Source organism: Stenotrophomonas sp. GQ19, from assembly GCF_059758695.1.
In genome coordinates this window covers 112862-170532 of sequence record NZ_JCAXES010000011.1, presented here as the reverse complement: position 1 = coordinate 170532, position 57671 = coordinate 112862, and the positions used below count along the sequence as shown (strand labels likewise).

Here is a 57671-nt window from a genome sequence, read left to right as displayed (position 1 = left end):
TGTTGCCGGTCGCCGCGCCATTGGCACCGCGGGTGCCGGTGCCCATGAAGGCGGTCAGCATGTAGTCCTGGTCGGTGCGGCCCCAGCGTGCGGTGTTGGTCAGGCGCACGTTGTCGTTGACGTCGTGCTCGATGCGGAACGTGGCCATCTTCGCGGTGACGTCGTCGTGGTCGGCGCGGGTACCGTAGAAGTTCTCCGGGTCCACCGGGTGGCCGGCCAGCTGCTCCAGCGTGGGCTGCGGCGTCCAGCCCGGCAGGCCCAGGGTGGGCACGCCGCCGTCGGGCACGTTGTCCTGTTCCACGTAAAGCAGGTTCAGGTAGTAGCGCGTGGCGGTGCCCAGGCCGAACGCGAGCGACGGGGCGATGCCCCAGCGGCTGTTGTTGACGTGGTCGCGGCCGGGCTGGTCGTTGTCCTGCCACATGGCATTGAGCCGCAGCGCGCTGGTAGCGCCCAGGGTCTGGTTCCAGTCGGCGGTGGTGCGCGCCTGGCTGTCGGTACCGGCCGAGACGGTGCCGGACACCGTGTCATGCAGGGTGGCCTGCTTGCTCACCATATTGATCGCGCCGGTGGGGGCGGAACGGCCGTTGTCGGTACCGGCCGGTCCCTTGGCCACTTCCACCTGTTCGGTATTGAACACATCGCGCGAGATCGAGCCGATGTCGCGCACGCCATCCACGAAGATGCTGCTGGAGGTGTCGAAGCCGCGCATGAAAATGCTGTCGCCGGTATTGGTGTTGCCGTTCTCGCCCACGTAGAACGTCCCCACACCTGGACTGTTGCGCAGTGCATCGGTCAGCGTGGTGGCACCCTGCTGATTGAACAGGTCGGCGGTGATCACCTGGATGGTCTGCGGCGTGTCCTGCAGCGACTGGGTGAACTTGGGCGAGGCGACCTTGTCGGCCTTGTAGCCGCGCACCCCGAGCACGTGCACCTGGTCCAGGGTCTGCGGCGTGGCGGTGCTGGACTGGGCAAGGGCTGTGACGGGCAGCGCGGCCAGGCCCAGGCCGGTGACCAGGCCGGCGGTGGCCAGGCAGGCGGCGCTGCGCGAAGAGGGAGAGTGCTTGCGGCTCTTGATCATGGAGGACGGTCCAGAAGGGCGAAGGTAGGCAGCAGGGGCATGCAGCGATCTGGCGGGCCGATCGGCGGTGCAGGCGGGGCAGGGCAGGGCGAACAGGCGCGGCCGCTGGCTGCGCGACGCGCAGGCAGGGCAGGGCCACCACGCGGTGCGTGGCAGCGGGATCAGGCGTGGGGAGGGGCGTGGCCGGGGTTGAGCCGCAGCGACGGTTCCATCCGCTGCCAGCGCAGCGCATCGGCCGGCCACAGCGGCACCACCGCCACCCAGGCGGTGCGGCGCAGGCGCAGGGTCACCCCCGCGGCGCTGGTGTCAGGATCGGCGCCGCCTTCGGTGGTGGCGGCCTGTTCACTGGCCGGGGGTTCGGGGCAGGGGACCGGTGTCTGCGGCAGCGTGGCGGTGGCATCGACCGGCGACAGGGACAGCGCGGACAGCGCCACGGTCGGCGGTGCCAGCGGGATGCTGGCGCGTGCGCCGCTCAGCCAGCCGGCGGCCAGCAGCACCACGCAGAGCGTGGCCCACAGGGCAGCAACACCGAGGGCGGAACGGGTGGCGGACACGGTTTACCAGGCAGGCGCGGCCGGGCGGCCGCGGCGCACATGGTAATGGTAGTAATTCCCATTTTCAAAACGCCGCTGTTCAGTCGCGGTCGTCGCGGGCCCAGACCCCGTCGTGTTCGCGCTTGACCGGGAACCTGGCCACCGGCGAATAGGCCGGGGCGCACAGGGCGCGGCCATCGCGGATGTCGAAACGGGCGCCATGCAGCACGCATTCGATGCTGGCCTCGGCGGTGTCAAAGGTGCCCGAGGACAGCTCGAACTCGTCGTGGGTGCACTGGTCTTCCAGGGCGTACAGCTCGCCGTCCAGGTTGAACACCACGATCGGGGTACCGGTGACCTCGTCGAAGGTGCTTTTCATCTCGCCCGGCAGCAGGTCGGCGCTGGCGCAGACGAAGGTCCAGGTGTCGCTCACGCCGGGACCACCAGCGGCTTTTCCAGGATCTCAAAGCGCAGGTCGTCGCGCTTGGGGATGCCGAAGCGCTCATCGCCATACGGGAACGGCTTCTTGATGCCGGTGCGCGCGTAGCCACGGCGCTCGTAGAAGGCGATCAGCTCCTCGCGCACGTCGATCACGGTCATCTGCATCACCGACACGCCCCATTCGCGGGCGGCGTGGGCCTCGGCAGCGTCCATCATCTGCTTGCCGATGCCGCCACCCTGCTGGGCGGGGTCGACCGAGAACATGCCGAAATAGCCCTTGCCGTTGTCGTCGGCCACGTGCGCGCAGGCCAGCAGGTGGCCATCGCGCTCAGCCAGCAGGATGGTCGAACGCGGCTTGGCCAGGTCGGCCTGCAGGCCCTGCGCGTCGATACGGGCGCCGTCCAGCAGGTCGGCTTCGGTGGTCCAGCCGGCGCGGCTGGCGTCGCCGCGGTAGGCCGAGGTGACCAGGGTGATCAGGGCGGGGATGTCGGCGGCAGTGGCCGCGCGGAAGGTCAGGGTGCTCATGCGCCCATTCTAGGCGGGGAGCGCGGCGCCGGGTAGGTACCGGCCGTTGGCCGGTACGCGCTTCAGCGCATGAAAAACTCCACCGGGAACGACAGCTCCACCGGTGCCGGGCGCTCTTCCGGCACCTTGGGCAACGGCGCGGCGCGGCGGAAGGTTTCCAGCGCGGCTTGGTCCAGCAGCGGGAAGCCGGAGGTGGCTTCCAGCGAGAGCGCCAGCAGGCTGCCGTCGCGGGCCACGCTGACCCGCAGCTGGGTGATGCCTTCCTGGCGACGCGCGCGGGCGGCGTTGGGGTAACGCCGGAAGCGCTCCAGGCGCGCCATTACCCGGCCCTCCCAGCTGTCGCGGCCGGGCGTGGCTTCGCTGGGGCCGGCCGGCAGCGGCGGGCTGGGCGGTGCGGCGGCAACCGAGGCCTCCTGCTGCTGGGGCGCGGGTGAATCGGGGGTGGGCTGCGGTGGCGTGGGCGGCGGAATGACCCAGTTGGCGGTGGCGCGTGGCGGTGTCTGCGGCAGCGGGCGTGGCGGTTCGGGCTTCTGTTTGGCCACCGATGCGGCGGTGCTGGGCGTGGGCGCGACGATCTCTTCCAACGGCACTTCGGGCGCACGCGGCGGCAGCAGGATCAGCTGGGTGCGCTCGGCCAGCGGTGGGGGCAGGTTGGCGGGCGAATAGGTCTGTGTCCAGAGCAGGGCAACGAAGACGCCCACATGGGCCAACGCTGTGATGCCGGCCGCCAGGGCACGCGCATGGCGTTCGCCGAACGCCGGCAGGCGGGGCGACCACGGCGGACCGAGGTGCGGCTGGCCCGTGCGAAGGAGGGGAGACGACATCGCCAAGTGCGGAAATGAGAAGTGTTCGCATTATCGCATTGTTGGGCTGCCGGTGGGCGCGCGTTGGGCTACGCTGCCCGGAGCGAACGTGGGGCCACCGGGAGCGCCTGAACGCAGAACGCCGCGATCTCTCGCGGCGTTCCGGGATCGCCAAGCGTCGGTTGCTGTCAGCCCAGCAGCTTCCGCACCTTGTTCAACGCCACGATGAAGCGCTCGATCTCGTCATGCGTGTTGTAGAACGCCAGCGACGCACGGCAGGTCGCCGCCACCCCGTAGTACTGCAGCAGCGGGTGCGCGCAATGCTGGCCCGACCGCACGGCCACGCCCTCCAGGTCCAGCAGGGTGGCCAGGTCGTGCGAGTGGGCACCCTCGATCAGGAACGACACCACCGCCGCTTTGTCCGGCGTGGTGCCGAAGATGCGCAGGCCGTCGATCTTGCCCAGTTCTTCGTTGAAGTGCGCCAGCAGCTCGGTTTCGCGGGTTTCCACGTGGTCCAGGCCGAGCGATTCAAGGTAGTCCACCGCCACGCCCAGGCCGATGAAACCGGCGATGTTCGGGGTGCCGGCTTCGAACTTGTGCGGGGCATCGTTGAACACGGTGCCCTCGAAGCTCACTTCCTTGATCATCTCGCCGCCACCGATGAACGGCGGCATCGCGTCGAGGTGCTCGCGGCGTGCCCACAGTGCGCCGGTGCCGGTGGGGCCGCACATCTTGTGGCCGGTGATGGCATAGAAGTCGCAACCGATCGCGGCCACGTCCACCTTGCGGTGCGGTACGGCCTGCGAGCCGTCGACCACGGTGATGATGCCGCGCTTGCGCGCTTCCCGGCAGATCTCGCGGACCGGGTTCACCGTGCCCAGCACGTTGGACACGTGCGCCACGGCAAGCAGCTTGACCTCGGCGGTCATCGCACGCCGCAGCGCGTCCAGGTCGAGCGCGCCGTCGGGGGTGATTTCGGCCACGCGGATCGTGGCGCCGGTGCGCTCGGCCACCAGCTGCCACGGCACGATGTTGGCATGGTGCTCCATGCGCGACACCAGGATCACATCGCCGGCCTTCAACCGCGGCAGGGCCCACGAATAGGCCACCAGGTTGAGCGCGAAGGTGGTGCCGCTGCACAGCACCAGTTCGCTGGCGCGCACGTTGAGGAAGCGCGCCAGCTTGGTGCGCGCGCCTTCGTAGGCATCGGTGGCCTCGGTGCCCAGCGCGTGCACCGCGCGGCTCACGTTGGCGTTGTAGCGGCGGTAGAACTCATCCACCGCGCCAATGACCTGCACCGGCTTCTGGCCGGTGTTGGCATTGTCGAAGTACACCAGCGGCTTGCCGTGCACTTCGCGCATCAACAGCGGGAAGTCCAGGCGGACGCGGTCCCAGTCCGGGGCCACCGCGGTATCGGGGGCCGGGCGCGCGGTGGAGAGGTTCATGCCACGCCTGCCTGGGCCAGGGCGATGTCGAGCTGGCGGCGCAGCTGTTCGGTCAGGCGGGCGTCCAGCGCGTTCAGCGGTTCATGGCAGAACGCCGCACTGAGCAGCTGCTGGGCCTGGTCGGCGGCCAACCCGCGCGAGCGCAGGTAGAACAGGGCGTTGGCATCGAGCTGGCCGACGGTGGCACCGTGGGCGGCCTTCACTTCGTCGGCGTCGATCACCAGCGTGGGCTGGGTATCGATCTCGGCGTCGGCCGACAGCAGCAGGTTCTTGTTGGACAGGTTGGCATCGGTGCCATCGGCGCCGGCGCGGATGTGGATGCCACCATGGAACACCACGCGGCTGCGGTTGGCCGCCACGCCACGCCACAGCATCTGCGAGCTGGTGTCGCGCGCGATGTGCTCGATGCCCAGGCGGGTATCGATATGGCGGCGGCCATTGCCCAGCAACACGCCGTTGGCGGTGAGCTGGGCGTTGTCGCCTTCCAGGCGCACGTTGAGCTCGTGGCGGCTCAATGCGGCGCCCAGTTCCAGGTCGATGCGGCGGTACTGCGCGTTACGTGCGAGCACGGCGTCGGTGCGCAGCAGGGTAGTGGCGCGACCGCTGTCGGCCTGCACGCGGGCGTGCGAGAGCACGGCGTCCTGGGCTAGGTGCACGTGCACCAGGGTGTTGCCCAGGTGCGCGGCATCGCCCACATGCAGGTGGTGTTCGACCACGCCGAGCGCGGCACCGGCGCGCAGTTCGATCAGGTGGCGATGGTGCCAGGCCAGGTCGGTCTCGCCGGCCACGCTGATGAAGACCAGCTGCAGCGGCAGTTCGACCTGTGCGCCGTCTTCCACGCGCACCACCACGCCTTCATCGGCGAGGGCGGCGTTGAGGCGGGCGAACACTTCGTCGCTGCGCTCGAAACGGCGGCCGAGAAAGCGCAGGGCTTCGTCGCCGGCGGCCAGCGCCGAGGACAGGGTCTGCAGCTGGATGCCGGCCGGCAGCGCGGCCACATCGCTCAGTGCCTGCGACGGACGGCCGTTGACGAACACCAGGCGCGGCGACGGAATGTCGGCCAGCAGCGCGGCATCGACGTCGGTGGCGGCCAGGGGCGCCGGGCTGAAGCTGCGGCGTTCCAGCTGGCGCAGCGAGGTGTACTTCCAGGCTTCGGTACGCGGGCCGGGCAGGCCGGCCTGCAGGGCGGCGTCCAGTTCGGCGCGGCGCGCGTCGCTGCCGCAGAAGCCGCTGGCAAGGGAATCGAGCAGGGCGCTCATCAGACCGCTGCCTCCGGCACCACGCGGTCCTTCAGGAAGTGGTAGCCGTGGGCTTCCAGTTCCAGGGCCAGTTCCGGGCCGCCGCTCTGCACGATCTTGCCGTCGGCCAGCACGTGCACCACGTCCGGCTTGATGTAGTCGAGCAAGCGCTGGTAGTGGGTGATGACGATGAACGAACGGTCCGGCGAGCGCAGCGCGTTGACGCCGTCGGCCACGCTCTTGAGCGCGTCGATGTCCAGGCCCGAATCGGTTTCATCCAGGATCGCCAGCTTGGGTTCAAGCACGGCCAGCTGGAAGATCTCGTTGCGCTTCTTCTCGCCACCGGAGAAGCCTTCGTTGACGCCCCGGTGCAGCAGTTCGTCCTTCAGGTGCAGCACGGCCAGCTTCTGGCGCACCAGCTTGAGGAACTGCATCGAATCCAGTTCCTCTTCGCCGCGCGCCTTGCGCTGGGCGTTGAGCGCGGCGCGCAGGAAGTAGGTGTTGTTGACGCCGGGGATTTCCACCGGGTACTGGAAGGCCAGGAACAGACCGGCGGCGGCGCGTTCTTCCGGCGCCAGCTCGAGCAGATCGCGGCCTTCGAACTGCACGCTGCCCTCGCTCACGTCATAGCCGTCGCGGCCAGCCAGCACGTTGCCCAGGGTGGACTTGCCGGCGCCGTTGGGGCCCATGATGGCGTGCACCTGGCCGGGCTTCACGTCCAGCGACAGGCCCTTGAGGATTTCTTTCTCGCCGATGCGGGCGTGGAGGTTGTCGATCTTCAGCATGATACGAATCCGGGGTAGCGCCACGCCATGCGTGGCTGAAAAATTCAAACGAAGGCGGCGGTGGGGTTAACCCACAGACCCTTCCAGCGACACTTCCAGCAGCTTCTTGGCTTCCACCGCGAACTCCATCGGCAGCTCGCGGAAGACCTGCTTGCAGAAGCCATCGACGATCATCGACACCGCGTTTTCCTGGTCGATGCCGCGCGCGCGGCAATAGAACAGCTGGTCGTCGGAGATCTTGGAGGTGGTTGCCTCGTGCTCCACCGTCGCGCTCGGGTTCTTGACCTCGATGTACGGGAAGGTGTGCGCGCCGGAGGTCTTGCCGATCAGCAGCGAGTCGCACTGGGTGTAGTTGCGCGCGCCGTCGGCGTTGCGGTCCACCTTGACCAGGCCACGGTAGGTGTTCTGGCCACGCCCGGCACTGATGCCCTTGCTGACGATCTTGCTCTTGGTGCGCTTGCCGATGTGGATCATCTTGGTGCCGGTATCGGCCTGCTGACGGTGATGGGTCAGCGCGACCGAGTGGAACTCGCCCACCGAGTCATCGCCCAGCAGCACGCAGGACGGGTACTTCCAGGTGATCGCCGAACCGGTTTCCACCTGGGTCCAGGTGACCTTGCTGCGCGCGCCACGGCATTCGGCACGCTTGGTGACGAAGTTGTAGATGCCGCCGACGCCGTTCTCGTCGCCCGGGTACCAGTTCTGCACCGTGGAATACTTGATCTCCGCATCTTCCAGCGCCACCAGCTCGACCACCGCGGCGTGCAGCTGGTTTTCATCGCGCATCGGCGCGGTGCAGCCTTCCAGGTAGGACACGTACGCCTTGTCCTCGCAGATGATCAGGGTGCGCTCGAACTGGCCGGTGTGGCCGGCGTTGATGCGGAAGTAGGTGCTCAGTTCCATCGGGCACCGCACGCCCTTGGGAATGAACACGAAGCTGCCGTCGGAGAACACCGCCGAATTCAACGCGGCGAAGTAGTTGTCGCCAACCGGCACCACGGTGCCCAGGTACTGTTTGACCAGTTCCGGGTGCTCCTTGATGGCTTCGGACATCGAGCAGAAGATCACGCCCTTCTCGGCCAGTTCCTTGCGGAAGGTGGTGCCCACCGAGACCGAATCGAACACCGCATCCACGGCCACGCCGGCCAGCTTGGCGCGCTCGTGCAGCGGCACGCCCAGCTTGTCGTAGGTGTCCAGCAGTTCCTTGGGCACGTCGTCCAGCGAGGCATACTTCGGGCCCTTCGGCGCCGAGTAGTAGCTGAGCGACTGCAGGTCGATCGGGGCGATCTGCAGCTTGGCCCAGTTCGGCATCGGCATGGTCAGGAAGTGGCGGTAGGCGTCCAGGCGCCACTGCGTCATCCATTCCGGCTCTTCCTTCTTGGCCGACAGGGCACGGATGGTGTCCTCGTCCAGGCCAGGCGGCAGCGAGTCCGATTCGATATCGGTGATGAAGCCGGCCGAATACTTGCGGCCAAGCTGCTCGTGGATCTCGCGGTTGGGGGTATCGCCGGTGGCGACGGTGTCGAGGATATCGGTGGCCATGGGGGCTGCCTGTGGATCAGGAGACGACATCGGCCGCGATCACGCGGCGCGAAGCATCAACAAGGGGAAGAGGGGGCAGGATCTGCGCCAGGCTGACCGCGCGCAGTGCTTCGGACACCACGTCGTTGATCAGCCGCCAGCTGCTGCGCGCGCCGCATTGCATCTCGCGCCCGCACTGGCTGTGCTCGTGGGCGCACTCGGTCAGCCCCAGCGGGCCCTCCATGGCTTCCACGATCTCGAACAGGGTGATCTGCTCGGCCGGGCGGGTCAGGCGGTAACCGCCGCGCACGCCGCGCAGGCCTTCGACCAGCCCGGCCTGGGCCAGCGGCTTGAGCAGCTTGCTGACGGTGGGCGGTTCAAGGCTGGCGAACTCGGCCAGTTCGGTCGCACTGAGCACTTCGCCCGGGCGGGCGGCGAGCACGGTCAGCACGACGGTGGCGTAATCGGTGAGTTTGGTGACGCGGAGCATGGGGAGGGTGGAATCGTAAAGCGGACTGAAATTGTACGCTTTTCTCCGCGGGCATCCAACCCACCCCGTTCAGGGGCGATCCGGCGAGGCGTTGCAGGGGCTGGGTGTCGCGTGGCTTTGGCAATCACAAAGATTAAGCGAGAATCGGGACTTACCTTCCGCAACGGCCAGCCACATGCCCAAGAAGATCCAAGCCCGCAAGTCCTCCATCCACGGCAATGGCGTGTTCGCGCTGGCGCCGATCAAGCAGGGCGAGCGGGTCATCCAGTACAAGGGGTTGCTGCGCAGCCACGCCGATGTGGATGCCGATGATACCGGGGATGTCGAGAGCGGGCACACGTTCCTGTTCACCCTGAACGACGATTACGTCATCGATGCCAACTACAAAGGCAACGACGCGCGCTGGTTGAACCACAGCTGCGACCCGAACTGCGAAGCGGTGATCGAGGAAGCCGAGGGCGACAACCGCCGCGAGGACAAGGTGTTCATCGAGGCGATCAAGGACATCAAGCCGGGCGACGAGCTGACCTACAACTACGGCATCACCCTGGCCGAGCGCCACACCGCGCGCCTGAAGAAGATCTGGGAATGCCGCTGCGGGTCGAAGAAGTGCACCGGGACGATGCTGCAGCCCAAGCGCTGATCCGGCGGCGTGCGCGGGGTGCCGGTGGCTGCCGGCACTGCCCACGCGGCCTGCACATGCTGGTCACCGTTGCCCAATGCGCGGCGCGGCAGACTGAAGGCTCCTTTCTACCGGAGCCTTTCCATGGCACACGCACTCAACGGCAAGCAGGTGGCGATCCTGGCCACCGACGGTTTTGAACAGTCCGAGTTGCAGGAGCCCAAGCGCCTGCTGGAAGGCTGGGGCGCCACGGTGACGGTGATCGCACCGGGCGATGCCAGCCAGATCCGCGGCTGGAAGGGCAAGGACTGGGGCGAATCGGTGGCGGTGGATCAGGCGCTGACGGCGGCGAAACCGGATGCGTACCACGCGCTGGTGCTGCCGGGCGGGGTGATCAACCCCGACACGCTGCGCATCGACACGCAGGCCGTGGACTTCATCAAGGCATTTGGCGCAGCGGGCAAGCCGGTCGCGGCGATCTGCCATGGCCCCTGGCTGCTGGTGGAATCGGGGTTGGCCAAGGGCCGCGCGGTCACCTCGTGGCCGTCGCTGAAAACCGACCTGACCAACGCGGGCGCGCAGTGGCGCGATGCCGAGGTGGTGGTGGACGGCAACCTGATCACCAGCCGCAAGCCCGATGACATTCCCGCGTTTGCCGACGCGGTGGCCAAGGCATTGGCCGGTTGATCGCGGCGGGGACCGACGGGGTGCGTACCGACGTGGTGCGTACCGACCTGATGCGTACCGACCAACGGTCGGTACCTACCGGATCACTTGCCCAACATACCCGCCGGGACCAGCTTGCCCAGGTCCTGGTTGAAGGTCACCACCAGCTTGCCGTTCTCCACCTGCGCCGATTGCACCTGCAGCGCGCCGAGCACGCTGGCCACGGTGGGGTCGATCTTGTAGATCGGCTCGCGGCGCGCGTAGTCGGTCAGCCAGGCATTGAGCAGGCTGCGTGTGCGCGAATCCAGGCGCCCGCCGTTGTTGGCCGGGGTGAAGTCATCCACGGTCGGCTGATCCAGGTGGAAGCCCTGGGTCTGGGCGTCGTAGCGCAGGCCACTGCTCAGTTTCACCTTGCCCAGCGCGGCCGGCGCACTGCCGGCCGTGGCCATGGCCACATCAAACCCCAGGTCCAGGCGGTTGCCCTGCGGCAGCGCCAGCTGCGGGTGGCTCATGGTCATGGCGATCAGGCCGCCGAGCGCATCCTGGGTGCGCGGGAAGCTGCCGTCCAGGTACTGCTGCACGTCGCTGGCGCCTACCGACAACTGGCGACCGGACACACTCGGCGCCGCCTGCGCACCAACCGCGGCGGCGATCAGCACGGTGCATGCGGCGAGGCGGGACAACAACGGGCGTGCGTTCATGGGGGCGGGCCGTGGCGAAGGAGGAGACGCCAACGATAGCGCTTCCGGCTGAATCCAGCTTGGACGCCGCCTCGACGTGGCGCTGTCGTTGCCGGGCGGTCAGTCCAGTACCGGTTGCAGCGACGCGCCGTGGATTTCCCAGCCGCTGCCGTCGGCCCGCGGCTGCAGGCGGTACCAGCCCTGGAACCGCAACGTGCGCTCGCCGGTGACCACGCGGATCCGCACCGGTACTTCGCGCAGGCGCGAGGGCTGTGCGTCGTCGCGGGCGATGGGCAGGTCGCTGTCCATGCGCAGGGAGCGCACGTCGGCTTGTTCGGGGTGATCGGCTAGGCGGCGCAGCGCCGCGTCATCGGCGTGCGAGGCCGGCTGCCCGCCGCTCCAGAACGCGTCGGCGGTGGCACGGTCGCCCCGCATCAACGCGTTGAAGTAGTCGCGCACCACGGTGCTCTCATCATCGGCGCCCGCGGCGACGGCACTCAGCGCCGCCAGCGGAGCCGCCGCCAGCGCGGTGGCGGCGGCCGGGGCGTGATCGGGGGCGGCGGTAGGTGCATCGGCGGCCGGTGGCGCCGGGGGGGGAGTGCTGTCATCCCCGTGGCGCTGGCAGGAACACCCACCCAGCAGGAGCAGCGGCAACAGGATCACGGCACGACGCATTGGACTCTCCCCGGGCAAGGGCAGAGTGTAGCGGCCTGTTGCGGTGATCAGGGTGCCTGCTGGATCGCCTCGAGCGCCTGCAGCACGTCGCCCAGCTGCGGCTGCAGCGCCGTCAGCGGGTGGCTCGGGTCCTGTGCGTGGCGGCGCGCCAGGTCGTGCAGCAGCTGGGTGGCGACGATGGCGGCGGCACGCTCGTCACCGCTCAGGCCGGTCTGGCGCCGCGCGATTTCCAGCAGGCGCATCCAGTCCTGCTGCGCGCGGTGTTCCAGTTCGATCGTGCAGCGTCCGCTGCACTGCAACCCGTCCTTCTCGATCGGGGTGACGGTAATGCGGTAGCGCTGGGAGGGGCTGGTCATGGCGGCAGGTGTTGGGGGGACGAACCCACCATAGGCGTGCCCGTGGCCGGGGGCGACGGGCGCCGCCGCACGCAGTGTTCCACCGTGTGCGTTCCACGCCGGCGCACGCGGCCGGAGATGGCCGTGGGCGCAGCGTTTGCGCGGCATGCGGGACGGTGTGCCCCAATTGGCAACGCTGTGTTTCGCTGCGTGCGAGGGGGGGGCAAAGACCGCTTGTTTGTCTCCTCGCCGGGGAAGACAGACGGTTGGCGCTGTTGCCTGCATCGGGACAGAGCCGGGATAGGTGAGCCCCAAAGAGATTTGTTTGCGAATGCAGTGAACGCTCTGCGTTTCCGTGTCCCGCCCATCCCTCCGCATCTGCCCACACACGGTACCGTCCGCACTAGCCGCGCTGGTTCTGGCGCCATTCCAGCTGAGTGTTCCCAAACGAAAGACGCCAAAAAAGAACGGGACGGCCAAGGCCGTCCCGTTCGGGTGCTGCAGGAAACGCGCTGGTTAGAGCGCAGCGTCCTTGAGCTTCTTGAGCGGACGCACCTTCAGCTTGGTGGAAGCCGGCTTGGCGGCAAACCACTGCTCTTCCTTGGTGAACGGATTGATCCCCTTGCGCTTCGGCTTGGCCGCAACGCTGACGGTGGTGATCTTCAGCAGGCCCGGCAGGGTGAAGCTGCCCGCGCCCTTCTTGTGCACCGAAGCGGCGACGGCGCCTTCCAGCGAGGCGAGCACGGCGCGCACGTCCTTGGCGACAACGCCGGACGTTTCAACGATGTGTGCAACCAGACCAGACTTGCTCAGTACGTCCTTGATCGGCTTGGGAGCGGCCGGCTTGGCGGCTGCCTTGGTAGCGACTTTCTTTACTGCCTTCTTCGGGGCAGCCTTCTTAGCGGTCTTTGCCATGGTTTCCTGTTCCGTGAACGGTTGGTTGTTTGGTCGCGCCGAACCCGGTCGGCAAGCGAAATGTAGGCCAACCAGGCGGCGCCGCCAATAGGCAATCGCATAAAAGTTCGCGATTTCCTGCCTGCCGGTTACTGCAGTGCATCAGCACATGCCCGAAAAACAGGGCCGACGGTCGGTCCTGTGGCGTCGGTCAGGATCGCCTGGCGGCCTGCCGCTACCGCCAAAACCCCTTGAAAACAGCGGTTTTCCTGTTGCCGTGTGGTGCGGCGGCGGGGCCTGGGTCAGCGCCCGGCGTGGGCGCGGCCGCCGGACCGACGCCGTGCTAACGCCGCCTCGTCCATGCTGGACCTGCCATTCATCCGCAGGAGACACACCGATGGGTATTTCGCGTCATGCCACCGCGCACTGGGAAGGTGACCTCAAGACAGGCAAGGGACAATTGAGCACGCCGCAGAGCGGCCTGCTGGACAAGACCCGGTATGCCTTCAGCAGCCGCTTTGGCGATGAGAAGGGCACCAACCCCGAAGAACTGATCGCCGCCGCGCACGCCGGCTGCTTCACCATGGCGCTGTCGGCCAAGCTCACCGAGGCCGGGTTCGTGCCGACCTCGCTGGATACCGAAGCCAAGGTGGATCTTTCCATGGAAGGCGGCCCGCAGCTGTCGCAGATCACCTTGAAGGTGAAGGCCGTGGTGCCCAACATCGACGCCACCCAGTTCCGGGCGATCGCCGATGACGCCAAGCAGAACTGCCCGGTGTCCAAGGCGCTGAGCGCAGTGCCGATCAGCATGGAAGCCGAGCTGGCGTAAACGCCCAACGGCTGCTTCAGGGGTGCCGGCCAATGGCCGGCACCCGCAGGGCGGCGGTACCCGTAGGGCAGGCCGCGGCCGGTTCTACCAGTCCAGTGTGCCGCGGATCACGGTCTGCACCTGGCCGCCCGACCACACATCCCCGTCGGCATCGATATACAGGCTGAGCCGCGCGTCGTGGCCCACTTCGCGACCCTGGCTCACCACGTAGCGGCGCCCTTCGCCGGGCAGCGCATTGCGGGTGTCCAGCCACGCGGCGAGCACCGCGTTGGCGGCCCCGGAGGCGGCGTCCTCGAAGCGGCGACCATTGCCGACGAACGCCCGCACCGCCAGGTCCCACGACTCGCCGGTGCTGCGCGCATAGGCGAACACACCCATGCTGTCGGTGCTTTCGGCCAGTGCGGCAATTGCGTCCCAGTCGGGCCGCAGCGCACGCAGGGTGGCCTCATCGCGCAGTTCCACCACCCACCAGCTGCGTCCACCGGCCATGCGCGCCGGCGGCAACGCGCCCAGCGCCCAGCCGGCCAGTGCGGCCTGCAGGCGCGGGTCGCCCGGCTGTGCCACCTCGGCCACGCTGGCGCGCGGGGTGCGGATGGCGATGGTGCGGGCCGCGCCCGTGCCGTCCACCTGCAAGGGCAGCGTGCCGGCAATGCCGTCCTGGACCAGCACGCCGTCCACCGGCGCGGCCACCGCTTCCTCCAGCACCGCGTGCGCGGTGCCCACGCTGGGGTGGCCGGCGAAGGGGACTTCCTTCTGCGGGCTGAACATGCGCAGGCGGTAGCTGCTGCCGGGCGCCTCTGCTGCGAACACGAAGGTGGTCTCCGGCAGCCGGGTCCAGCGCGCGATGGCCTGCATCGCCGCCTCGTCCAGGCCTTCGGCGTCCAGCACCACCGCCAGGGGGTTGCCGGCGCCGGGGTAAGGGGAAAACACGTCCAACTGCAGGAAACGGCGGGAAGTCATGGCGTCAGGGTCTGCGAAACGGTCGGGCAGCTTACCAATCCGGGACGGCCCCGGGCCCGGTTTCGGGGCACCCAAGGTGCCCGCGCAGGCCCTGCCGGGGCCGGGCTTGGCATAGAATCGGGAGTTCGGCCGGTGTGCCGGGCGAATCCCCCCTCACTACGAAACCCTCTTTACTTCCATGTCAGCTTCCCCCCTTGTCGATCGTTGGATCGTACTGAAGTTCGGCGGCACCTCCGTGTCGCGTCGTCACCGCTGGGACACGATCGGGAAGCTGGCGAAAAAACGTGCGGAGGAGACCGGCGCGCGCGTGCTGGTGGTGGTGTCGGCGCTGTCCGGGGTCACCAACGAACTGACCGCCATTGCCGACGGCGCCGCCGACAGCCGTGCCCGCGTGGACGCGCTGGTGGCCCGCCACCGCGAGTTCCTGGGCGAGCTGGGGCTGGACGCCACCGCGCTGGATGAACGCCTGGCCGGGTTGTCCGGACTGCTCGATGACCCGCGCGCGGCCAGCCGCCCGCTGGACTGGCAGGCCGATGTGCTGGGCCAGGGCGAGCTGCTGTCCTCCACCGTGGGCGCGGCGTACCTGCATGCCAGCGGCCTGGACTTCGGCTGGATGGACGCGCGGCAGTGGCTGGATGCGCTGCCGCCGCAGCCCAACCAGAGCGACTGGTCGCAGCGGTTGTCGGTGAACTGCCAGTGGCGTGCCGATGCCGACTGGGCCGCGCGTTTCCGCGCCCAGCCCACGCGCATGCTGATCACCCAGGGCTTCATCTCGCGCCACGCCGATGGCGGTACCGCCATCCTCGGCCGCGGCGGCTCGGACACCTCGGCGGCGTACTTCGGTGCGCTGCTGGGTGCCAGCCGCGTGGAAATCTGGACCGACGTGCCGGGCATGTTCAGCGCCAATCCGCGCGACGTGCCCGATGCGCGCCTGCTGACCCGGCTGGACTATTACGAAGCACAGGAAATCGCCACCACCGGCGCCAAAGTGCTGCACCCGCGCTCGATCAAGCCGTGCCGCGACGCCGGCGTGCCGATGGCCATCCTGGACACCGAGCGCCCGGAACTGCCGGGCACCAGCATCGACGGCAATGCCGCGCTGGTGCCGGGGGTGAAGGCGATCAGCCGCCGCAACGGCATCGTGCTGGTGTCCATGGAAGGCATCGGCATGTGGCAGCAGGTGGGCTTCCTCGCCGACGTGTTCGGGCTGTTCAAGAAGCACGGGCTGTCGGTGGACCTGATCGGTTCGGCCGAAACAAACGTCACCGTGTCGCTTGACCCGTCCGAGAACCTGGTCAACACCGACGTGCTGGCCGCGCTGTCGGCCGATCTGTCGCAGATCTGCAAGGTGAAGATCATCGTGCCGTGCGCGGCGATCACCCTGGTCGGGCGCGGCATGCGGTCGCTACTGCACAAGCTGTCGGACGTGTGGGCCACGTTCGGGCGCGAGCGCGTGCACATGATTTCGCAGTCGTCCAACGACCTCAACCTGACCTTCGTCATCGATGAAGCCGACGCCGACGGCCTGCTGCCGATCCTGCACGCCGAGCTGATCGACAGCGGCGCGATGCCGGTGGAAGAAGGCGAAGTGTTCGGCCCGCGCTGGCGCGAGATCGCCGGTACCGTGCGCCCGCGCGAAACCGCCTGGTGGCGGGGCCAGCGCGCGCACCTGCTGACACTTGCCCAGGCCGGTACGCCGCGCTACGTGTACAACCTGCCCACGGTGCGCGCCCGTGCGCGCGCGCTGACCGCGATCAAGGCCATCGACCAGCGTTACTACGCGATCAAGGCCAACTCGCATCCGGCCATCCTGGAAGTTCTGGAGCAGGAAGGCTTCGGCCTGGAGTGCGTGTCGCACGGCGAGCTCAAGCACGTGTTCAACACGCTGCCCACGCTGTCGCCCAAGCGCGTGCTGTTCACCCCCAGCTTCGCCCCGCGCAGCGAGTACGACGCGGCGTTCGCGCTGGGCGTCACCGTCACCGTGGACAACGTGGAGGCGCTGCAGCGTTGGCCGGACCTGTTCCGCAACCGCGAACTGTGGCTGCGCGTGGACCTGGGCCGTGGCGAAGGCCACCACGCCAAGGTCCGCACCGGCGGCAAGGACTCCAAGTTCGGCCTGCCGATCGCCCGCGTGGACGAGTTCGTGCGCCTGGCCACCGAGCTGGGCACCCGCGTGGTGGGCCTGCATGCGCACCTGGGCAGTGGCGTGGAAACCGCGCAGCACTGGCGCCTGATGTGCGATGAGCTGGCCGGTTTCGCGCGGCGCATCGGCAGCGTGGAAACCATCGACATTGGCGGTGGCCTGCCCATTCCCTACAGCGCCGACGACGAACCGTTCGACCTGGACGCCTGGGCCGTCGGCCTGGCCGAGGTCAAGGCGGTGCACCCGGCGTTCCGGCTGGCGATCGAACCGGGCCGCTACCTGGTGGCCGAATCGGGCGTGCTGCTGGCCACGGCCACCCAGGTGATCGAAAAGGACGGCGTGCGCCGCGTGGGCCTGGATGCGGGCATGAACACGCTGATGCGCCCGGCCCTGTATGACGCCTGGCACGACATCGAGAACCTGAGCCGGCTCGGCGGCTATGCCGAAGCTGCGTTCGACGTGGTCGGCCCGATCTGCGAGTCCAGCGATGTGTTCGGCAAGCGCCGCAAGCTGCCGGTCTCGACCGCGCCGGACGATGTGATGCTGATCGCCGATGCCGGTGCCTACGGTTACGTCATGGCCAACACCTACAACCAGCGCGAGCTGCCGCGCGAGGACGTCATCGATGACGGTCCTTGACCGCCGCCTGCCGCCCACCCTTGAAGACGCGCCGTGCACACGCACGGCCGCCCTCTGAACCGGATACACCATGACTGCTTTCGATAAACACCAGGTTGCCGTTTTCCGCTTCGTCCGCTGCGAATTCGCCGCGGATACCGGCGTGGCGCAGCTGGTCTATGCCTTCGACGACGGCCCCGAGCTGACCGAGACGGTCACCATCCCCGGCGCACCGTTCGCGCTGGACGGCGCGCGTGCCGAGGCGGTGCAGCGCGCCCTGCGCCTGCTGCACCTGATTGCCGGCGTGAGCTACTACAAGGCCGGCGTGCCCGAACAGGTCCGCATCGACAGCTACAGCATCGACGCGGCCACCGCGGCGCTGGTGGAGGAGATCTACCTCAACGGCCTGGGCGAGTTCGCCTACCGCAACGGCCTGAACCTGCGCGGTCGCTTCCGCCTGCCGGTGGACGGCGAAGCGTTCAGCGCCCCGGCGGTGGGCCTGCGCGAACACGCGCTGGTGGCCATTGGCGGCGGCAAGGATTCGCTGGTCAGCATCGAGGCCCTGCGCGGGCTGGGCATTGCCGAAACGGTCACCTGGATCGGCGGTTCGCAGCTGATCCGCGCCTGCGCCGAGCGTACCGGCCTGCCCACCTTGAACATCGGTCGCGCGCTGGCCCCGGAACTGTTCGACCTGAACCGCCAGGGCGCGTGGAACGGGCACATCCCGGTGACCGCGGTGAACTCGGCGATCATGGTGCTGGCGGCGCTGCTGCAGGGCGTGGACCAGGTGGTGTTCTCCAACGAGCGCTCGGCCAGCTATGGCAGCCAGATTCCCGGCACCGGCGAGGTGAACCACCAGTGGTCCAAGGGCTGGGCGTTCGAGCAGGCGTTCGGGGAATACCTTGAGCAGCACGTGGCCGCCGACCTGCACTACTACTCGCTGCTGCGCCCGCTGTCGGAGCTGGCGGTGGCGCGGCAGTTCGCCAAGAGCGACTTCTACGACGCGCACTTCTCCAGCTGCAACCGCAACTTCCACATTCTGGGCGAGCGCCCGGTGAACCGCTGGTGCGGGGTCTGCCCGAAGTGCCACTTCGTGTTCCTGGCGCTGGCCCCGTTCATGCCCAAGACCCGCCTGGTGGCGATCTTCGGCCGCAACCTGCTGGACGATGCGGAACAGGCCGGCGGCTTCGATGCGCTGCTGGAATTCCAGGACCACAAACCGTTCGAATGCGTGGGCGAAGGCCGCGAATCGCGCGCGGCCATGGCCACCCTGGCGGCACGCCCGGAGTGGGCCGAAGATGCGCTGGTGAAGCGCTTCGTCAGTGAGATCCAGCCGCAGCTGGACAGTGCCGAGCTCGGCATCGCGCCGTTGCTGGTGCTGGAAGGCGAGCACCGCATTCCGGCGCGGATCTGGGAGCGCCTGCGTGCGAATTTCGCAGCTTGAGGGCAAGCGCGTTGCGTTGTGGGGCTGGGGACGGGAAGGGCGCGCTGCCTTCGGCGTGCTGCGTCAGCGGCTGCCATCGCTGCCGCTGACCCTGTTCTGCCCCGACGCCGAGGCCGCTGCCGCACGCGCGGAAACCGCCGGTGCGTTGACCGTGCGTTCGGACGTGACCGGCGAGGCCTTGGCCGCGTTCGAGGTGGTGATCAAATCGCCGGGCATCAGCCCGTATGGCGAGGCGGCACTGCACGCGACGGCGGCGGGCACACAGTTCATCGGCGGCACCTCGCTGTGGTTTGCCGAACACGCCGCGGCTGATGGCACCGTGCATGACACTGTGTGCGTGACCGGCACCAAGGGCAAAAGCACCACCACCTCGCTGCTGGCGCACCTGCTGCGCGCGTCCGGCGCACGCACCGCGCTGGTGGGCAACATCGGCCTGCCGCTGCTGGAAGTGCTGGACCCGCAGCCGGCGCCGCAGTACTGGGCGGTGGAGCTCTCCAGCTACCAGACCGGCGAGGTCGCGCGCAGTGGCGCGCATCCGCAGGTGGCGATCGTGCTGAACCTGTTCCCCGAACACCTGGACTGGCACGGCAGCGAAGCGCGCTACATCGCCGACAAGCTGCGCCTGGTCACCGAGGCGCAGCCGCGCATCGCCGTGCTCAATGCCGCCGACCCGCACCTGGCCGCGTTGTCGCTGCCGCACAGCCAGGTGGTGTGGTTCAACCAGCCGCAGGGCTGGCACATGCGGGGCGAGGTGGTATATCGCGGCGAACACGCGGTATTCGATACCGCCAACACGCCACTGCCCGGACGGCACAACCGCGGCAACCTGTGCGCGGTGCTGGCCGCGCTGGAGGCCCTGGGGCTGGATGCCGCGGCGTTGGCACCGGCCGTGCAGGACTTCCGCCCGCTGCCCAACCGCCTGCAGACCCTGGGCACGCGCGATGGCCTGACCTTCGTCAACGATTCGATCAGCACCACCCCGCACGCCAGCCTGGCGGCGCTGGACTGCTTCGCCGGGCAGCGCATCGCGCTGCTGGTGGGCGGCCATGACCGCGGGCTGGACTGGCACGACTTCGTGCAGCACATGGCCCACGACGTGCCGCCGGTGGAGATCATCACCCTGGGCGCCAACGGCCCGCGCATCCATGCGCTGCTGCAACCGCTGGCCGACGCCGGCCGCTTCGGGCTGCATGCCGCCGCCGACCTGCCTGAAGCACTGCAGTTGGCCCGCACCGCACTGGGCGAGCAGGGCGGGGTGGTCCTGATGTCGCCGGGCGCGCCCAGCTACGGCGTCTACCGCGACTACGTCGCCCGCGGCCGCCATTTCGCCGAACTGGCCGGGTTCGACCCGGACGCCATCACCGCCATCGCCGGCATCGGCATCGCGTAGCGCCGACCGTTGGTCGGCTGCGTCCCCCAAGGCAAACGACCCCGCGCCCACGCGTGCACCCGATCCCACCGGGCCTCAACGCATTACCCGTCCTGATCAGCCATGAACAGGTACTCGCCCTCGATCAACTGCTCCAGGTACGCATCAAAACCCGGCGCGATCACGGCATAGCTGTCCGGGTCATGCAGGTAGCGCACCACCTGGCCCACGGTGCCGCCGGGCGCGGGATCGAAATCCAGGTACAGCACCGAGGTGCCCCCGTTGTTGCAGCAGTGCGAGAAGCACAGGCGCTGGCCCATCGGCAGGTCGGCATCGATGCCGGCGCCGAGGATGTCGGGGTCTTCCTCCAGCCATTCCTCGTAGATCGAGCGGATGCTCTCGCCCCAGCTGTCCCACTGGGCGGTGTCTTCGAAGACCTGTTCGACCGACCGCAGGTAGTACGGATAGTGGCCGACGTCCGAGCCGAGCATCAGCACGCAGACTTCGCCGGCGGGGTAGGCACGGTAATGCGTGCCATCGATCCGGCCCAGCAGTTCCACCAGGCTGTCGGGCACCTGCGGCCAACGGGCACGCAGGCGCTGCAGGTCGTCGGCGCTGGCACCTTCGGCCCAGGCCCACATGGCGACGTCGTCGTCGGGCAGGCGGGGCACCAGGCCGGTGAGGAAGCGGTCGACAAGCGTCATGGAACAGCGTCCGTGCAGAAGCGGCCGACAAGGGTGACAGATTTTCGTAGAGCGGGGCTCTGCCCCGCTGCTTTGGATTCCGCGTGGTACGGAAGGGCAGCGGGGCAGAGCCCCGCTCTACGGGATGTGCACAGCGGGGCAGAGCCCCGCTCTACACGGGGTGTTCGCCTGGCCGTCCTACACTCGGGGTTCTTATCCGGAGGAGCAGGCGCATGGTCAGGCAATGGCGGTGGGGGGCGGCGGTGCTGTTGGGGATGGTGGCGCTGCCGGCGATGGCGGCAATGAAGACCCAGCCGGTGGAGTGGCAGCTGGACGGCACCACCTTCAGTGGCGTGCTGGTCTACGACGACGGTGACAGCGACAAGCGCCCCGGGCTGGTGATGGTGCCGAACTGGAAGGGGGTCAACGACTCGGCGATCGCCAAGGCCAAGCAGCTGGCCGGCGACGACTACGTGGTGCTGGTGGCCGATGTGTACGGCAAGGGCGTGCGCCCGAAGACCGACGCCGAGGCGGGGCCGGTGGCGACCAAGCTGCGCAACGAGCGCCCCGTGCTGCGGGCGCGCGCGCTGAAGGCCATCGACGTGCTCAAGGCCCAGGCCGGCAAGGCGCCGCTGGATGCATCGCGGATCGGCGCGGTCGGCTTCTGCTTCGGCGGCACCACCGTGCTGGAAATGGCCCGGGCCGGCGCACCGCTGGCCGGCGTGGTCAGCCTGCACGGCGGGCTGGGCTCACCGTTGCCGGCCAAGGCCGGTGGGCCCCATCCCTCGGTGCTGGTGCTCAATGGCGCCGACGACAAGGGCGTGAGCAAGGACGACATCGCCAGCTTCGAGCAGGAAATGAACGCGGCCAAGGTCGACTGGGAGTTCACCAACTACAGCGGCGCGGTGCATTGCTTCGCCGAAGCCGACGCCAACAGCCCGCCGGGCTGCCTGTACAACGAACGCGCCGCCAAACGCGCCTGGAAGGCGCTCGACGAATTCTTCGACGAGCGTTTCGAGACGCGCCGCCGGTAAAGCCGACCGTTGGTCGGCAAAGGCAAGCGGTAGAGCCGACCGTTGGTCGGCTGCACCGCGCAGGGCGTGGTGCATGTATCGGGTATCGCGGCGTTGGGAGGGAGGGCAGCCGACCAACGGTCGGCTCTACCTGGGAGGGACCACATTGCTCCGGGTGCCGATACGAACAATCCGGTAGAGCCGACCGTTGGTCGGCTGCACCGCGCAGGGCGCGGTGCATGTATCGGGTATCGCGGCGCTGGGAGGGAAGGCAGCCGACCAACGGTCGGCTCTACCTGGGAGGGACCACATTGCCTCGGGTGCCGATACGAACAATCCGGTAGAGCCGACCGTTGGTCGGCTGCACCGCGCAGGGCGCGGTGCATGTATCGGGTATCGCGGCGCTGGGAGGGAAGGCAGCCGACCAACGGTCGGCTCTACCTGGGTGGGCCCAGATTGCCTCGGGTGCCGATGCGAACAATCCGGTAGAGCCGACCGTTGGTCGGCTGCACCGCGCATGGCGCGGTGCATGTATCGGGTATCGCTGCGTTGGGAGGAAAGGCAGCCGACCAACGGTCGGCTCTACCTGGGAGGGACCACATTGCCTCGGGTGCCGATACGAACAATCCGGTAGAGCCGACCGTTGGTCGGCTGCACCGCGCAGGGCGTGGTGCCCGTATCGGGTATCGCGGCGTTGGGAGGAAAGGCAGCCGACCAACGGTCGGCTCTACCGGTGAGGGCCGGTGCCGGCGGTCAGCCAGCACACCCCGTCAATGCGAACGCTGCACCGCGTAACGGGCCAGCCCGCGCAGGGCGGCAACGGCGTCGTTGTCGGCCAGGCCGTCAAGCGCGCGTTCGGCGGCATCGGCGTATTCCACGGCGCGGGCGCGGCTGTATTCCAGGCCGCCGGTGGCGTGGATGGCGGCCAGCACTTCCGGCATGGCGTCGGCGTCGCCGTTCTGCACGATCGCTCGCAGGCGCTCGCGGGTGGTCGCATCGGTATGCGCCATGGCGTGGATCAGCGGCAGCGTCGCCTTGCCCTCGGCCAGGTCGTCGCCCAGGTTCTTGCCCAGCTCGTCGGCGTTGGCCGAGTAGTCCAGCACGTCATCGGCAATCTGGAAGGCATACCCCAGCGCCATGCCGTAGTCGTACAGCGCCTGCTGGGTGGCCTCATCGACCCCGCTGGCCAGCGCGCCCAGGCGGGTGCCGGCCGCGAACAGCACGGCGGTCTTGCGCTCGATCACCCGCAGGTAGGCCGCTTCGTCGGTATCGGGGTTATGCACGTGCAGCAGCTGCAGCACCTCGCCTTCGGCGATGCGGTTGGTGGTGTCGGCCAGGATCCGCATGACCGGCATGCGGTCCAGTTCCACCATCAGCTGGAAGCTGCGCGAGTACAGGAAGTCGCCCACCAGCACGCTCGGCGCGTTGCCCCACAGGGCATTGGCGGTACTGCGGCCGCGGCGCAGGTTGGATTCGTCCACCACGTCGTCGTGCAGCAGGGTCGAGGTGTGGATGAACTCGATGATCGCCGCCAGCTGGTGGTGTTCCGGGCCGGCCTGGCCCACCGCGTGGCCGGCCAGCATGACCAGCATCGGCCGCAGGCGCTTGCCGCCGGCGGAGATGATGTGGTCGGCGATCTGGTTGATCAGCACGACATCCGAGGACAGTCGGCGGCGAATCAGCGCATCGACGGCGGCCATGTCGGTCGCGGCGAGCGTCTGGATCTGGGGCAGGCCCAGCGCGGGGCGGGTGTCTTCGGTGATGGTCATGCGGTCTGACTTTCAGGCTTGACCTTAATTATAGGCGGTGCCGTCGTGTTTCGCCCGCGAAGGCCGGCCGCGGCCCGCTGCCCGGCGCGCGGGTGGTCATCCGGCCCGCCGGAGGGGTGGGCGGCGCCCGACCATCACCCTGGCGCCCGGTGGTCCCACAGGCCGGCCCGGAGGGCGCCATCGGCGCATATGACGTGAATACGTATGCATGCAGCGCCATCGCTGAAGGTGCAGGGCTAAGCTTGTCGGGTTCGTTTTGGCACCCCGTTCGGCGGGTGCATGGAAGCCCGGAGGGGGGCCCTCGATGTCGCAGACTCCATGGTGGCGCGGTGCCGTCATCTACCAGATCTACCCGCGCAGTTTCCTCGACGCCAACGGCGACGGGGTCGGTGACCTGCCCGGCATCATCGACCGGCTGGAGTACGTGGCCGCGCTGGGCGTGGACGCCATCTGGGTGTCGCCGTTCTTCACCTCGCCGATGGCCGATTTCGGCTACGACATCGCCGACCATCGCGACGTGGACCCGCTGTTTGGCACGCTGGCCGATTTCGACCGGCTGCTGGCCAAGGCGCATGCGCTGGGCCTGAAGGTGATGATCGACCAGGTGTTCAGCCACACCTCGATCGACCACGCCTGGTTCCGCGAGAGCCGCCAGGACCGCACCAATCCGAAGGCGGACTGGTATGTGTGGGCCGACCCGCGCGAGGACGGCACGCCGCCCAACAACTGGATGTCAATCTTCGGCGGGGTGGCCTGGCAATGGGAACCGCGCCGGGAACAGTACTTCCTGCACAACTTCCTGGCCGACCAGCCGGACCTGGATTTCCATAACCCGGCGGTGCAGCAGGCCACGCTGGACTACGTGCGCTTCTGGCTGGACCGGGGCGTGGACGGGTTCCGCCTGGACTCGATCAACTTCTGCTTCCACGACGCGCAGCTGCGTGACAACCCGGCCAAGCCGCTGGAAAAGCGCGTGGGCCGTGGCTTCAGCGCGGACAATCCGTACGCCTACCAGTACCACTACTACAACAACACCCAGCCGGAGAACATCGGCTTCATCGAGCGCCTGCGCGGGCTGCTGGACGAGTACCCGGGCACCGTGAGCCTGGGCGAGATCTCCGCCGAGGACTCGCTGGCCACCACCGCCGAGTACACCGCGCCGGGCCGCCTGCACATGGGCTACAGCTTCGAGCTGCTGGTGAAGGATTTCAGCGCCGGCTACATCCGCGACACCGTGTCGCGGCTGGAAGCGACGATGACCGAAGGCTGGCCGTGCTGGGCGATCTCCAACCACGACGTGGAGCGTGCGGTGACCCGCTGGGGCGGCCATCCGGCCCAGCCGCGGCTGGCGCGGATGCTGGTGGCGCTGCTGTGTTCGCTGCGTGGCTCGATCTGCCTGTACCAGGGCGAGGAGCTGGGCCTGGGCGAGGCGGACGTGCCGTTCGAGGCGCTGCAGGATCCCTACGGCATCACCTTCTGGCCGAACTTCAAGGGCCGCGACGGCTGCCGCACGCCGATGCCGTGGATCGATGCGCCGTTGGCAGGGTTCACCAGCGGTGAGCCGTGGCTGCCGATTCCGGCCGAGCACCGCGCCGCAGCGGTGGCGGTGCAGGAACACGACCCGCACTCGGTGTTGAACGCGTTCCGCCAGTTCCTGGCATGGCGCAGGACGATGCCGACGCTGCTGGTGGGCGACATCGTCTTCCTGCAGACGGCCGAGCCGGTGCTGATGTTCGAGCGCCGCCATGCGGGGGAGACGCTGCTGCTGGCCTTCAATCTGGCGGCCGACACCGCGCACGTGGCGCTGCCCGCCGGCAGCTGGCAGCCGATGCACGTACCGGGCCCGGACGTGGGCCAGGCCGACAACGGCACGCTGGTACTGCCGGCGCAGTCGATGTATTGCGCGCGCCTGGGCTGATTCGATTTCCGGTGGTATTGAGAGGGCGGGGCTTGATGGCCTCGCCCTTTTTTTTGTCTTCTCCCCGGTCCAGGGGCAATGTGGATCTGGTGGTGTCTTCGCTCGGGCGTGCCGCGATCCGAAGGGCTCCGTAGCCGCCGGCAGGCCCCTGGCGCAAATGTCCCCCGGCCGCGTGGCGGCCTCCTCCTTTATTTTGCCCAGGGGCCTACCGGCGGCCACGGAGCTCGGCGTGCGGTGCGCAGCAGGAAGCGCGGCTTTTCTGGCGCTGGTCGGTGGGTCGGGCGTTGGGTCCCGATGCCCTTGGAGGCGAAATAAAGGGGGAGGGGGCGGCCGCAGGCCGACGCCGGAGGACATTCGCCGGAAAGGGTATCGGGGCCCAGCGCCCGACCCGCCGACCGCCGCCGCCGTTCATGGCACAACAAAAAACCCCGCTGCCGAAGCAGCGGGGTTTCTGTTGGTGCAGCTACCGCTGGATCAGAACTTGTAGTTCACGCCCAGCATGTAGGTGCGGCCCCACTCGATGTATTCCAGCGGGCGGTCCTTGGTGCCGGCATAGGTGCGGTACGGCTCGTTGGTCAGGTTGCTTCCCTGCAGCAGCAACGTCAGCCCGTGCAGGCTGCTGTCGTCGGCGAAGGTGTAGCTGATCTGCGCGTCGGTCACGTTCTCGCCCACCACGTAGCGCAGCGTGCGGTTGCCGTTGAAGTTGCCGATCTCGCCAATGAAGTCCGACCGACGACGCTGGCTCACGCGGGCCTCGAACCCACTCCGCTCGTAGTACGCAGTGAAGTTGTACACGCGCTTGGACAGCCCCGGCAGACTGATCGGATCGCTGCCCACGCTGGACGCGCTTTCCGGGTCCAGGATCTCGATGTTGCTGTCATTGAACGTCGCACTGGCCTGCACGCCGAACCCGCGCAGGCTGTCGGTGAACATGTCCAGCGGGAACGACGCCGTCAGCTCCAGGCCCTTCAGCTTGCCACCCTTGCCGTTCTCCGGCGAGGAGAAGGTGCCCGTGGTCAGCAGCGGGGCGGTCATGCCCGGCGGAATCACGTAGCTGGCCAGCAGGTCGCTGAAATCGTAGTCGTCGCGCGACTGCGTGTAGACGTACGACTTCAGATCCTTGTAGAAGATCGCCGCCGCGACATAGGCCTTCTCGCCGAAGTACTTTTCATACGACAGATCCAACGCATTGGCGCGCCACGGATCCAGCAGCGGATTGCCGCCGCTGCCGCCCGGCTTGCCGGTGGCCGTATCCACGCCGAACTCCAGGCCGGCGCGCATCTGGTCCACGCGCGGACGTGCCACCTGCTTGGCCGCGGCGAAGCGCAGCGTCTGCTGGTGCGGGAACATGAACACCAGGTTCAAGCTTGGCAGCCAGTCGGTGTAGGTCTTGCCCGCATCGATCGGCAGCACTTCCTGGCCCGCGGGGCGCGACCGGTCGAAATAGTTGGACTGCGAACTCTGGTCCGTGCGCACCATCTGCACGCCGATGTTGCCGCGCACGCCCACCGCGCCGATGTCGGTATTGATGTTGGCGCGCACCCAGGCCGTGCTGGTCTTCTCCTGCACCGTCCACGCCTTGGGAATCAGGTAGTCCAGGTTGGTGACCGGGTTGAACACCATGTAGCGGTCCACCGCGCCCGGCACGTTCCAGGCCGGAATGCTGCCCAGCCCGGCAAAGCCCAGGTTGACCGGACGGTACTGCAGGTCGCCGGCGATGTTGGCATCGCCCTGGTCGCCAAGCAGGATGTTGCCCTCGGCCTGGGTCTTGTCCTTGCGGCGGTCGGCGTAGTTGACGCCCACGTCCACGTCGGCAAACCACTTCATCGCCTCGGGCAGCGCGAAGGTAGCCTGCAGGCGCGCGGCCTTCAGGCGGTCTTCCACCTGCGGCACCTTGCCGTAGCCGGAGCCGTAGATGGTGTTGGTCAGGAACAGCGCATCGGGGTTGGAATAGTCCAGGCCCGGGCGGATCTGCGAGAACCCGTTCGGGTTCACCACCACGCCCACCGTATCCAGCTGCGGCATCGGCGTGAGCTGCAGGTTGTTTTCCAGATTCAGTTCGTCGCGGGTGGCCTTGGAGTAGTTGACGTCCGCCACCACCTTGACCGATTCGAAGTTGAACTCGTTGTTCCAGCCAAACGCATCGATCTTGTCCTTGCGCTTGTTGTACATGCCGCGCACCAGCGGATACACGCCGCTGGCCACGCCACCGGTGAAGGTGCCATCGGCGTTGACCTGCGGGTTGCTGATCAGCAGGCCCGGGGTGTAGTTGCCGTTGTAGTTGCTGAGATTGAGCTCGAACTGGTTGGCGGTGTCGATCTGCTCGGCTTCGGTGTGGAACGCATCCAGGGTGCTGGTCCACACGTTGGACGGGCGGAACTGCACGGTGGCCATCACGCCGTCGCGCTTGGTGTTGCCGGTGCGGCGCAGGGCCTTGATGCCGTCGGAGAACACCGTGCCCGGGGCCAGTCCAGGGCGGTTGCCGTTGTCGGTATTTTCAGTGGTCCACGGCTCGTACAGGCCCACCTGGTTTTCCTGGATCGGCATGTCGCTGTGCGCGTAGCCGATCGCAACACCCCAGGTGTTGTCCATGAACTGGTCGATGTAGCTGGCGCTGAAGCGGTTGCCGTAGGGGTCCACGTTGGCCGCCTTGCCCAGCGAACTCTTCTGGTAGCGGCCGCTGACGGCGATGACGCGCTCGGCGAAGCTGAGCGGGCGCGCGGTCTGCATGTCGATGGTGCCCGACAGGCCCTGGCCGACCAGCGCCGCATCTGGCGTCTTGTAGACCACCACGCCGTTGACCAGTTCCGAGGGGTACTGGTCGAATTCGACGCTGCGGTTGTCGCCGGTGCTGACCACTTCACGCCCGTTGAGCAGGGTGGTGGCGAAGTCCGGCGACAGGCCGCGCACGCTGATCACCTGGGCACGGCCGGCCACGCGCTGGGCAGCCAGGCCGGGCAGGCGCGAGATGGATTCGCCGATGCTCACATCGGGCAGCTTGCCGATGTCTTCGGCCGAAATCGCCTCGACCACCGAGGTGGCGTCCTGCTTGATCGCAATGGCGTTCTCGATGCCGCGGCGGATGCCGGTGACCTGCACGGTGTCCAGGTTGGTGGCCGCGGTCCCGGTCGGCGGGGTGGCGGTAGTGGGTTCGGCGGTCTGCGCCGACGCCATCAACGGCGTCAGGGCGACGGCCAGCGCGATACTCAGCGCGCTGCGCTTGCGGTTCAACATTTTCCCCTCCCAGGCAATGTTGCCAATCGATTTTTTGGTTGCCCGGAGAACCGGGAGCGTCACGGCACGGTGGCCGTTGACTGCGTGGCTATGGTAGGCAGCGGGTCGGCTGCGGGAACCACCCTGCATACGTATTCAATGGCATTTGCAGCGTTGGAATCGGTTACAGGTGCGTCATCACAGCCGCACCGACACACACGCGCCCGGTAGGTGCCGACCGTTGGTCGGCACGCCGTATCCACGCACGGATGGGCCGGCGCCGCGTGCGTCGCCCGACCAACGGTCGGGCGCTACCCGGGGCTGGCGTAGCCACCTACAACGGGGTGAAACGGATCGCCTGGCCGCCGCCGGGGGCCAGCGTCAGCACCAGTGCGTCGGCGCTGGTGACCTCGCGGGTTTCGCGCACGAACGCGAACGGATTGCTGCGGAAGTCCGCGCCGTCGCCGTCCCGGTAGATCTCGGCGCGGTAGCGCACGCCCGGTTCCAGGAAGCCCAGCGCTACCGGCAGCACGCGGCCGTGTTCGTCGGTGATGCTGCCCAGGAACCAGTCGCGGCTGTTGCGGTCCTTGCGCACGAGGGTCACGTAGTCGCCCACCTCGCCATTGAGCACGCGGCTGTCCTCCCAATCCACCGCCACGTCCTCGATGAAGCGGAACGCCTGCCGGTGCTGCAGGTAGTGTTCGGGCAGGTCGGCGGCCATCTGGATCGGGCTGTAGATCGCCACGTACAGCGCCAGCTGCCGCGCCAGCGTGCTGGGAATGGCCTGCCCGCCGCGGCCCTTCAGGCTCAGGATGCCGGGCGTGTAATCCATCGGCCCGGACAGCATGCGCGTGAACACCAGGTTGACCTCGTGCTCGGGCGGGTTCGGGGGCTGGCCCCAGGCGTTGTATTCCATGCCGCGCGCGCCTTCGCGCGAGATCCAGTTGGGGTAGGTGCGGCGCAGCCCGGTGTCCTTGATCGGCTCGTGCGGGTTTACCGCGATGTGGCGTTTGGCCGCTTCCTGCACCACCTTCAGGTGGTGGCGGGCCATGAACTGGCCGTCGTGCCACTCGCGCCACAGCGGGCCGCCGGCCGGGTTGCGCCGGTCCACCTGGCCGTCGTCGCAGACATAGCCGCTCTTGAACGCATCCACGCCCAGCCGCGCATACAGGTCCAGCGCGGCGCCCAGCTGGTCTTCGTAGTGCTCGATGGCGCAGCCGGTTTCATGGTGGCCGATCAGATGCACGCCCTTCTTCGCGCCGTAGGCCGACAGCGCTTCGATATCGAAGTCGGCGGTGGGCCGGGTGAAATCGAAGTCGTAGCCATTGCCCACCCAGTTGCCGTCCCAGCCCGGGTTCCAGCCTTCCACCAGCACACCGCGGAAGCCATGTGCGGCGGCGAAGTCGATCACCTTCTTGGTCTTGGCAGTGGTGGCCGCATGCCTGGGCCCGGTGGCCCAGCTTTCGTGGTCCAGGTGCATCGACCACCACACGCCCAGGTACTTGGACGGCTTCACCCAGCTCACATCGCCCAGCGCGTTGGGTTCATTGAGGTTGAGGATCAGGTCCGATTCCACCAGTCCACCGGCGCGGTCGCTGATCTGCAGGGTGCGCCACGGGGTATCGAAGGGCACGCTGCGGCGTACCTTCCAGCCTTCGGCCGACGGCGACAGCTGCGCGCGCAGGCGCTGGCCGTCGGTGCGGCGCAGCCACATGCCTGCGTAGTCGACCAGGGCGGCTTCATGGATGGCGATGTGCAGGCCGTCTTTGCTGCGCAGGGTGATCGGGGTATGCACCAACGGCACCTGGTCCAGCGGCGTGCGCTGGTACAGGTATTCGTAGTGGATCGGCTCGCCGGCCGGGATCCACCAGGCGGTGGCGGCCGGAGCGATCGCAAATTCGGTCAGTTCGTCGTCGATGATCGCCTCGCGCAGGCCCGGCTGCGCGGGGAAGCGGTAGCGGAAGCCCACGCCGTCATCGAAGGCGCGGAACACCACTTCAAAGCGGCGCTTTGCCCCACTGCGCTCGCCCAGCTGCACCACCACTTCGTTGTAGTGGTTGCGCACCCGGCGGCGCTCGCCCCAGGGCTGTTCCCAGGTCTCGTCGAACGCACGCGTGTGCTGGCCGAGCACCTCCAGGTCGCGGTCGAGCCGGCCGTCGCGCAGCTGGAAGCCCAGCCGCGACGGCGCCACCACCGTGTCGCCGAAGCGTTCCACCTGGTAGCTGGGCGTGCCGCCATCCAGCTGCACCGACACCCGCAGCACCTTGCCCGGCGACGCCACGCTGGCCACCGTGACCGGTTCGGCGGCAGCGCCGAAGGCCAGCAGGAGCGCGGCGGCAGCCAGCCAGGGCAGGCCGGTGGTAGTGCGTGATCCACGCGGTGAATGCGGCTGTTTCGTCGGCATTTTCCCCTCCCAAGGCGGCCGTTGTCTGGCTCGGACTATAGCCACGCCGTCCCGGTCGTCCCGCCGCTGCGCCATGAATACGTATGCAAGGCGGCGCGCACCGGAGCCTGCCGTCTACCATGGGGCCAGGCACCCTGGGAGGGGGCCGCGAGCGCAACGCCACACCGGTGCACAGACCGGGAGGTACCGACCTTGGCCGGCACCGTGCGTTGCGTAACCACAACGCGTGCAAAGAGGGAGGGAGGCGCCGGGCGCAAGCCGGGTAGCCGCTTCGATGCTGAAGATGATCTGCCTGACCGCTGCCCTTGGGCTGGCGCTGGGTTCGACCGCAACCGCGGCGGACCTGACCTTCGACGGCCGCACCGCGCGCGCCGACACGGCCGCCGATGGCGGCTTCCGCCTGCAGGCTGCCGGCCAGATGGTGGCCATTGCCGCCCAGCCGATGCGCAGCCGCACCGACAGCGTGTTGTTCGATGCCCTGTTCGCGCTGGCCCAGCAGGAGATGGACGCCGACCGCGTGGATGCGATCCGCGACCCGGCCTTCAACCAGGGCAACCCGGTGCCGTGCGACTGCTTCCAGACCGGCGAGCGCTGGCCCTACGTGTGGACCCGCGATGTCAGCTTCGCAGCCGACCTGGCGCTGGCCCGGCTGGACCCGCAACGTACCCGGCAGTCGCTGCAGTTCAAGCTGTCGCCTGCGCGCGACGGGCGCACCCCGGGGTTGTTCGTGGCCCAGGACACCGGCTCGGGCGGCAGCTGGCCGATCAGCAGTGATCGGGTGGTGTGGTTTCTGGCCGCGCGCCACCTGCAGGATGACCCGGCCTTCGCCGAGCAGACCTGGCAGGCGCTGCAGGCCACCCTGGCGCAGGACCGCGCGGCGGTGTTCGATGCGCGCATCGGCCTGTACCGCGGCGAGACCTCGTTCCTGGACTGGCGCGAACAGACGTACCCGGACTGGACCCGCCAGGACGTGCGCTTCATCGGCGACTCCTTCGCGTTGTCCACCAACGTTCTGCACTACCAGGCGCTGCGCCTGGCCGAGCAGCTGGCGCGCGCCCGCGGCGACGCCCGCGCCAGCCAGTACGCCGGCTGGGCCGCTGCGCTGGCCACGCAGATCGACGCGCGCTTCTGGCGCGATGATGCCGGTATGTACATGAGCTACATCGGCGAGGCGGCGCACCCGGTGCCCTATGCCAAGTACGACCTGCTGGCGCTCTCGCTGGGCGTGCTGGCCGACGTGTTTCCGGCCGACCGCGCGCGCCGCGCGCTGGCCGCTTACCCGGCGGTGGAGGGCGGCAGCCCGGTGGTGTGGCCGCAGGAAGCGCAGCAGCCGATCTACCACAACCGCGCGGTCTGGCCGTTCGTCAGCGCGTATTCGCTGCGCGCCGCGCGCCGGCTGGACGATGCCGCACGCATCCAGCTGGAGATCGAATCGCTGATGCGTGGCAGCGCGCTGGCCGGTTCCAACATGGAAAACTACGAGATGCGCAGCCTGGCCGTGCATGTCGACGAGGGCGCATTGAGCGGCCCGGTGGTCAATTCGCCGCGCCAGCTGTGGTCGGTGGCCGGTTACCTGTCGATGGTGTTGGAAGGCGTGTTCGGCGTGGAAGCCGACGGCACGGTGGCGCCCAAACTGCCGACCGCGCTGGTGCCGCAGTTGTTCGGCACGCGCCGCAGCATCGAACTGGACGACGGCCAGCGCCGCTACATCCTCACGCGCCCGCGCACGCTGGACGGCGACCTGCTGGTGGCAAAGAAGATCGTGCGCCAGGGCAACACGGTCACCGTGCATCTGGTGGCCCAGGCCGCCGCAGGCAGCGCCGAGCCACGCCCGGCTGCGTCTGGATCTGCAACCGCCTACGCCCCCGCCACGCCCGCCGCACCGACACCCACCGCGCGCGGCACCGCATGGTCGATCCCGATCCCGGCCAACCACGTGCTGTGGCGGGATGGTCGCGCCGTCAGCGCCGCCTCGCCGTTGCTGCTCACCGACGACGGCGACCAGCACTGCCTGAGCTTCACCCGCCGCGAGGGTGCGCTTGAATCGCTGCACAGCCCGACGACCTGCATCGGACCGCAGCAGCGTCTGCGCGGTGCCAGCACCTGGAACTGGACCGCCACCCAGGCCACCCGGGTGCGCGTGCGCCTGCGCTACGACAACCCCAATGGCCCGATCAACACCGGTGTGACCGCTGCGGTGAAGCAGCTGGTGGTGCAGTGCCCGGGCCAGCCGGCGCAGCGTGCCAGCGTGGTGATGCCGCATAGCGTGGGTCCGCAGGACTCCACCGCCGCCGAATTCGACCTGCCCGGCGGGCGCTGCCGCTTCGCGCTGGAAGACGGCGTCAACATGAGCGCACTGGCGCACTTTGCCACCTACAACGGCGGCAAGGGCGGGCGCGACGGCGTGCTCAACCAGGCCACGGTCAGCGCGCTGCTGATCGCGCCGATTGCCGCCACCGACGGGGATGCACGATGAGCCGCCCCGACAAGCCCACGCTGTCGTTCTGGCAGATCTGGAACATGTGCTTCGGCTTCATGGGCATCCAGTTCGGGTTCGCGCTGCAGAACGCCAATGCCAGCCGCATTTTCGAGACCCTCGGCGCGCCGATGGATGCCGTGCCCGGGCTGTGGATCGCCGCGCCGTTGACCGGGTTGCTGGTGCAGCCGGTGATCGGCTACTGGTCCGACCGCACCTGGACCCGCTGGGGCCGGCGTCGCCCCTACTTCATGATCGGCGCGGTGCTGACCACGCTGGCCCTGCTGGTGATGCCCAACTCGCCGACGCTGTGGATCGCCGCCGGCACTTTGTGGGTACTGGACGCGTCCATCAACGTGTCGATGGAGCCGTTCCGTGCCTTCGTCGGCGACCAGCTGGCGCCGCGGCAACGGCCGACCGGCTACGCGATGCAGAGTTTCTTCATCGGCATCGGCGCAATCGTGGCCAGCTTCCTGCCCTTCCTGCTGGCCCACTTCGGCGTGGCCAACACCGCCGGGGCAGGGCAGGTGCCCGACACCGTGCGCTACGCCTTCTACGTGGGCGCGGTGGTGCTGCTGGCGGCCATCTGCTGGACGGTGTTCAGCACCCGCGAGTACTCGCCGGCCGAGCTGGCCGGGTTCGCCGATGCCGAGCCGCCCGCGCACCAGGCCGGTGCCGCCCTGCGCGGGCCGGCACCGTGGTACCAGGCGGCGCTGTGGCTGGGAGTGGGCGTGGTACTGGCCGGGCTCATCGCCTGGTACCGGGGCGACAAGATGCTGTACGTGCTGGCCGGGCTGTGTGCCGCGTACGGCGTGCTGCTGGGCTTGGCGCGGGTAGTGCCCGGCACCCACATGCTGGCGCAGATCGTGGGCGACCTGCGCACCATGCCGACCACCATGCGGCGGCTGGCATGGGTGCAGTTCTTCTCGTGGTTCGCGCTGTTTGCGATGTGGATCTTCACCACGCGCGCCGTGGCCGGCGTCCACTTCGGTGCGACCGAGACCGAGTCGGCGGCCTATAACGAAGGCGCCAACTGGGTGGGCGTGCTGTTCGGGGCCTACAACGGCTTCGCCGCGCTGGCGGCGCTGTTGATCCCGCCGATGGTGCGCGCGCTCGGGCTGCGCTGGAGCCATCTGCTCAACCTGTGGCTGGGCGGCGCGGGGCTGATCTCGATGATGTTCATCGACGATCCGCGCTGGCTGCTGCTGTCGATGGTGGGCGTGGGCATAGCCTGGGCCTCGATCCTGTCGCTGCCGTATGCACTGCTGTCCGACAGCGTGCCGGCGGCGAAGATGGGCGTGTACATGGGCATATTCAATTTCTTCATCGTGATCCCGCAGCTGGTGGCCGCCAGCGCGCTCGGCTTCGCCCTGCGTGCCTGGCTGGGTGGCCAGCCCATGCATGTGCTGGTGCTGGGCGGCTGCAGTCTGCTGGTGGCCGGTCTGTGCGTGCTGCGGGTTCCGTCCCGTCCGGAGGTGGTGTGATGCGTGGTGCGTTGTCTGTTGCTGTCCTGCTTGTTCTGTCCGCCGGCCAGGCCATGGCTGCGCCGCGCCCGGACTACATCGGTACCACCGAGCCGTTCGCCAGCGATGCGGTGTACTTCGTGGTGACCGACCGCTTCGTCAATGGTGATCCGTCCAACGACCATCGCGACCAGGGCGGCAAACACCGCACCTTCGACATCCCGGTGCCGTGCCCGGACAAGGTGGACGGCAACATCGGCTACCTGGGCGGCGACTTCAAGGGCGTGCTGGACAATGCCGACTACATCCGCCGCCTCGGGTTCGGTGCGGTGTGGATCACGCCGATCGTGGACAACCCCGACGAGGCGTTCACCGGCAGCAAGCCGATCAGCTGCACCAGCACCCTGACCGACCGCGGCAAGACCGGCTACCACGGCTACTGGGGCGTCAATTTCTACACGCTGGACGAGCACCTGCCCAGCGCCGACCTGGACTTTGCCGGGCTCACCCGCGGCCTGCACGCGGCCAAGCTGAAGGTGGTGCTGGACATCGTGGGCAACCACGGTTCGCCGGCGTGGACCATGCCCACGCGCCAGCCGCAGTTCGGCCAGATCTTCGACAAGGACGGCACCCTGGTAGCCGACCACCAGAACCTGCCGCCGCAGCAGCTGGACCCGCAGCACAACCGGCTGCATGCGTTCTACAACAACACCGGCCCGGTCGACGGCAAGAACGGCTCGATCTTCGACGGCAACCTGGCCGAGCTGTCCGACTTCAACGAACACAACCCGGCGGTAATGGACTACCTGGTGGGCGCCTACCTGCAGTGGACCGCGCAGGGCGTGGATGCGCTGCGCATCGACACCATCGGCTGGCTGCCGCACCCGTGGTGGCACGAATTCGTGGGCCGCATCCGCGCCGCGCACCCGGGCATGTTCATGTTCGGCGAGGCATTTGATTACGACGCCCGCAAGATCGCCGAACACACCTGGCCGGCCAACGCCAACGTCAGCGTGCTGGATTTCCCGCTGCGCGGGGCGCTGTCGTCGGTATTCGGCAAGGAGCAGAAGGGCTTTGAAACGCTGGCCGAACCGCTGCACCTGGTGGGCGGGCCGTACGCCAACCCGTATGAGCTGATGAGCTTCTACGACAACCACGACATGGCGCGCCTGGACGCCACCGACGCCGGCTTCATCGATGCGCACAACTGGCTGTTCACCGCACGCGGCATTCCGGTGCTGTACTACGGCTCGGAAACCGGCTTCATGCGCAGCCGTGCCGAGCACGCCGGCAATCGCGCCTACTTCGGCCAGCCGCGCGTGGACGCCGCGCCGCAGAGCCCGATCTTCGGGCCGCTGCAGCGCATCGCCACCCTGCGCGAGGCGACCCCGGCGCTGCAGCGCGGCCTGCAGGTCAATGAGCGCCTGCGCGGCGACGAAGCGGTGTTCTTCCGCGTGCTCCAGCACGGCGACACCACCCAGACCGCACTGGTGCTGCTCAACAAGGGCGACACCGCGCGCAGCATGGAGGTCCGCCGCTATCTGCAGCCGGGCCAGTGGCGCGACGCGCTGGACGGGGGCAGCCAGCAGGTGGGCGGCAGCCTGAAGGCGACGGTGCCGGCGCACGGGGTCAAGGTGTATCTGCTGGATGCGCCGGTGAAGCAGAAGGACCTGCAGGCCGAACTGCAGCGCGCCATTGCTGACCAGCAGGCACGCAGCGCACGCCTGGCCCGCTGAGCGGTCCCGATGCTGTAGGGCCGGCCGCTGGCCGGCAACCCTGCAATGCAAAAAAATGCAGAGACCGCCGGCCGCTGGTCGGCTCGCGGGATACTGTGGTGCGATCGGCATGCCGGCCAGCGGCCGGCACTACCGGTACAATTCCGGCCCGCCACGCCCCGACAGGTTGCCCATGACCGAACTGCCCCCGCAAACGCCGATCGAAACCCTGCTGCAGTCCGCGATGGACGGCCAGTTGCCGATCGGGTTGTTCATGAAGGCCTTCGTGGCCTCCGAGGTGGTGCTGCTCACCGGTAGCCTGGTCACCGCGGATGGCAGCGGGTTTGACCCGTTGCTGTTCGACAAGCAGGGCGTCCTGCACGTGGCTGTGTTCACCGACATGTCGCGGGTGGGCTTCCACAGCCAGCAGGCGCCGCACACGATCCGGATGCAGATGATCGAGGTGTTGAAGCGGGTGCCCGGCGGCTACGGCGTGGTGGTCAACCCGGGGACGCGATTGGGGCTGGAACTGTCGGCGGCGGGGATCGGGGAGATTTTGAAGGATTTTGGGTGATCGACGGCCACCGGGCAGAGCCCGGCATTACGTGGGGGGCAGCCGGGCAGAGCCCGGCTCTACGCGCAGGGCACGGTTGCTTTTTACGCGGCATCGACATTACTTAATCGGTCCTCGTCGAGAGGTGCCGGTCACACAATATCTACACAGAAGCCGTTGCTAGACTCGCCGCGTCGAAATTGGCGAACCTATGCAGACACAAACTTCCCGCGTCACCACCGGCATCCAGGGCCTGGATCAGATCCTCCGCGGCGGCTTCCCGCAAGGGCGGCTGTACCTGCTGGAAGGCCCCCCAGGCTCCGGCAAGACCACGCTGTCGCTGCAGTTCCTGCTGCAGGGACTCAAGAAGGGCGAGCGCTGCCTGTACATCACCCTGTCCGAGACCGCCGAGGAGCTGCGCGAAGTCGCCAGCGCACACGGCTGGTCGCTGGAAGGGCTGCACCTGTTCGAACTGGGTTCGGCCGAGGACGCGCTGGGCAACGGCCGGCTGCAGTCGGTGCTGCACGCCTGGGAGGTCGAGCTGGATGAAACGGTCAACCTGATCCTTGGGGAAGTGGACCGCATCCGCCCCAGCCGGGTGGTGTTCGACTCGCTGTCCGAGCTGCGCCTGCTGGCGCAGGATTCGCTGCGCTACCGTCGCCAGATCCTGGCGCTGAAGCAGTTCTTCGCGCCCAAGAGTACGACCGTGTTTCTGGTCGATGACCTCACCTCCACCAGCGAAGACCGCGACGGGCAGCTGCACAGCCTGTGCCACGGCGTGCTGTCGCTGGAGCGGCTGACCCTGGACTTTGGCGCCGCACGTCGTCGGCTGCAGGTGCAGAAACTGCGCGGCGTGGATTTCGTCGCTGGCTACCATGACATGGTGATCCGCGAAGGTGGGCTGGAAGTGTTCCCGCGCCTGATCGCGTCCCAGCACCACGAGCAGTTCGTGGGAACCACGATCAGCAGCGGCGTGCCCGCGATCGACAACCTGCTCGGCGGGGGGCCGCTGCGCGGCACCTGCACGCTATTGACCGGCCCGGCCGGCAGCGGCAAGACCAACGTGGCCCTGCAGTACATCTGGGCCGCCTGCGAGCGGGGCGAGAAGTGCTGCATCTTCGAGTTCGATGAACGCGTGGGCACGCTGCTGATCCGGGCCAAGGCACTGGGCATGGACCTTGAGGCGCACCTGCAGGCCGGTCGTCTGGAGATCATGCAGATGGACCCGGCGGAGATCTCGCCGGGCGAGTTTTCCTGGAACATCCAGCGCGCGGTCGAGGAACGCGGCTGCAGCGTGCTGTTGATCGACAGCCTCAACGGGTATGTCGCGGCGATGCCGCAGGAAAAGCAGTTGATGCTGCAGCTGCACGAGATGCTCTCCTACCTCAACCAGAAGGGCGTGGTGACGTTCCTGATCAATCCGCAGCATGGACTGGTCGGCACCATGTCCACCGGCAACATCAACGTGTCCTACATCGCCGATGCGGTCATCCTGTTCCGCTTCTTCGAGGCACAGGGCCGCATCCGCAAGGCCGTCTCGGTGATCAAGAACCGGGGCGGTGGCCATGAAGACACCATCCGCGAACTCAAGATAGACGGCTGCGGGGTGTCGCTGAGCAGCCCGCTGAAGGAGTTCAAGGGCATCCTGACCGGCACCCCGGAGTTCGTAGGCGACAACGGCGCGTTGCTGGGCCATCCCTATGCCGGATGACAGCGGCGGGGCGGGCGTTGTCCACATCGTTGCCCCGTTTGGACGCGATGCCGAGAGCATCGCCGCGGTGCTGCACAGCGCTGGGCTGGCCACCGCGATAGCGCCGACCCTGGCCGCACTGGGCGACGCGTTGGACGCGTGCGCCGGGGCGGTGCTGGTCACCGAAGAGGCGGTCGCAAGCGGCACCGATGCGTTGGTGGAGGCGCTGGCGCAGCAACCGGCCTGGTCGGACCTGCCGTTCATCCTGCTACGCTCGCCGCGCGCGCACCGCCGGTCGCCGGCCGATGGCCTGCTGCCGCGCACGCTCAACGTGATCGAGCTGGACCGGCCGCTGGGCAGCATTTCGCTGCTCAGCGCGGTGCAGGGCGCGCTGCGTGCACGCGAGAAGCAATACGTGGTCCGCGATCAGATGCAGGCCCTGGCCGACAGCCGCGTGGCGCTGGTCCGCAGCGAAGCCGAGCTGCGCCTGATCGCCGACGCCATGCCGGTGCTGATCGCCTTCATCGACCGCTCGCTGCATTACCGGTTTGCCAACAAGGCCTACGAAGCCTGGTTCGACCTGCCGATCGGTGAAGTCATCGGCCAGCATGTAAGTACGGTGATCGGTGCCGAGGCCTGGGAGTCGCGCAAGCCGGCGATGGCGCGCGCGCTGGCCGGGCGCGAAGCGCTGTTCGAGACCAGCTGGCCGCGCCGGGATGGCCGCCGCCGCGATGTGGAGGTGCGCTATTCGCCGCGCTTCGGCGCCGATGGCAGCCCCGACGGCTTCCATGTGTTCGTCACAGACATCACCGCCTCCAAGGTGGCCCTGGAAGTCAGCCGGCAGCACGCCCAGCAGCTGGAGGTGATGGTTGCCCAGCGCACGCGTGAGCTGGAAGCGCAGATGGCCGCGCGCGAAGCCAGCGAGGCCGCGCTGCGCCAGTCGCAGAAGATGGAGGCCATCGGCCAGCTTACCGGCGGTATCGCGCACGACTTCAACAACATGCTCACCGGCATCCTCTCGGCGCTGGACATCGTACGGCTGCGGCTGGAAAAGGGCCGCTACGATGACCTGGAGCGCTTCCTGGATACCGCCACCGCGTCCAGCCAGCGTGCGGCCAGCCTCACCCAGCGCCTGCTGGCGTTCTCGCGCCGGCAGTCGCTGGACTCCAAGCCGGTGGAGCTCAATGAACTGGTGGGGTCGCTGCAGCACCTGCTGCGCAGCACGCTGGGCGAAACGGTGCACATCCAGACCCGGCTGGCGGACGATCCACTGCATGCCGCGCTGGACACCAACCAGTTCGAAAGCGCGGTGCTGAACCTGGCGATCAACGCACGCGATGCAATGCCCAATGGCGGCCAGCTTGAACTCAGCACATCGCTGGTGCGGGTGGGCGAGGGCGTGTCGGCCACGATACCGGCCGGCGTCTACGCGGTCGTCGGGGTCGCCGACACCGGCACCGGCATGCCGCCGGAGGTGGTGGAGCGCGCCTTCGAGCCGTTCTTCACCACCAAGCCGATCGGCAAGGGCACCGGCCTGGGCATGTCGATGGTGTATGGCTTCATGCAGCAGTCCGGTGGCCACATCGCCATCGACTCCGTGCCCGGCCAGGGCACCACCATTTCGCTTTACATCCCGCTGGCCGAGCCTGCGGCGGAGCCGGACGCGGTCGTCAGTGCGCCCGAGGTCTCGCTGGGCGCCGGCCAGTCCATCCTGGTGGTGGAAGACGACGAACAGGTGCGCATGCTGGTAACCGTGGTGCTGGAGGACCTCGGCTATCAGGTGGAGGTGGTGGGCGATGCCAATGGCGCGATCCCGATCCTGCAGTCCGCGCGCGGCATCGACCTGCTCATTACCGACGTCGGGCTACCCGGGCTCAACGGCCGCCAGTTGGCCGAGATCGCGCGGCAATCCCGGCCGGTGTTGCCGGTGCTGTTCATGACCGGCTATGCGGAAAAGGCACAGGAGCGCGCCGCGTTCCTGGAGACGGGCATGGCGATGATCGCCAAGCCGTTCCTGCTCGATGAGTTCAGTGCGGCAGTGAGGCACTCCCTCGCGTAGAGCGGGGCGTTGCCCCGCTGCTCCACTGCCGCTGTACCCGACACAGCCGGGTAGAACCCTGCGCTACAGGCTCACCTTGCGCCGGTTGTCATCGCTGACCCGGTCGATCAACTTGTTGTACGGATCAAACCCGGCCTCGTCCGGCTTGCCGTCCACCACCACGGTGATCGTCGGCGCCGCCTCGGTGACGTGGTGGCGCTGCAGGTACAGCACCTTCTGGTCGCGCTCCTTGCCCGAGGGGGCATTGGCGAATACGCCCACCTCGATCCAGTCGTCCATGGTGCCGGCCGTCTCCTTGCCGCCGCCGTCGGCGTAGCGCTTCTCGGCGTGCAGCTTCAGGGTGACCTCGTACTTGCCATCGGCACGCTTGCGCGCCTTGGCGTCCAGCAGGCGGTTGTCGTACAGGGTGATCTTCTCGAACAGGTCGGTGACCACCTGCTGGCGGTCGGCCGGCGTCTCGGCGCGGATGTAGCCCAGCAGCTCGCGTGAGGTGGTGTACGGCGGCTGCTGGTAGCCCTTGTCCTGCAGGAAGCGCTTGAGCGCGCGGTTGAGCGCGGCCTCGCCGATCTCCTCGCGCAGACGGTAGAACACCAGCGAACCCTTCTCGTAGTGGATGTACTGCTGGTTCTCCACCCGCTCCAGCGGCAGCTCCTCGATGCGCTCGCCGCCGCGCCCGGCCAGGTAGCGGTCCAGTTCGGTCTTGAGGAACTGGCGCATGTGCGCGCGGCCGTACGCCTTCTCCATCACCATCAGTGCCGAGTACTGGGACAGCGACTCGGACAGCACCGTGGCCCCCTGCACGTTGGCGCCGATCACCTGGTGCGCCCACCACTGGTGGGCGATCTCGTGCGCGGTCACATAGAACACGTAATCGATCTTGTCCGGATCACGCAGGTCGGCGATGAAGCCGATCGACTCGGAGTAGGGGATGGTGTTGGCGAAGGACTGCGCGAAGCTCTGGTAGCCGGGGAACTCGATGATGCGCACCTGGCGGTGCTGGTAGGGGGTGAAGTTGGCCTCGTAGTACGCCAGCGACTTCTGCACCGCCTCGATCATCCGGTCCACGTTGTAGCCGTGGCGCGGGTCGTAATACACCTCGATCGGGATGTCCTTGTACGTGCCGCGCTTGACCTCCCAACGCGCGGACAGGTACGCGTAGAAGTTGAGCATCGGCCGGTCCATGGCATAGCGGAAGCAGCGCCGCCCGTCCACCGTCTTCTCCTCCTGCAGGTAGCCGGGTGCCAGTGCGATCTGGTCCGGTGCGGTGCAGATGGTGGTGCGGAAGTCGAGCCAGTCGGCATCATCGGAAATGTAGGTGTTGGCGCGCGCGGCCTCGTCCTCCAGCTTGGGCATGCGGGTTGGCTCGCCCAGCCCGCGCTTGCGGCGCTCGTTGCGGTCCTCCAGCTCGTTGCCTGCGTCGTAGCCGAACGAGGGCAGCATGCGGCTGTTGAAGAAGCTGCCGTTGGCCACCAGGTTGGTCGGCGCCTGCCCGGCGGTGATGCCGTTCGGGTGCTGGTCCACGCGGAAGTGCACGCGGCGCTCTTCGCCCGGCTGCAGCGGCGTTGCCAGGCGGTAGATGCGGTAGCCCAGGTCCACGTCGTGGAAGGCCAGCGTCTGCCCGCCCAGGTCCACCGCCACCAGCTGGCGGTCATCGCCCATCGCGATATGGATATCGGTGATCGGCGCGGCGTGGGTGTTGCGCACGGTCCAATCCGCATCAATGGTGACCGACTGGGTTTCCGGGTGCAGGTCCACGCGGTTGTCCACCGCGGTGATGCGCGGCTGCGGCAGGTGGCGGTACTTGGACAGCTCGCGCTCGTAGCGCACCTGCAGGTCGCGTTGCTGGTCCGGGGAAAGGAACGGATTGCGGATGTTGGTATTCCAGTACAGCCAGCCGCCCACCGCGACGAAGGCCAGCAACGCTGCCACCGCGCCCACGCCGGCGGGGCCGCGCAGGCGGCGGCCGGCCAGGGCGAGGCGTTGGCGCAGGCCCATGCCCACCCCGCGTACCCAGAACGCCGACGCCAGGCACAGCAGCGCCACCAACAACAGCCCCCAGTAGCCCTGGAAGGCCAGCTGCCCGGTCAGGAAGTGGCCGAAGCCGTTCATGTCCGAATACGGTGCGTTGGGCCAGTTGCCGAAGTTGTAGAGGTTCTGGGTGTAGTCCAGCAGCCCCAGCGCCACCTGGCCGATCATCACCACGATCAGCAGCGCATAGCCGAGGAACTTGTTGTTGGTCAGCACCTGCAGCACCAGCGCCATGCCGCCCATCAGCACGTAGAACACCGAGCCCAGCGCCAGCGTTTTGAGGTACACCAACGGCTCAAGGTGGGTGTAGCCCTGGCCCAGCTGCAACGCCATCGAGGCCAGCGCGCCAATCGCCTGGAAGCACACGATCACCATCACCAGCACGCTGAACTTGGCCAGCAATGGCACCCAGTTGGGCACCGGCATGGCGTCGTTGACTTCATTGAGCCGCGCGGTGCGCTCCTTCCACACCAGCTCGCCGGCGTAGAACAGCACGATGATCACCAGCAGCCAGCTGTAGGCGCCCTGCAGCGCGCCGAGCATTTCGGCGGTGACCGGGTAGATCGGCGTGCCGTACAGCGTCTCCTGCGACAGCGCGCCCGGGATGAAGTTGGCCAAGCCCAGCACCAGCAGCACCAGGAACGGCACGCTGCGCAGCACGCCGGCGGTGTCGAAGCGGACCTGGCGCAGGTACTGCCGCCAGCCGGTAGCGGCGCCGAAGGTCGGGTGGATGCGCGGCACGGTGAGCTGCGTGGGGCGGGTGGCGGCGGCGACCAGCGCGACGGGCTTGCGGCCCCAGCGCCGGCGCCCACTGCCGCTGCGCTCGGTGCGGAACAGCGCGAAGGTCGCCGCGAACAGCGCCACCGCCACGCCCAGCCACAGCGCGCGGTTGGCCAGCACATAGCCGGCCAGCTGCGGCAGCTGGGTGTTGCTCTGCTCGGTCGCCCAGTAGCGCACGGTGCGGCCCAGCGCACGCATGCCGAGCGGTTCGGCCAGCGTGGCGATCCAGGTGTTGTCGATGTCGCGCAGCAGCGAGGCGCTCACCCCGTACAGCACGAAGTAGCCCACCAGGCCGATGTACACCCACAGGATCGAGCGGGTCAGCGCGGCCAGCATGGCCAGCAGCGCGGTGGTGAACACCAGGTTGGGCAGCACGATCACCGCGAACGTCCACGCGTAGGCGCGCAGCGGGGTGGGGCCTATCCGTGCCGGGTCCACCCACGGCATGAACGGGGCCAGCAGCAGGCCCAGCGCGATGATCAGGTAGAACAGCAGACCGGCACACAGCGCGGCCAGGATGCGCCCCGCCAGGTAGTCACGGCGTTTGATCGGGCTGGCGAAGATCAGCTCGGCGGTGCCCAGCTCGAAGTCGCGCAGCAGCGCGTTGCTCACCAGCAGCGCGGACACCAGCATGCCCATCATGGTGAAGATGCCCATGAAGCGGGCAATCACGATCGGGGCGTTGCTGTGCACGTTGCCGGCACCCCCGCCGATCTGCACGGCATCGCTGGAGGCCGCCGCGAAGGCCAGCGCGGCAAACAGCACCGACAGCAGCCACAGCAGCGGGGAACGGAGCTGCTCGCGCAGCTCGAAGCGGAAGAAGGCAGTGATCATGGGCGCGCTCCGGTCAGGCGGCCCGCGACTGCAGGCGCAGTCGCTGGAAATACACATCCTCAAGGTCCGGGGCCACCGGCTGGAACCCGTCGCCGGGGTCGCTGGCGCTGTGCACGTGGATCACCGGGCGGCCGCCCACCAGGCGGGTGGAGAGCACCACATGGTTGGCTTCGTAGGTGGCCAGTTCGGCGCTGTCCACCTGCTTGCGCCAGACCTGCTGCTGCAACGCGTCGATGGCATCGCTCGGCTTGCCGGTCAGCAGTACCTGGCCCTTGTTCATGATGGCCATGCTCGGGCACAGGTCGGTGACGTCTTCGACGATATGGGTGGACAGGATCACCGCCACGTTCTCGCCGATGGCGGCCAGCAGGTTGAGGAACCGGTTGCGCTCTTCCGGGTCCAGCCCGGCGGTGGGTTCATCGACGATCACCAGCCGCGGGTCGCCCAGCAACGCCTGGGCAATGCCGAAGCGCTGGCGCATGCCGCCCGAATACGTGCCCAGCTTGCGCTTGCGGGCATCCCACAGATTGACCTGCTGCAGCAGGGCTTCCACCACTTCGCGGCGCTGGGCCTTGTTGGTGAGGCCCTTCAGGACCGCGAAATGATCAAGCAGATCCAGCGCGCTGACCTTGGGGTACACGCCGAAGTCCTGCGGCAGGTAGCCCAGCCGACGGCGCACCGCGTCCTTGTCGCGCAGCACGTCGATGGCCGGCTCGCCGGGAATCTCCAGGGTCACGCTGCCGCTGTCGGCTTCCTGCAGCGTGGAGAGGGTGCGCATCAGCGAGGATTTGCCGGCACCGTTGGGGCCGAGCAGCCCGAACATGCCGCGCGGAATGTCGAGGGTGACGCCGTTGAGTGCGTGCACGCCGTTGGCGTAGGTCTTGGACAGCGAGCGGATCTGCAGCATGCGTCGGACACCTTCCCCTGAATGGTGAACGACTTATCCCGGCAAAGCGGCGCGGCCACATCCGCCGTAAGTCATGGGTGCGGTCGGGAGCGGCGGGCCTCTGCTCCCGGCACGACGGGCTTTATCGCGACCAGGTCGGTTTCATCGCACCGCGCTGGCGCCTGGCCAGGCGGGCAGGCAGGCTGGGCCATCCACTGCAGGAGCGCGCCATGCCCATCCACCTCCGCCTGACCCGCACGGCCCTGCGCGGGAGCGCGTTGTTGGCGCTGCTGGCCAGCAGCGCACTGGCTAGCGCCGCGCCGGCGCCCGATGTCGCCACCGCCGCGCAGTGCGCGGTCGGCAGCTACCGCATGGCCGATGGCGGCAGTCTGGACATCGGGCCGGGAGCAACGGCCGAACAGCTGCGCTGGCGGTTCCCGGACGGACGCACCGGGCAGCTGCATGCGCGCGGCCACCGTCGCTGGGCCAGTACGCTGGGCTGGACTGACCGCGCCGATGGCCACACGGTCGTGCTGCCTGCATGCGGCAGCAAGGCCATCCGCTTCGACGGCCAGCCCGGTGAGCGCATCGCACTGGTACAGACCGACACCCGCTTCGTGTCCGGCGGCGTCACGCTGGCCGGGCGGCTGACCTTGCCGCCGGGCAACAGCCAGGTGCCGATCGTGGTGCTGGTGCATGGCGCCGAGCACGATGCCGCGTTGCCGGCCTATTCGCTGCAGCGCGAATTCGCCGCCGCCGGCATCGGCGTGTTCGCCTACGACAAGCGCGGCACCGGTGACTCGGGCGGGCGCTACACCCAGAACTACCTGACCCTGGCCAACGACGCCATCCACGCCGCACGCCAGGCCCGCCGCCTGGCGGGTGCGCGGGCCGGCCGGCTCGGCTACCAGGGCGGCAGCCAGGGCGGGTGGGTGGCGCCGCTGGCCGCACGCATTGAGCCGGTCGACTTCGTCATTGTCAGTTTCGGGCTGGCGGTATCGCCGCTGGACGAGGATCGCGAAGCCATCGCCTATGACATGGCACGCGCAGGCGTAAGCGCCGATGACACCGCCAAGGCGATGGAGGTGGCCGACGCGTCGGCGGCCATTGTCGGCAGCGGCTTCACCGACGGATTCACGCAGATGGCGTCGGTCAAAGCCCGCTACGGCCACCTGCCGTGGTTCAAGGCGGTGCGCGGCAACATCAGTGGCTACCTGTTGGCGACCCCGGAAGCGACCGTGCGCGTCGACGGCCCGCGCTTGCTTGAGGGCGTGCCGGCCGACTACGACCCGCTGCCGGTGCTGGAGCACCTGGGCGTGCCGCAGTTGTGGCTGCTGGCCGGGCAGGACCGCGATGCGCCGCCCGGCCAAACCCTGCAGCGGCTGGCCCGGCTGCAACGCGATGGCCGCCCGATCCAGACCGCGGTGTTTCCCGATGCCGACCACGGCATGTACGACTTCGAACGGGATGCGGCCGGCGAGCGCGTCTCCACCCGCCAGCCCGACGGCTACCTGCGGCTGATGCAGGACTTCATCCTGGCGCGGCCGTTGGCGGCGTCCTACGGTGCGGCAAAGCTTGCGGCGGGGCCGCGCTCAACGCCGCCGTGACGACTCGCGCAGCACCTGCTTCACCGGAATGGTCTGCCCGTCCACCGGCGCGCCGCTGATCAGCGCCAGCAGCTTTTCCACCAGCAGCTGCCCGGCCTGTTTGGTGTCCTGCTGCACGGTGGTGAGCGGCGGCGACACCGATGCGGCCAGCGGGATATCGTCGAAGCCGGCCAGCGCCACATCCTGCGGCACGCGCAGACCGTGCTCGCGCAGCGCCCGCATGGCGCCGATCGCGATCAGGTCGCTGGCCGCGAACACGCCATCCACTGTCTCGCCGCGTGCCAGCAACGCCTGGCAGGCGTCGAACCCGTCCTGCTCGGTGGTGATCGCGTCGTGCTGCAGGCCCGGTTCGGCGCGGATGCCGCGTGCCGCCATCGCCGCCACATGCCCGCGGTAGCGCTCCTCGAACTCGGGGTAGTGGCTGGACGCGTGGCCGATGAAGGCGATGCGCTGGCAGCCCTGGTCGAGCAGGTGGGCGGTGATGTCGAAACCGCCCTGGAAATTGTCGCTGCCGATCGAGACCCCCGGCTGGTCGGGCAGGGCCGCGCCCCAGCGCACGAAGTGGGTGCCCTGTTCAACCAGCCGCTGCAGCCGCTCGCGTGACTCGTGGTAGTCGCCATAGCCGAGCAGGATGATGCCGTCGGCCTTGTTGCTGTCTTCGTAGTCGGCCTGCCAGTCGGTGGACAGCTGCTGAAAGGACACCAGCAGGTCGTAGCCGCGCAGCGCGCAGGCACGGGTGATCGAGCCCAGCATGGCGTGGAAGAACGGGTTGATCAGCGAGTCGTCGTTGGTGGGGTCTTCGAAGAACAGCAGGGCCAGCGTGCCGGCATTGCGCAGGCGCAGGCTGGAGGCGTTCTTGTCCACCTTGTAGTTCAGCTCCCGGGCGATGCGCAGGATGCGCTCGCGGGTTTCGGGGTTGACCATCGGGCTGCCGCGCAGGGCGCGCGAGACGGTCGGCTGCGACACCCCGGCCAGGTGGGCGATGTCCAGGGAGGTGGCTTTGCCGCGGATGGTCATTGCTGGGAACGGCGGGAACGACGACCTGCATGATGCCATGCGGCCGCGCGGGTGGGCGCGGCCGGGCGGGAGGCGGCCTGGCTGGACCGGCGCGGGCCTTGCCGGCCTTGGGCTGCGGGGGAATCCGACGGGTTCTGGCCGGAATCCTGACGGGGGCGGGCGGGGCGGCGATGGTAAGATGGGGCATTCTGGACCCCACCCCATTCTCCCGTGGGTGGCCCTGCGTATCTGCAGCCCGCACGGCGCTGTGTTATGACTGCGGCCTGCCCTCGGACAACGGAAGAGCAACCCTATGGCGCGCGGCATCAATAAAGTCATCCTGGTCGGCAACCTCGGCAACGACCCGGACGTGAAGTACACCCAAGGCGGCATGGCGATCACCCGCATCAGCCTGGCCACCACCAGCGTCCGCAAGGACAAGGATGGCAACCAGCAGGAGCGCACCGAATGGCACCGCGTGGTGTTCTTCGGCAAGCTCGGTGAAATCGCCGGCGAATACCTGCGCAAGGGCAGCTCGGTCTACGTCGAAGGCAGCCTGCGGTACGACAAGTACACCGGCCAGGATGGCGTGGAGAAGTACTCCACCGACATCATCGCCGACGAAATGCAGATGCTGGGCGGCCGCGGTGAAGGCGGCGGTGGCGGCGGTGCAGGCGCCGGTGCCGGTGGCAACTACGGCGGCGGCGAGCGTCCGCAGCGCCAGCAGGCCCCGCGCCAGGAGTACGGTGGTGGTGGTGGTGGCGGTGGTCAGCGCCAGGGCGGGCAGGGCGGTGGTTACGGCCAGCAGCGCCCGCAGCAGCAGCCGCAGCAGCCGGCGCCGCCGATGGACGACTTCGCTGACGACGATATTCCGTTCTAAGCAAAACTCACCGGTACATCCCGGCAGAGTTTCAAGAAAAGCCCCGTTCTTACGGGGCTTTTTTGTGGGTCTTCGCCTGTTCACGGTGAGCAACGCAGACCGATCAACGGTTCGGGCAACGCAGGCGCCCGTGAAAGCGGATCTGTGTCCACGGAAGGATCGCACGCGCACCGGTAGAGCCGACCGTTGGTCGGCTTCTCCCAGCGCCCGACGCTACCGACGTAAGCCCCAAGGTCGAGCCAAACGTACGCGCGCTTTGTGCTCTGCAGCATAGGTTTTAGTGCACTGCGTCTTGCAAAAAAAAGACGCGCTCCTCTATGGTGCAATCGATTGCATTAAACCGAATCGTCAGCGTGTGATACCGGTTGGGAGGCCGGAAAGTGGATGCCTATCCATTCGATCGGACCCGACCCGGCCCCGGGGCTCACACGGCGCGATGCGCTGCGCATGGCGGTGGCCGGGAGCGTTGGCCTCGGCGCAGCGGCCGTTCTGCCCGCGTTCGCAGCCACCGCGCCGCTCAAGGGCAACCTGAAGCACTCCGTCGCCCGCTGGACGTTCCCGCAGCAATCGATCGCCCAGCTCTGCCAGACGGTGAAGGGCATCGGGTTCGCCGCCATCGATCTGGTGGGGCCGGCGGACTGGCACACGCTGAAGGCCCATGGCGTGGACAGCGCGATGTGCAACGGCGCGGAGCTGGGCCTGACCAAGGGCTTTGCCGGCCGCGAGTTCCACGAGGAGCTGGTCGAGCGCTATACCCGGCACATCGACCTGGTGGCCGACGCCGGCTATCGCAACCTCATCTGTTTCTCCGGCAACCGCAACGGCATGGACCCCCAGGAGGGCATGGCCCATGCCGAGGCAGGGCTCAAGCGCATCCTCGGGCATGCCGAGAGGCGCGGCGTGGTGCTGGTGATGGAGCTGCTGAACTCCCGGGTCGATCATCCCGACTACCTGTGCGACCACTCCGCATGGGGCGTCGAGTTGTGCCGACGGATCGGCTCGGATCATTTCGGCCTGCTATACGACATCTACCACATGCAGATCATGGAGGGCGACATCATCGCCACCATCGGCAGGCATCACGCGTACTTCAAGCATTACCACACCGCGGGCGTGCCTGGCCGACACGAGATCGGCGACCAGCAGGAGCTCCATTACCCCGCCATCTGTCGCGCGATCCGCGACACCGGTTTTGATGGGTATCTGGCGCAGGAGTTCATGCCTGTAGCGCCGGATCCCGTCGGCTCGCTGCGCGAGGCGATCCGCCTCTGCGACGTCTGAAACGCTATCCACCCAGGTGAAGTAGAACCCATGGCAGACAATCACTATGACGCAATCGTCGTTGGCTCCGGCATCAGCGGCGGTTGGGCGGCAAAGGAACTGACCGAGAAGGGCCTCAAGGTCCTGATGCTGGAACGCGGACGCAACATCGAGCACGTCAAGGACTACGTCAACGCGATGAAGGAGGCGTGGGATTTCCCGCACCGCAACCGGCCCACCCAGGCGATGAAGGCCGACTATCCGGTGTTGATGCGCGACTATGGCCTGGCCGAGAACCTTGAAGGCATGTGGGCCAACGAAAAGGAATCGCCTTACACCGAGACCAAACGATTCGATTGGTTCCGCGGCTATCACGTGGGCGGGCGGTCACTGATGTGGGGCCGCCAGAGCTATCGCTTCTCCGACCTGGATTTCGAGGCGAACCTCAAGGACGGCATCGCCACGGATTGGCCGATCCGGTATGCCGACATCGCACCGTGGTACGACCATGCGGAGAAGTTCGCGGGCATCGCCGGCACCCGGGAGGGGCTGGATGTGCTGCCCGATGGCGAGTTCCTGCCGCCGATCCCGTTGAACATCGTCGAGAAGGACGTGGCCGCGCGGATCCGGAAAGCCTTTGGCGGAACGCGCCATATGATCCACTCGCGCACTGCCAACATCACCCAGCCCATGCCCGAACAGGGCCGGGTCAACTGCCAGTACCGCAACAAGTGCATCCTGGGCTGCCCTTTTGGCGCCTATTTTTCGACCCAATCGGCGACGCTGCCGGCGGCGATGAAGACCGGCAACCTGACATTGCGGCCGTTTTCGATCGTCAAGGAAGTGCTCTATGACAAGGACCGCAAGCGTGCGCGCGGCGTGGAGATCATCGACGCCGAGACGGGCCAGACCTACCAATACACGGCCAAGGTCATCTTCCTCAATGCGTCGTCCTTCAATTCGACCTGGCTGCTGATGAACTCGGCGACCGATGTCTGGGACGGTGGGCTGGGCTCCTCGTCCGGGGAACTTGGGCACAACGTGATGGACCATCACTTCGGCGCGGGCGCCTCCGGCCGGGTCGAAGGGTACGAAGACAAGTACTACTTCGGCCGTCGCCCCTGCGGCTTCTACATTCCCCGTTTCCGCAACGTCGCTGCGGACAAGCGCGGTTACCTGCGTGGGTTTGGCTATCAGGGCGGTGCCAGCCGCAACGGGTGGTCACGCGAGATCGCCGAGCTGAACATCGGTGCCGACCTGAAGGAGGCGCTGACCGTCCCGGGTGACTGGCGCATCGGCATGACCGGCTTCGGCGAAATGCTGCCGCACCACGACAATACGATCCGCCTGGACGCCGAGCGCAAGGACAAGTGGGGCCTGCCGGTGTTGGCGATGGACGTGTCCATGCGCGCGAACGAAAAGGCGATGCGCAAGGACATGGCCGCCGATGCCGCCGAGATGCTGGAGGCTGCCGGTGTGAAGGACGTGGAGATGCACGACAACGACTACGCCCCGGGCAAGGGCATCCACGAAATGGGGACCGCGCGCATGGGCCGTGACCGCAGAACCTCCGTACTGAACCAGCACAACCAGGTCTGGGATGCGCCCAACGTCTATGTCACCGACGGTGCCTGCATGACCTCCAGCGCCTGCGTGAATCCTTCACTGACCTACATGGCACTCACCGCGCGCGCTGCCGACCACGCCGTGCGCGAACTGAAAGCGGGGAACCTCTGATGGATCGCCGCGAACTGCTGAAGATGATCGTCGCCGCCACCGGCGCGGCCATGATCGGCCTGCCCGCGCTCGTCCAGGGGCAGGCGTCCGCCGCAGGGATGAAGACGCCTTTCTCCGACGCCGATGTAGGCACGCTGGATGAGATCGCCGAGACCATCCTGCCGCGCACCGCAACGCCGGGCGCGAAGGACGCCGGTGCCGGTCTGTTCATGGCGCGGTTCGTCACCGACTGCTACACGGCCCGGCAGCAGGCGACGTTCCGGGCCGGCCTGGCCGATATCGACAAACGCGCGGGCGGCCGGTTCGTTTCGCTTGCGCCGCAGGCCCGCACCGAGCTCCTGCGCGCGCTGGATGCAGAGGCCAGGAAACACGCGGTCGACGTGACCGAGACCGGCACCGCCGAGGAAGGAGAACCGATGCCGCACTACTTCACGATGATCAAGCAGCTCGCCATCTTCGGCTTTTTCACCTCGAAGGTCGGCGCGACCGACGTGCTGCGCTACGTCGCGGTACCGGGTCGCTACGACGGCGATCTGGCCTATGTGCCTGGCACGCCCGCCTGGGGGACCAGCTGATGAACCGTACCCCGTTGATCAGGTCTCTCCACGTCGCAGCGGGCCTGCTGGCCACCGCATCCGTGTTTGCGCAGGCCGATACCGATCCCGCACGCGATCCAACCAGGACCGAGGTGTGGACGCCCGTGCCTGCCGTAGTGTCCGCGCCGCCGGGCAAGGCGCCTTCCGATGCGATCGTGCTGTTCGACGGCAAGGATGTGTCTGCCTGGGAGGCGGAGCAGGGCGGGCGCGTGCCCTGGCGCGTGGCCGATGGCGCGCTCACGGTGGTTCCGGGTAGCAAGGGCATCCGCACCCGGCAGCGCTTCTGCGACATCCAGCTGCATGTCGAGTGGCGCACGCCCACCGACACGAAGGGGTTCGACGGTCAGAACCGGGGCAACAGCGGCATCTTCCTGCAGGAGCTCTACGAACTGCAGGTGCTGGACAGCTACAACAACCCGACCTACGCCAATGGCCAGGCCGGCTCGATCTACAAGCAGGCCATGCCACGGGTGAATGCCTCACGTGCGCCGGGCCAGTGGCAGGCCTACGACATCCTCTGGAAGGCGCCGCGCTTCTCGCCGGGCGGCGGGCTCATCTCGCCCGCGCGCATCACCGTGCTGCACAACGGTGTCCTGGTGCAGGACGACACCGTGCTCTCGGGCAAGACCGAGTACATCGGCGCACCGTCGTACGCGCCACACGGGTGCGCGCCGCTCTACCTGCAGGAGCACGATGCCAAGGTCAGCTACCGCAACATCTGGGTACGCGAACTCTGACAGCGCAGGGCCGGCGCCAGTGCCGGCCTGCTACTTCGCCAGGTAACTGCTGATGTCGTCGATCTCCTGCTGTGACAGGTGGGAGAAGGGCGGCATCAGCCCGCCACCCTTGCTGATCTTCTCCTTGATCTGCACCGGCGTCATCCGCTTGCCGATATCGGTCAGCGCGGGGAACGCGCCGGGCATGCCCGCACGGTCCGCGCCATGGCAGGCCGTGCAGTGGCTCGCGTACAGCTTCGCGCCCGCCGCGGGGTCGTCCTTGGACCACGCCGCCGGCGCATGCGTTGCCGCCCACAGGGCCAGCGTCAGTATCAGGGTCGTTTTCAAGCAGGGCTCCTTTGCGGGCTAGCGCGGTGCGCGGGCGGGCAGGCTGACGGTCAGGTGGTCGCGCAGGTAATCGGCACCGGTCTTGATGACCTTGGCAGGATCACGGGGTTGGTCGTGTTCGATGATGTACCACTGCACACCCGAACCCGCCGCCGCCGGCAGGATCGCGTTCCAGTCGAGCACGCCCTGACCGATCGCGGCGAAACCGCCTTCGTCTTCGGCCTGGCCCTTCGGCGCATTGTCCTTGGCATGAACGGCGAACAGCCGGCCGCGGAACTTGCCCAGCATCACCGCCGGGTCGTAGCCGGCGCGTGCCACCCAGGCAAGATCCAGCTCGGTCTGCAGGTCAGGCCCGGCGGCGGCGAACAGCAGTTCCAGGCCGGTCCTGCCATTGAAGTCGACCAGCTCGAAGTCGTGATTGTGGTAGGCCAGGCGCATGCCCTCAGCCCGTACCTGTTTGGAGATCCGGCCCAGTTCCTGGCCCAGTGCGGTCCAGCCTGCAGCGTCTGTCGGCCGGTCCTTCGCATCCAGGTAAGGCACCACCAGCGTGGTGTTGCCGATCGACCGGTTGAAGGCCACCACGCCGGGCAGGTCCTTGCGCAGCTCGGCCAGGGGCACGTGCGACGAAATCGCCTTGATCGCGTATCGGTCCAGCAGCTGCTTGAGTTCGGGGGCGCTGACGCCCTGCGTGCCCACCGTTTCCACCGCACCCACGCCCGCGTCATGGACGATCTTCAACTGCTGGTCGAGCGAGCCGGCGTTGCGCAGCGAGTACATCTGCACTGCGATGGGCTTGTGCGGGGTGGCCATGTCGTGCGCGAAGGCGGGCAGGGCAGCGAGCAGCAGGGCGAGGATTGCAGTTCCGCGAACAGAGGTGTTCATCAAGAAGGTCTCCCGGGATTCAGCCGATGGTGGTCCAGGCACGTGTCCTGGCCGATGCAATGACGCGGTCGACGATCAGCGCCGAGCGCACGCCGTCTTCGAAGGTGGGCAGACCTTGCGGCTGCTCGCCTTCGATGGCGCGATAGGTGTCGGCGACAAACGCCTCGAAACACTGGGCGTAACCCTGCGCATGCCCGGCGGGCAACACCGACAGCCGGCGTTGCTCGGCACTGCCGGCGCCCGGCCCACGCACGAAGACTTCCTCGCGCTGGTCGGGTCGGCCGATCCACAGCCGTTCGGCGTCTTCCTGGTTGAACGCCACGCTGGCCCTGGCGCCATCGATCTCGAACCAGAGGCGATTGTGGCGTCCGGCCGATACCTGGCTGACCGTGAGCGACGCCAATGTGCCTGCACCGGTCCGGAACATCGCTGCCGCCACGTCCTCGCTCGCAACCGCCTGCATCGCGCCGCCGGCCACCGCCGTGGTGAAGCTCTGCCCGGTGTCGGTGCTGCGTTCGGCGATCACCGTGGCGAACGCCGCGCTGACCTCGGCGAAGCGCTCGCCGCTGACCCATTCCACCAGGTCGCACCAGTGCGAGCCGATATCGGCGAATACGCGCGACACGCCGCCCAGTGCCGGGTCCACGCGCCAGTTGTTGCTGGCCGGGTCCAGCAGCCAGTCCTGCAGGTAGCTGCCGTGGATGAGGTGCAGCGGCCCCAGTTCACCCTGTGCGATGCGGGCGCGGGCCTCGCGGATCACCGGGTGGTAGCGGTAGACGAAGGGCACCGTGGCGACCAACGCGTTCGAGGCAGCCAGGGCAGCCAGGGCCTGGGCGTCTTCCAGCGTCGTCGCCAGCGGCTTCTCGCAAATCACGTGCTTGCCCGCTTCCAGCGCGGCCTGCGCCATGCCGCGGTGCAGATGGTTGGGCGTGCAGACGTGCACCACCTGCACCTGTGGGTCGGCGACCACGTCCTCGATGTCCCGATAGGCACGCGGCACGCCCCACGCCTGCGCCACGTCGCGGGCGCGTTGCGGTGACGAGGCGGCCACGCCACGGATCTCCGCACCGGCCAGCAGCGCCGCGCGACGGTGCACGGCGCCGATCATGCCGGTACCGACGATGGCAATTCCAAGCTTGGGCATCGGGTGCGGTCCTCAGGGGGTGGAAGGGGCGACCGCGACCACCGGCCGGTCGCGGAACAGCAGCAGGAAGGCGATCAGCACGACCAGCGCCACACCTGCCGGGAACAGCCAGATCTTCTGCCAGTCCGGGCCAGCTGCGGTGGTGTAGTGCTCCACCACCGCGCCGGACAGGAACGTGCCGATCAGCATGCCCACGCCATACGTGGCAAGGGTGATGAAGCCCTGCGCGCTGCTGCGCGCGGCCGGGCCAGCATGCGCATCGGTGTAGATCTGCCCGGTGACGAAGAAGAAGTCGTAGCAGATGCCGTGCAGCACGATGCCGATCACCAGCAGGGAGAAGCCGCCGCCTGCATCGCCAAAGGCAAACAGGACGTAGCGCACTACCCACGCGGCCATGCCCACCGCCAGCATCGTCTTGACCCCCAGCCGCACGAACAGGAACGGCATGGCCAGCATCAACAGGACCTCGGACACCTGGCCCAGCGATTGCAGGCCGGCGGCGCTGCGCACACCCAGATCGTTGAGATACGGGTTGGTGAAGTTGTAGTAGAACGCCAGCGGGACGCAGATGGCGATGGAGGACAGGAAAAAGACCAGGTAGGCGCGCGACTTCAGCAGCCGCAGCGAATCCAGCCCCAGGATCTGCCCCAGACCGGCATCGCGCTGTTGGGCCAGCGGCGGCGTGTGCGGCAGGGTGAATGCATACAGGCCCAGGGCCAGCGACGCCATCGCCGCCATCTGGAACGTCAGCTCCAGCCGGTGTGCCTGTTCCCAGCCCAGCCAGCCGATCAGCACGCCCGCCACGATCCAGCCGACGCTGCCGGCCACCCGCACCAGCGGGAATTGTTTCTCAGGCGATTGCATGTGCCGCATCGCCACGCTGTTGGCCAATGCCAGCGTCGGCATGAACAGCAGCATGTAGCCCATGACGCAGGCGAAGAACATGCGGAAGTCGGTTGCCGTGGACGCCAGCCACATCAGCACCGCACCGGCCAGGTGCAGCACCGCGAGGATGCGCTGCGCCGCGAAGTAGCGGTCGGCGATCAGGCCAACCAGGAACGGCGCGACGATGGCGCCGATGGACTGGCTGAGGAAGGCCGTCGCCACCTGGCTCGCACTGGCCTGCAACGGCCCCTGCACCAGGTACGTTCCCAGGGTCACGAACCACGCGCCCCAGATGAAGAACTGCAGAAACATCATCGCGCCCAAGCGCGACATGGTGTGCGTCATGGCTTGCCCTCCCAGGCAGTGATGGCTCAGATCCCCAGCATGCGGCGTAGTGATCCAGGATCGGTGCCGCTGTCGGCAAAGTCGTCGAAGGCGCGCTCGGTCACGTGGATGATGTGGTCGCGGATGAAGGCGGCGCCCTCCCGCGCACCGTCTTCCGGGTGCTTCAGGCAGCACTCCCACTCCAGCACCGCCCAGCCGGGGAAGTCGTACTGCGCGAATTTCGAGAAGATCGCCTTGAAGTCGATCTGCCCATCGCCGAGCGAGCGGAACCGGCCCGGACGATCGATCCAGTCCTGGTAGCCGCCATACACCCCACTGCGCGCGCTGGGGTGATACTCCGCGTCCTTGACGTGGAAGATGCCGATGCGCGCGTGGTAGCGGTCGATGAAGCCGAGGTAGTCCATCTGCTGCAGCAGCAGATGGCTGGGGTCGTACAGGATCTTTGCGCGGGGATGGTGGTCCACCACGTCGAGAAAGCGCTCGAAGGTCGCGCCGTCATGCAGGTCCTCGCCCGGGTGAATCTCGAAACACAGATCCACACCGCAGGCGTCGAACGCATCCAGGATGGGGCGCCAGCGGCGGCCGAGTTCGACGAAGGCTTCTTCCACCAGTCCGGACGGGCGTTGCGGCCAGGGATAGAAGTAGGGCCACGCCAGTGCGCCGGAGAAGGTGGCATGCGCCGTCAGGCCCAGGCGCT

The 57671-nt window shown here is 67.9% G+C and carries 47 protein-coding genes (2 of these 47 running past the window's edge); 20 read left to right on the top strand and 27 right to left on the bottom strand.

What is annotated here, in order from left to right; all coding sequences use genetic code 11:
* The 10 genes from AC6CHL_RS18500 to AC6CHL_RS18455 all read right to left on the bottom strand — a co-directional run.
* Positions 1–1078: the 5' end (the start) of a catecholate siderophore receptor Fiu gene (locus AC6CHL_RS18500; protein WP_498295702.1), read on the bottom strand. Its footprint begins 1244 nt before the window's first position; only the first 1078 of its 2322 coding nucleotides appear in the window; the start codon lies at positions 1076–1078; the stop codon falls past the left edge of the window.
* Between the two features lie 161 nt (positions 1079–1239).
* A complete protein-coding gene (locus AC6CHL_RS18495; protein WP_185753326.1) occupies positions 1240–1632 on the bottom strand; it encodes a hypothetical protein in 393 nt (130 codons plus the stop codon).
* A 79-nt stretch (positions 1633–1711) separates the two neighbouring features.
* Complete coding sequence (locus tag AC6CHL_RS18490) at positions 1712–2044, bottom strand: non-heme iron oxygenase ferredoxin subunit (protein WP_141057317.1); 333 nt, start codon at positions 2042–2044, stop codon at positions 1712–1714.
* Positions 2041–2577 carry a GNAT family N-acetyltransferase gene (locus tag AC6CHL_RS18485; RefSeq protein ID WP_038689908.1) on the bottom strand — a complete coding sequence of 179 codons (537 nt, stop codon included), beginning with the start codon at positions 2575–2577 and terminating at the stop codon, positions 2041–2043. Before AC6CHL_RS18485 ends, AC6CHL_RS18490 begins: the two co-directional genes overlap by 4 nt.
* Before the next feature lie 62 nt (positions 2578–2639).
* A complete protein-coding gene (locus AC6CHL_RS18480; protein WP_498295701.1) occupies positions 2640–3401 on the bottom strand; it encodes an energy transducer TonB in 762 nt (253 codons plus the stop codon).
* A 167-nt stretch (positions 3402–3568) separates the two neighbouring features.
* Positions 3569–4825, bottom strand: a complete 1257-nt coding sequence (locus tag AC6CHL_RS18475; RefSeq protein ID WP_447592367.1) for a cysteine desulfurase — start codon at positions 4823–4825, stop codon at positions 3569–3571.
* Complete coding sequence (sufD, locus tag AC6CHL_RS18470) at positions 4822–6084, bottom strand: Fe-S cluster assembly protein SufD (protein WP_038689903.1); 1263 nt, start codon at positions 6082–6084, stop codon at positions 4822–4824. Before sufD ends, AC6CHL_RS18475 begins: the two co-directional genes overlap by 4 nt.
* On the bottom strand, positions 6084–6848 hold the full coding sequence (gene sufC / locus AC6CHL_RS18465; protein WP_088432788.1) for a Fe-S cluster assembly ATPase SufC: 765 nt from the start codon (positions 6846–6848) through the stop codon (positions 6084–6086). Before sufC ends, sufD begins: the two co-directional genes overlap by 1 nt.
* A 66-nt stretch (positions 6849–6914) precedes the next feature.
* Positions 6915–8390 carry a Fe-S cluster assembly protein SufB gene (sufB, locus tag AC6CHL_RS18460; RefSeq protein ID WP_038689899.1) on the bottom strand — a complete coding sequence of 492 codons (1476 nt, stop codon included), beginning with the start codon at positions 8388–8390 and terminating at the stop codon, positions 6915–6917.
* Positions 8391–8406: 16 nt separating this feature from the next.
* Positions 8407–8859, bottom strand: coding sequence for an SUF system Fe-S cluster assembly regulator (locus AC6CHL_RS18455; protein ID WP_038689897.1), 453 nt, complete (start codon positions 8857–8859; stop codon positions 8407–8409).
* A gap of 175 nt (positions 8860–9034) precedes the next feature.
* Between AC6CHL_RS18455 and AC6CHL_RS18450 the strand changes: the two genes are divergently transcribed.
* Positions 9035–9502: an SET domain-containing protein gene (locus AC6CHL_RS18450; protein ID WP_038689895.1), complete on the top strand. Its 468-nt coding sequence runs from the start codon at positions 9035–9037 to the stop codon at positions 9500–9502.
* A 123-nt stretch (positions 9503–9625) separates the two neighbouring features.
* Positions 9626–10168, top strand: coding sequence for a type 1 glutamine amidotransferase domain-containing protein (locus tag AC6CHL_RS18445; RefSeq protein ID WP_498295700.1), 543 nt, complete (start codon positions 9626–9628; stop codon positions 10166–10168).
* A gap of 83 nt (positions 10169–10251) precedes the next feature.
* On the opposite strand, the gene AC6CHL_RS18440 is transcribed toward AC6CHL_RS18445, so the two are convergent.
* The 4 genes from AC6CHL_RS18440 to AC6CHL_RS18425 form a co-directional block, all read right to left on the bottom strand.
* Positions 10252–10848 carry a DUF1439 domain-containing protein gene (locus AC6CHL_RS18440; protein ID WP_038689892.1) on the bottom strand — a complete coding sequence of 199 codons (597 nt, stop codon included), beginning with the start codon at positions 10846–10848 and terminating at the stop codon, positions 10252–10254.
* 99 nt (positions 10849–10947) lie between these two features.
* Entirely contained in the window at positions 10948–11502 is a 555-nt protein-coding gene (locus AC6CHL_RS18435) for a hypothetical protein (protein ID WP_498295699.1), read from the bottom strand.
* Between the two features lie 47 nt (positions 11503–11549).
* Positions 11550–11858, bottom strand: coding sequence for a DUF3861 family protein (locus AC6CHL_RS18430; RefSeq protein WP_038689888.1), 309 nt, complete (start codon positions 11856–11858; stop codon positions 11550–11552).
* Between the two features lie 495 nt (positions 11859–12353).
* Complete coding sequence (locus tag AC6CHL_RS18425) at positions 12354–12752, bottom strand: HU family DNA-binding protein (protein WP_038689886.1); 399 nt, start codon at positions 12750–12752, stop codon at positions 12354–12356.
* A gap of 376 nt (positions 12753–13128) precedes the next feature.
* Here AC6CHL_RS18425 and AC6CHL_RS18420 point away from each other — a divergent pair, with 376 nt between their 5' ends.
* Positions 13129–13560 carry an OsmC family protein gene (locus AC6CHL_RS18420; protein WP_038689884.1) on the top strand — a complete coding sequence of 144 codons (432 nt, stop codon included), beginning with the start codon at positions 13129–13131 and terminating at the stop codon, positions 13558–13560.
* An 84-nt stretch (positions 13561–13644) separates the two neighbouring features.
* On the opposite strand, the gene AC6CHL_RS18415 is transcribed toward AC6CHL_RS18420, so the two are convergent.
* Positions 13645–14520 (bottom strand): PhzF family phenazine biosynthesis protein, encoded by an 876-nt coding sequence (locus AC6CHL_RS18415; RefSeq protein WP_498295698.1) that lies wholly within the window; start codon positions 14518–14520, stop codon positions 13645–13647.
* A gap of 178 nt (positions 14521–14698) precedes the next feature.
* Here AC6CHL_RS18415 and AC6CHL_RS18410 point away from each other — a divergent pair, with 178 nt between their 5' ends.
* From AC6CHL_RS18410 to murD, 3 genes are all read left to right on the top strand, one after another.
* The gene (locus AC6CHL_RS18410; RefSeq protein ID WP_498295697.1) at positions 14699–17302 is read left to right on the top strand and encodes a bifunctional aspartate kinase/diaminopimelate decarboxylase; all 2604 of its coding nucleotides are present in this window, start codon (positions 14699–14701) and stop codon (positions 17300–17302) included.
* 70 nt (positions 17303–17372) lie between these two features.
* Positions 17373–18725: a UDP-N-acetyl-alpha-D-muramoyl-L-alanyl-L-glutamate epimerase gene (murL, locus tag AC6CHL_RS18405; RefSeq protein ID WP_447592382.1), complete on the top strand. Its 1353-nt coding sequence runs from the start codon at positions 17373–17375 to the stop codon at positions 18723–18725.
* Positions 18706–20115, top strand: coding sequence for a UDP-N-acetylmuramoyl-L-alanine--D-glutamate ligase (murD, locus tag AC6CHL_RS18400; RefSeq protein ID WP_447592384.1), 1410 nt, complete (start codon positions 18706–18708; stop codon positions 20113–20115). Before murL ends, murD begins: the two co-directional genes overlap by 20 nt.
* Positions 20116–20198: 83 nt before the next feature.
* Here the strand turns inward: murD and AC6CHL_RS18395 are convergent, their stop codons facing one another.
* Positions 20199–20798, bottom strand: a complete 600-nt coding sequence (locus AC6CHL_RS18395; RefSeq protein WP_498295695.1) for an SMI1/KNR4 family protein — start codon at positions 20796–20798, stop codon at positions 20199–20201.
* A gap of 212 nt (positions 20799–21010) precedes the next feature.
* Here AC6CHL_RS18395 and AC6CHL_RS18390 point away from each other — a divergent pair, with 212 nt between their 5' ends.
* Positions 21011–21811: a dienelactone hydrolase family protein gene (locus AC6CHL_RS18390; RefSeq protein ID WP_314403729.1), complete on the top strand. Its 801-nt coding sequence runs from the start codon at positions 21011–21013 to the stop codon at positions 21809–21811.
* A gap of 749 nt (positions 21812–22560) precedes the next feature.
* Here the strand turns inward: AC6CHL_RS18390 and AC6CHL_RS18385 are convergent.
* Entirely contained in the window at positions 22561–23559 is a 999-nt protein-coding gene (locus AC6CHL_RS18385) for a polyprenyl synthetase family protein (RefSeq protein ID WP_038689871.1), read from the bottom strand.
* A 304-nt stretch (positions 23560–23863) separates the two neighbouring features.
* On the opposite strand from AC6CHL_RS18385, the gene AC6CHL_RS18380 reads away from it, so the two are divergent.
* Positions 23864–25477 (top strand): alpha-glucosidase, encoded by a 1614-nt coding sequence (locus tag AC6CHL_RS18380; protein WP_038689869.1) that lies wholly within the window; start codon positions 23864–23866, stop codon positions 25475–25477.
* Between the two features lie 474 nt (positions 25478–25951).
* On the opposite strand, the gene AC6CHL_RS18375 is transcribed toward AC6CHL_RS18380, so the two are convergent.
* Positions 25952–28711: a TonB-dependent receptor gene (locus tag AC6CHL_RS18375; RefSeq protein WP_498295693.1), complete on the bottom strand. Its 2760-nt coding sequence runs from the start codon at positions 28709–28711 to the stop codon at positions 25952–25954.
* Between the two features lie 313 nt (positions 28712–29024).
* A complete protein-coding gene (locus AC6CHL_RS18370) occupies positions 29025–31094 on the bottom strand; it encodes a glycoside hydrolase family 97 protein (protein WP_498295692.1) in 2070 nt (689 codons plus the stop codon).
* A gap of 274 nt (positions 31095–31368) precedes the next feature.
* On the opposite strand from AC6CHL_RS18370, the gene AC6CHL_RS18365 reads away from it, so the two are divergent.
* The 6 genes from AC6CHL_RS18365 (at position 31369) to AC6CHL_RS18340 (ending at position 41050) form a co-directional block, all read left to right on the top strand.
* Positions 31369–33570 (top strand): alpha-L-rhamnosidase-related protein, encoded by a 2202-nt coding sequence (locus tag AC6CHL_RS18365; RefSeq protein ID WP_498295690.1) that lies wholly within the window; start codon positions 31369–31371, stop codon positions 33568–33570.
* Positions 33567–35054 (top strand): MFS transporter, encoded by a 1488-nt coding sequence (locus AC6CHL_RS18360; protein WP_463600534.1) that lies wholly within the window; start codon positions 33567–33569, stop codon positions 35052–35054. Before AC6CHL_RS18365 ends, AC6CHL_RS18360 begins: the two co-directional genes overlap by 4 nt.
* Positions 35054–36769 carry an alpha-amylase family glycosyl hydrolase gene (locus AC6CHL_RS18355; protein ID WP_498295688.1) on the top strand — a complete coding sequence of 572 codons (1716 nt, stop codon included), beginning with the start codon at positions 35054–35056 and terminating at the stop codon, positions 36767–36769. Before AC6CHL_RS18360 ends, AC6CHL_RS18355 begins: the two co-directional genes overlap by 1 nt.
* Positions 36770–36941: 172 nt before the next feature.
* On the top strand, positions 36942–37322 hold the full coding sequence (locus AC6CHL_RS18350; RefSeq protein WP_498295687.1) for an SseB family protein: 381 nt from the start codon (positions 36942–36944) through the stop codon (positions 37320–37322).
* 178 nt (positions 37323–37500) lie between these two features.
* Positions 37501–39012 (top strand): DUF7125 family protein, encoded by a 1512-nt coding sequence (locus AC6CHL_RS18345; protein WP_280512944.1) that lies wholly within the window; start codon positions 37501–37503, stop codon positions 39010–39012.
* Positions 39002–41050 carry a hybrid sensor histidine kinase/response regulator gene (locus AC6CHL_RS18340; RefSeq protein ID WP_498295685.1) on the top strand — a complete coding sequence of 683 codons (2049 nt, stop codon included), beginning with the start codon at positions 39002–39004 and terminating at the stop codon, positions 41048–41050. The genes AC6CHL_RS18345 and AC6CHL_RS18340 overlap by 11 nt, the downstream gene beginning before the upstream one ends.
* 63 nt (positions 41051–41113) lie before the next feature.
* Here AC6CHL_RS18340 and AC6CHL_RS18335 read toward each other — a convergent pair whose 3' ends face one another.
* A complete protein-coding gene (locus tag AC6CHL_RS18335) occupies positions 41114–44692 on the bottom strand; it encodes an ABC transporter permease/M1 family aminopeptidase (RefSeq protein WP_498295683.1) in 3579 nt (1192 codons plus the stop codon).
* A 13-nt stretch (positions 44693–44705) separates the two neighbouring features.
* Positions 44706–45599, bottom strand: a complete 894-nt coding sequence (locus AC6CHL_RS18330) for an ABC transporter ATP-binding protein (protein ID WP_498295681.1) — start codon at positions 45597–45599, stop codon at positions 44706–44708.
* Positions 45600–45808: 209 nt separating this feature from the next.
* On the opposite strand from AC6CHL_RS18330, the gene AC6CHL_RS18325 reads away from it, so the two are divergent.
* Positions 45809–47185, top strand: coding sequence for an alpha/beta hydrolase family protein (locus AC6CHL_RS18325; protein WP_498295679.1), 1377 nt, complete (start codon positions 45809–45811; stop codon positions 47183–47185).
* Here AC6CHL_RS18325 and AC6CHL_RS18320 read toward each other — a convergent pair.
* Positions 47171–48202 carry a LacI family DNA-binding transcriptional regulator gene (locus AC6CHL_RS18320; protein WP_038689848.1) on the bottom strand — a complete coding sequence of 344 codons (1032 nt, stop codon included), beginning with the start codon at positions 48200–48202 and terminating at the stop codon, positions 47171–47173. The two genes, AC6CHL_RS18325 and AC6CHL_RS18320, sit on opposite strands and share 15 nt — an antisense overlap.
* Before the next feature lie 292 nt (positions 48203–48494).
* On the opposite strand from AC6CHL_RS18320, the gene AC6CHL_RS18315 reads away from it, so the two are divergent.
* The 5 genes from AC6CHL_RS18315 (at position 48495) to AC6CHL_RS18295 (ending at position 53391) form a co-directional block, all read left to right on the top strand.
* Positions 48495–49061, top strand: a complete 567-nt coding sequence (locus AC6CHL_RS18315; protein ID WP_038689838.1) for a single-stranded DNA-binding protein — start codon at positions 48495–48497, stop codon at positions 49059–49061.
* 384 nt (positions 49062–49445) lie between these two features.
* Positions 49446–50342 carry a hydroxypyruvate isomerase family protein gene (locus AC6CHL_RS18310; protein ID WP_498295677.1) on the top strand — a complete coding sequence of 299 codons (897 nt, stop codon included), beginning with the start codon at positions 49446–49448 and terminating at the stop codon, positions 50340–50342.
* 30 nt (positions 50343–50372) lie between these two features.
* Positions 50373–52058 carry a GMC oxidoreductase gene (locus tag AC6CHL_RS18305; protein WP_038689833.1) on the top strand — a complete coding sequence of 562 codons (1686 nt, stop codon included), beginning with the start codon at positions 50373–50375 and terminating at the stop codon, positions 52056–52058.
* On the top strand, positions 52058–52633 hold the full coding sequence (locus AC6CHL_RS18300) for a gluconate 2-dehydrogenase subunit 3 family protein (RefSeq protein ID WP_498295676.1): 576 nt from the start codon (positions 52058–52060) through the stop codon (positions 52631–52633). The genes AC6CHL_RS18305 and AC6CHL_RS18300 overlap by 1 nt, the downstream gene beginning before the upstream one ends.
* A complete protein-coding gene (locus tag AC6CHL_RS18295; protein ID WP_498295674.1) occupies positions 52633–53391 on the top strand; it encodes a 3-keto-disaccharide hydrolase in 759 nt (252 codons plus the stop codon). The genes AC6CHL_RS18300 and AC6CHL_RS18295 overlap by 1 nt, the downstream gene beginning before the upstream one ends.
* A 30-nt stretch (positions 53392–53421) precedes the next feature.
* Here AC6CHL_RS18295 and AC6CHL_RS18290 read toward each other — a convergent pair whose 3' ends face one another.
* The 5 genes in view from AC6CHL_RS18290 to AC6CHL_RS18270 are tightly spaced (at most 26 nt apart) and all read right to left on the bottom strand, a layout consistent with a single transcriptional unit that may run on beyond the window.
* On the bottom strand, positions 53422–53718 hold the full coding sequence (locus tag AC6CHL_RS18290) for a c-type cytochrome (protein WP_137188849.1): 297 nt from the start codon (positions 53716–53718) through the stop codon (positions 53422–53424).
* An 18-nt stretch (positions 53719–53736) separates the two neighbouring features.
* Positions 53737–54600 (bottom strand): sugar phosphate isomerase/epimerase family protein, encoded by an 864-nt coding sequence (locus AC6CHL_RS18285; RefSeq protein ID WP_498295673.1) that lies wholly within the window; start codon positions 54598–54600, stop codon positions 53737–53739.
* 19 nt (positions 54601–54619) lie between these two features.
* Positions 54620–55744 carry a Gfo/Idh/MocA family protein gene (locus tag AC6CHL_RS18280; protein WP_498295671.1) on the bottom strand — a complete coding sequence of 375 codons (1125 nt, stop codon included), beginning with the start codon at positions 55742–55744 and terminating at the stop codon, positions 54620–54622.
* A 12-nt stretch (positions 55745–55756) separates the two neighbouring features.
* A complete protein-coding gene (locus AC6CHL_RS18275; protein ID WP_137188852.1) occupies positions 55757–56974 on the bottom strand; it encodes a nucleoside permease in 1218 nt (405 codons plus the stop codon).
* A 26-nt stretch (positions 56975–57000) separates the two neighbouring features.
* Positions 57001–57671, bottom strand: partial view of a sugar phosphate isomerase/epimerase family protein gene (locus tag AC6CHL_RS18270; RefSeq protein WP_498295670.1) — the 3' portion only. Its footprint extends 382 nt past the window's final position; 671 of the gene's 1053 nt are visible here — the last part of the coding sequence; its start codon lies off the right edge, out of view — the gene reads right to left on this strand; it ends in the stop codon at positions 57001–57003.

Excerpts from the sequence above, each read along its gene's own strand:
- AC6CHL_RS18360 (WP_463600534.1), top strand. The coding sequence starts at position 33,567 with ATGAGCCGCCCCGACAAGCCCACGCTGTCGTTCTGGCAGATCTGGAAC.
- AC6CHL_RS18410 (WP_498295697.1), top strand. The coding sequence starts at position 14,699 with ATGTCAGCTTCCCCCCTTGTCGATCGTTGGATCGTACTGAAGTTCGGC.
- AC6CHL_RS18340 (WP_498295685.1), top strand. The coding sequence starts at position 39,002 with ATGCCGGATGACAGCGGCGGGGCGGGCGTTGTCCACATCGTTGCCCCG.
- AC6CHL_RS18330 (WP_498295681.1), bottom strand. The coding sequence starts at position 45,599 with ATGCTGCAGATCCGCTCGCTGTCCAAGACCTACGCCAACGGCGTGCAC.
- AC6CHL_RS18370 (WP_498295692.1), bottom strand. The coding sequence starts at position 31,094 with ATGCCGACGAAACAGCCGCATTCACCGCGTGGATCACGCACTACCACC.
- AC6CHL_RS18440 (WP_038689892.1), bottom strand. The coding sequence starts at position 10,848 with ATGAACGCACGCCCGTTGTTGTCCCGCCTCGCCGCATGCACCGTGCTG.
- AC6CHL_RS18365 (WP_498295690.1), top strand. The coding sequence starts at position 31,369 with ATGCTGAAGATGATCTGCCTGACCGCTGCCCTTGGGCTGGCGCTGGGT.
- AC6CHL_RS18395 (WP_498295695.1), bottom strand. The coding sequence starts at position 20,798 with ATGACGCTTGTCGACCGCTTCCTCACCGGCCTGGTGCCCCGCCTGCCC.
- AC6CHL_RS18320 (WP_038689848.1), bottom strand. The coding sequence starts at position 48,202 with ATGACCATCCGCGGCAAAGCCACCTCCCTGGACATCGCCCACCTGGCC.
- AC6CHL_RS18350 (WP_498295687.1), top strand. The coding sequence starts at position 36,942 with ATGACCGAACTGCCCCCGCAAACGCCGATCGAAACCCTGCTGCAGTCC.
- sufC (WP_088432788.1), bottom strand. The coding sequence starts at position 6,848 with ATGCTGAAGATCGACAACCTCCACGCCCGCATCGGCGAGAAAGAAATC.
- sufD (WP_038689903.1), bottom strand. The coding sequence starts at position 6,084 with ATGAGCGCCCTGCTCGATTCCCTTGCCAGCGGCTTCTGCGGCAGCGAC.
- AC6CHL_RS18335 (WP_498295683.1), bottom strand. The coding sequence starts at position 44,692 with ATGATCACTGCCTTCTTCCGCTTCGAGCTGCGCGAGCAGCTCCGTTCC.
- sufB (WP_038689899.1), bottom strand. The coding sequence starts at position 8,390 with ATGGCCACCGATATCCTCGACACCGTCGCCACCGGCGATACCCCCAAC.
- AC6CHL_RS18475 (WP_447592367.1), bottom strand. The coding sequence starts at position 4,825 with ATGAACCTCTCCACCGCGCGCCCGGCCCCCGATACCGCGGTGGCCCCG.
- AC6CHL_RS18300 (WP_498295676.1), top strand. The coding sequence starts at position 52,058 with ATGGATCGCCGCGAACTGCTGAAGATGATCGTCGCCGCCACCGGCGCG.
- AC6CHL_RS18375 (WP_498295693.1), bottom strand. The coding sequence starts at position 28,711 with ATGTTGAACCGCAAGCGCAGCGCGCTGAGTATCGCGCTGGCCGTCGCC.
- AC6CHL_RS18385 (WP_038689871.1), bottom strand. The coding sequence starts at position 23,559 with ATGACCATCACCGAAGACACCCGCCCCGCGCTGGGCCTGCCCCAGATC.
- AC6CHL_RS18420 (WP_038689884.1), top strand. The coding sequence starts at position 13,129 with ATGGGTATTTCGCGTCATGCCACCGCGCACTGGGAAGGTGACCTCAAG.
- murL (WP_447592382.1), top strand. The coding sequence starts at position 17,373 with ATGACTGCTTTCGATAAACACCAGGTTGCCGTTTTCCGCTTCGTCCGC.
- AC6CHL_RS18485 (WP_038689908.1), bottom strand. The coding sequence starts at position 2,577 with ATGAGCACCCTGACCTTCCGCGCGGCCACTGCCGCCGACATCCCCGCC.
- AC6CHL_RS18415 (WP_498295698.1), bottom strand. The coding sequence starts at position 14,520 with ATGACTTCCCGCCGTTTCCTGCAGTTGGACGTGTTTTCCCCTTACCCC.
- AC6CHL_RS18435 (WP_498295699.1), bottom strand. The coding sequence starts at position 11,502 with ATGCGTCGTGCCGTGATCCTGTTGCCGCTGCTCCTGCTGGGTGGGTGT.
- AC6CHL_RS18430 (WP_038689888.1), bottom strand. The coding sequence starts at position 11,858 with ATGACCAGCCCCTCCCAGCGCTACCGCATTACCGTCACCCCGATCGAG.
- AC6CHL_RS18355 (WP_498295688.1), top strand. The coding sequence starts at position 35,054 with ATGCGTGGTGCGTTGTCTGTTGCTGTCCTGCTTGTTCTGTCCGCCGGC.
- AC6CHL_RS18480 (WP_498295701.1), bottom strand. The coding sequence starts at position 3,401 with ATGTCGTCTCCCCTCCTTCGCACGGGCCAGCCGCACCTCGGTCCGCCG.
- AC6CHL_RS18285 (WP_498295673.1), bottom strand. The coding sequence starts at position 54,600 with ATGAACACCTCTGTTCGCGGAACTGCAATCCTCGCCCTGCTGCTCGCT.
- AC6CHL_RS18445 (WP_498295700.1), top strand. The coding sequence starts at position 9,626 with ATGGCACACGCACTCAACGGCAAGCAGGTGGCGATCCTGGCCACCGAC.
- AC6CHL_RS18450 (WP_038689895.1), top strand. The coding sequence starts at position 9,035 with ATGCCCAAGAAGATCCAAGCCCGCAAGTCCTCCATCCACGGCAATGGC.
- AC6CHL_RS18305 (WP_038689833.1), top strand. The coding sequence starts at position 50,373 with ATGGCAGACAATCACTATGACGCAATCGTCGTTGGCTCCGGCATCAGC.
- AC6CHL_RS18455 (WP_038689897.1), bottom strand. The coding sequence starts at position 8,859 with ATGCTCCGCGTCACCAAACTCACCGATTACGCCACCGTCGTGCTGACC.
- AC6CHL_RS18315 (WP_038689838.1), top strand. The coding sequence starts at position 48,495 with ATGGCGCGCGGCATCAATAAAGTCATCCTGGTCGGCAACCTCGGCAAC.
- AC6CHL_RS18275 (WP_137188852.1), bottom strand. The coding sequence starts at position 56,974 with ATGACGCACACCATGTCGCGCTTGGGCGCGATGATGTTTCTGCAGTTC.
- AC6CHL_RS18295 (WP_498295674.1), top strand. The coding sequence starts at position 52,633 with ATGAACCGTACCCCGTTGATCAGGTCTCTCCACGTCGCAGCGGGCCTG.
- AC6CHL_RS18390 (WP_314403729.1), top strand. The coding sequence starts at position 21,011 with ATGGTCAGGCAATGGCGGTGGGGGGCGGCGGTGCTGTTGGGGATGGTG.
- AC6CHL_RS18325 (WP_498295679.1), top strand. The coding sequence starts at position 45,809 with ATGCCCATCCACCTCCGCCTGACCCGCACGGCCCTGCGCGGGAGCGCG.
- AC6CHL_RS18280 (WP_498295671.1), bottom strand. The coding sequence starts at position 55,744 with ATGCCCAAGCTTGGAATTGCCATCGTCGGTACCGGCATGATCGGCGCC.
- AC6CHL_RS18310 (WP_498295677.1), top strand. The coding sequence starts at position 49,446 with ATGCCTATCCATTCGATCGGACCCGACCCGGCCCCGGGGCTCACACGG.
- AC6CHL_RS18380 (WP_038689869.1), top strand. The coding sequence starts at position 23,864 with ATGTCGCAGACTCCATGGTGGCGCGGTGCCGTCATCTACCAGATCTAC.
- AC6CHL_RS18425 (WP_038689886.1), bottom strand. The coding sequence starts at position 12,752 with ATGGCAAAGACCGCTAAGAAGGCTGCCCCGAAGAAGGCAGTAAAGAAA.